The sequence below is a fragment of the Shewanella algidipiscicola genome (assembly GCF_003605125.1).
GTDB classification, from domain to species: domain Bacteria; phylum Pseudomonadota; class Gammaproteobacteria; order Enterobacterales; family Shewanellaceae; genus Shewanella; species Shewanella algidipiscicola.
The window spans coordinates 1-57671 of the sequence record NZ_QPQT01000018.1; the positions used below are offsets into that span (position 1 = coordinate 1).

Consider the following 57671-nt stretch of genomic DNA (forward strand, 5'->3'; position numbering starts at 1 on the left):
GGAATACCGGCCACAGCTACAGGCTTAAATTTAACGTTGGGAATACCAGCTACAGCTACAGGTTTAAACTTAACGTTAGGAATACCAGTTATTTGGCTTGATGTATAAGTATCGTGCTCAATTATGTCAGCAGTTAATGAGCATGAGGTTGCTAAAACGATGGCTGTAACAATTCCGGTGATCATAATGTTATATCTCTCAGTGTTAATTGTTTTGTGATTGCCAACAAATTGTTGACGCCTGAGAGGTTGTTAGCATAAGTTATGCCAGAATTGAATTTGTTGGTTGATTTGCTTTTACTTGTAACTCGTAAGTGTTGTTTCTCTTTAAGTAGAAGCTAAACTACAGATAAGGCTATGCATTTTTAGTATCATAGATTGAATTTTGCTGTAAATTATCTTGCTTTAAAAGCTCACTAAAGTCATGTTCATTAACTGCCTTGCTGAATATAAAACCTTGTATCTCCTCGCATTTAAGGGCTTTTAATATACTAAGTTGTGATGCGTCTTCAACGCCTTCGCCTACGACAGATAATCCCATGTTGTGGGCGATAGTGATAATTGAGTCGACCATTTTTAAGTCCCTATCAGATTTATCGATATCATCTACAAACGCCTTATCTATTTTTAGAGTATTGATTGGAAAGCGTTTAAGGTAGGAGAGTGAGGAATACCCGGTGCCAAAGTCATCTAATGCTAGGCTGACGCCCATTTTTGATAATTGCATCATCACTTTTATGGCTTTTTCCGGCTGTTTTATGACGGTTCCTTCGGTAATTTCAAGTTCGAGATTATTTGCGGGCAGTTGAGTGAGACGTAAAATTGACTCTATACGTTGCTGTAGATCGGGTAGTGCAAATTGTAGCGATGATAAATTGACGGCCACACGGCCATTAAACAATCCTTGATTACGCCAATTTTGTGCCGCGAAGCAGGCTTTACGCATTACCACTTCACCAATTTCTACTATAAGCCCATTTTCTTCAGCTAATGGTATAAATTCGTTAGGCGGAATTAAACCTAGGGTTGGGTGATTTAAGCGAACGAGCGCTTCCATTCCCGCCATTTTACCCGACTTGAGATCGACTTTTGGCTGATAATAAACCACAAATAGATCATCTTTCAGCCCTTGTCTTATCAGATTTTCAACTTCCAGCTGGCGAATAGCATTGCGATTGAGCGATTCTGAATAAAATTGGTAACGATTACCGCCAGCTGATTTAGCATGGTACATAGCGATATCGGCTTTTCGCAGTAATGCTTGTTCATTTTGATCATCTTCAGGATACAGCACAATACCAATACTGACTCCAACGACAACTCTGTCTCTGGTGAGCTCGAAAGGATTAGAAAACGCATCTACCACATTATTTGCAATAATTGCACTTGATCCAATATCAGGATTATTATCGATAAGGATGGCAAATTCATCACCTCCTAACCGATAGATACTAGTATGGCTTGGTACGGTTGCTTCTATTCTATGGGCTACTTTAATCAGTAGTTCATCGCCAACTTGATGTCCTAATGAATCATTAATTTTTTTGAAGTTATCTAGGTCGAGGATCATTAAAGTATGATGGGTATCCTTTTTGACTAGATTTCCTAATGTCACCATTAAACTCGAGCGATTGGGGAGATTGGTTAATAAATCATTGTTGGTGAGCTTCCTCAGCTCTTCTTCTTGTTGTTTACGGCGTGAAATATCAGAAAATACACCAACATAATGAGAGAGCACTCCTTGCTCATCGTAAATGGCATCGACCGTGAGTTCCATCAAAAAGCTGTTATTAATCCCCTTAGGTGATTCGACTTCATTACTCCAACTGCCTTGTTGTTGTAATATTAAACGGATCTGTTGAGAGTAACTTTCTGGATAGAGATCGAACTTAAATAGTGAGCCGATAAAGTCAGTGCGGCTTCTTTCACATAAATCACAACAAGCTTCGTTGACCTCAACAAACTTAAATTCATTGTCTAAAATAAACATGCCTTCAGAGATATTCTCAATTGCACGTTCAAATAACCTTAATTGCTCTTCTGCCTGCTTGAAATTACTGATGTTTTTGATAGTGCCAGTCATGCGCAGTGCTTTATCATTTTCATCGCGCTCGACGATTTTTGCTCTATCTAAAATCCATACCCATTGTTCATCTTTGCCTTTCACGCGATAGGCTGCTTCGAAATGATCGGTTTCACCATAGAAGTGTTTGTTCAGTGCGGTATTGACACGCTCTTGATCCATTGGGTGAATATTGCTTTCTTGTCCATGCTCTCCAGAGCGCTGGCCGTCGCGGGGAAACTCTAATGATCCCCAGATATTTGAGCGATAAATTTGCCCCGTTTCTATATCCCAGTCCCACATCTCATCGCCACTTCCCCAGAGTGATAATTTTAAGCGCTCTTCGGATTTAGCTATTTGGCGTTGTATTTCTCGTTTTTTGAGTACTGCTTTGGCAATAAGACCACTAATGATTAAAAAGGTGGAGAAATAAACGAACTTAGCTTGAAATGATAGCCACCAAGGTGGCGTTATTTCAACATCTATTGATTTAATTGGTCCTAATTGATTCGTGAGCGAATCAATGGCCCTTACATTAAAAGTGTATTCACCTGGTGATAGATTCGTATATGTTGCTGAGTTTATGCCTTTCGATGTTAGCCAATTATCTGATAACCCTACCATTTGATAGGTATACTGCAAGTTTTTGTCAAGGTTACCTGGAGAATTAAATCGAAATGAGAACGGGTAGTCTGAATATTTTATTTTTATTTTTTTTGAAAACTGTAAGCTTTTGTTTAGTATGCCGTTATTTATTCTTTCAGGTATGTTGAATATTAATAGTTCATCTAACATTACATTTGGTGGAGTGGCTAACTTTATCGCTTGTTTTACTTCAGAAATTGATGCTTTCGTTATTCCTGATATTCCGCCTATATATATATTATCTCCAACAATTGAAATGGCTTGTACGTTATATTCATCTTGACTTCCATAATTTGAATTAAGGATTGTAGTTTTGTCTGTTATTTTGTTCGTGAATGCAATTTCTGAGTTTGATGATGAAATAATTAAATCTTCTTTGGCTTCAATCGCATAGATTGGTTTGTTGCTGTCTATTATTTTTGTTAATGTATTGTTTTTTATTTTGTATAACGATGTTCTTGTCCCAAAGTAAATTGCATTATCATCTCGGTAAATACTTATGGTAAGGTCTTCTTTAAATATTTTCTCTAACTTTCCATTTTTTAGTTTAAATAAACCTCCTTGAGTTGCGATTAAATATTCATCGTCCATTATGTTTATATCAAATATTGGGTTGCCTATATCAATATCGAACTTTTCAACTTCATTGTTCTCAGTGTTTATTTTAACTATTTTACCGTCTGTTGTACCAGCCACAACATTATTAGTTCCAAAGATATTTTTGACTACAAAGAACTCATTATTGTTTATAGTAGTTTTTTTGTTGTTTTTTATATTTATAGAAATTAGGCCGGATTGAGTTGCAACATAAAGTAAGTCTTTTTTTAATATTGCTGATTTCGGCCCAGAGACACCAGAATCATATGAAATTATTTCATTTAACGAAGTGTCATATATTTTTATTAAATTAGAATCAGAGGTAATTAGAAGCTTGTTGTCTGTCAAGCTGTTTATTGACCATACATTATTTGATGAGTTAAATGTTTTTAATGTGTTCTTCTTACTGCTTATAAATGAAAGCCCATTGTTTTGTGTGGCTATATATATACCACTATTACCTAGGAAAAGTCTAACGTCGTTATTTTTTTGTATATCACCCTCTGTTTTGCCTAATTTATAGATCGCACCTTCGATTATTGAATATAGTACTCCATCCTTAAATGCTATGATATCATTGCCGTACTCGAGTATAGACTTAGTGTTTTTTAATATCTCAATATCTTCTTTTGATTCTAAATTTTCAAGAGTGTTACCAATCCATCCATATACTGAATTTTCATATTTTATTAAACCTTCATACTTTCCTAGGTTGACCACGGAGTTATCTGTTATTTTGTAAATACTGCCATTGTAAGTTATAGCGAAATAACTTGAGCCTATTGGTATTATTTTTTTTAACCCACTAGCCTCAACTTTTATAGAGTTTAGCTTTGTTCTGAGTTCGTGGTCGATTTCTATTATATCTTGCTCAGTTCCAATTATTATTGTGTTTTTACTTTCATTAATAGACCAAATTGCAGTTTTTTCTATTTTTAATACATTGTTATGATTTATGAATTTTTCTAATTCATAATTATAGCTAACAAGTCCTTTATCGGTGCCTATGAGTAAACGTCCACTTTTATCAATATATAGACTTCTGATAAATGAACTAGGGAGAGAGTAGTCGTTATTTTCAGAATAGAAGTGTTTAAATTTACTACCGTCAAATCGATTTAAACCATTTAGAGTACCTACCCAGACATAGCCATATTTATCTTCTACTACTGATGTCACAGTACTTTGGGATAATCCTTCTGGCACATTGTAATGATCGACATTTAGAAGGGCTTCGCTGGCGAGGGATAAACCAGAAAAAGATAGTGTAAAAAAAAGAATTAGTAATAAATTTTTCAAGGGATTAGGCATAATTATTAGTTTGATTATTAGCCAGTAGTGCTTAGGCAGCATGTAGTTAACCTACTTTTCCAGAAAGTGAATGATTTGTCAAAAGAACACTGAATTTTTTTGTATGTTAATCATTGTTATTTTCATTTGCTTTTAATGCCTTGCGCCATCGAATAAGTACACTATGTGTTAGATGAGCTGTTTCATGGTGTAAAGATAAGACGGTAAATAATGGATGGATTAATCAGTTTTCTTGATGATTTTTACATGCCTTTCATATTAATCCTTTTGTATCAAAGGCTTGCCTTGGGTGTTCGGCATATGGTTTGCTTGCATCATGCTGAACTGATGCCAAGCTCGGTTCAAAATAAGGAGTTGCCCTAGGGCCTGTTGACCTTTCAAGGTTGTTTTTACAGTGAATTGTTGGGTATTTATACAAGGCAGAAGCTTTGTGGTGTAGTTATTCTACATAAAAAGCTGAGAACGCCGTAGAAATACCCAACGAACGCTGCCGAAGGGGTCGGCTAAAAAACGTTTTACTCTTTGTTAAGTGAATTTTGCTTAGATGACCAGGCTGCAATCCAGTCGCCTCGATTAACACGTTTTTGTCTCGAACAACATTCAACCAGCAAAGATCAACAGGCCCTAGTGTATTGTTCAGGTGTTAATAACTAAATTTGGGTGCTTGCTGTTTAAATGAGCGCAGGTCTGTGATCATATTGTCTGAGTTGAGTGGCTCCTGATTTTGATGTTGCTCACCCGTGGTAAATAATACGAGACGATCGCAATGTTTAGTGCGCATTTTTTGCATCATAAATTGGATTAAGTCTGCACGAGTTAATTGTTTTATTTGCTCTACGACGAGCTCTCGTTGGTTAAATTGATAATCTTTATTGCCAATACTGGACCAGTAACGTTGGCCACGGGTTTTTAAGTTGGGATCATGTTCCATGATTTGGCTAATTAAGCCTTGTTTGGTGAGTTCCCACTGGGTATTGGTTATCTGCATCACCGCATAATTAAAGTCAGCGATAAACTCATCAATCGCTTCCAGCAGTTGCAGGGGCCCAGTTGTTGGTGATTGAATATAGAAAATCATGCCAGGGTAGCGATTGAGTGGTAAGTAGCCAGTACCGACCATGTAACCCAATTGACGTTTAGTGCGCAGTTCATGAAAAAAGGTCGACGACATCGTGTGGTTGAGCAAGCTAAATAATGCCATGTTTAACGTCGATGCTTGTGCCGATTGATAGTAAACGATGATGCTACTATCTTGATGTGCGACGCGTACCTCTCTGATGAGGGTGCCGATATTTTCAAGGTTAATCAGTTCGCGCTCAGACTCGCCACTAGGGGATGAGACGAGTGACAAAATATGCTCGAGTCGCTTACCTAAGGCTTTAGCTTCTTTAGTTAACCAATCACCATAGACTAACCCTTCCAAATGCAACTTCTCATAGAAGCGGCTGATATGCTCGTGCAGATCGTCTAAGGTGATTTTTTCTAACTCTTCAGCCATGCGCAGTGGCTCATAGCTGCGTCGTTGCAGTGTAACCGTTAAGCTGGTAAATAATTGCGAGATAGGTTTGGCACGGCTTTGGTTATACCAGCTGCGTAATATCTGCTTCTTAATTTGTTTAAAACGCTCTTGGGTAAAATTACGCTCTCTGGCTTTGTTGATTAATAACGCCAGTAGAGCCTCTTGTTTGCCGGTAAAGCCGGTTAAATGCAGTGTAATACCGCCCTGATGGGGGTAAATATTATAGCTGAGTCCTGCCACTTCGGCGGGGTAAGTGTATTCTGTCAAATAATCTAACAACATCTCGACATATAAGCGTGTCAGCGCAGCATGACGGGGAGTGGCGGTCGCTTGTTGTGAGTCTAGGGATAGGTAGATATGTCCTTTCGGTACATTAAATTCATCGTCTTTTCGATGCCAAATCCGGTAGCCATTTTCTTGACAGACAATCACAGGAACATGGTGCGGGCTTTTGTCATTTCTTGCGACTGAATCGGCAATAATAAAAGGGTTAACTTCTGGAAGACTAAGCTCCTGACGAATAGTGGGGTTGTACCATGGGGTTAAACGATCCTTATCAATGGGGTTGATTTTATAAGGGGAGTGATACCACGCCGCTTGTCTGTTGGTGTCGAGTTCTGGCGAGATCAGCTGAATGCGCAGATTATCTGGTGTCATTAATGCCAATAAGGCTTGGGTTTCTGCGATATCGAGGCCATCCATGCGGTAATCGCCATAAACGATATCTTCGACATCATAATGGTGCATGTTAATACTGAGATGACTCGCTAAGTCGAGTGCTTTTATCTGCTCTTGGTACTTAAACGCTAGGGTTAATAGATTGGCCCGCTCTTGGTAACGCCACGCGGCTAAGCCACTATTTTTGATGAGTGCTAAATATTCAAATGTCGCTTGAATGACATCATCGAGTTGCGCAAGTCCCTTATCGGTTAACTGAATACTGATGTTGTAATCTTTAAAGTTATAGCCACTTACGCCGCCGCCAGCCGAGAGATTTGCAGCCCAATCCTGACTTTTTAAGTAACTGAGTAAACTGCCTTTACCTTCGTAACCCAATAAATGGCTGATAAAAGTGAGGGGCTTGCGTTTATAGAAGCCGTCAATGGCGGGTAGCGGAAAGGTAATTGCGACTCTGCGCTGCTCTTTAAGTGGCACTATGTTTATCTGTTGGCCTAACTGTGCTGCTTGGTAGAGCGGCGTGGCAGGATAGTGTTTATGCAAATCATTATTCACAATGGATGAGAAATAGCACTTGGCTAATTGGGCTAATGTATCAATAGGTAAGGGCGCTACCAAACAAAGTGTCATTAAATTTGCGCTGTAGTGCTGCTGATAAAATGCCACTAACTCGTCGCGTAATGTTTGTTGGCTGCCGGATAAGGTTTGTAAATTACCCACGGAAAATTTACTAAATGGATGAGCTGGATTTACCGTTTCTTTTTGCACTTGATACACACGGCGAATATCGTCTTTCAGTTTTAGGCTAAATTCCGATTCAATGGCGTGTCGCTCACGGTCAACCAAATCGAGATTAAAACAAGGTGCAATAAAAAATTGACTAAAGCGATCGAGTGACTCCTCAAAAACGTCGGCATCGATTGAAAAAAAGAAGTTGGTTTGCTCTGTCCCCGTCCATGCATTGTTACTGCCACCATGTTGATTAATAAATGCATGATACTCGCCCGAATCGGGGTATTTTTCGGTACCCAGAAAGAGCATATGTTCTAAGAAGTGTGCCATACCCGGGCGGGCGCTAGGATCGTCAAAGTGACCCACATTTACCGCCATAGAAGCTGCGGCTTGGTTGGTTTGCCAATCTTCTACTAAAAGTACCCTTAATCGATTGCTAAGTTGCATATAGCGATACTGACGATGATCATTGGGGCTTTGAGTGATACAAGTTGATGTTGGCAATTGAGCGGCTCCAACCGTTATGGCAACCCGCTAATAAAGAAGTTGCTCGCTAAAGGGTAAATAAAACAATTAAGCCTACATAGTGGTCTCGAAAAACGACTTTGGCAAATACCTTATCGCCTATTCGACTAATTATTAACAGACTTTAGGTGTGTTACGGTTGACTTTAGCGCTACAATTGCCAAGGAAGAATAAAAATATATTGTAGCGAGAAGTAGTATGCAGCTTTTTTTGATGCGACATGGGGACGCTGGGTATAATGCACATTCCGATCGGGAACGGGTATTGACTGATACTGGACGTCACCAAACCGAATTAATGAGCAATTGGTTAGCGAGGCGTGTCACTGATATTGATTTAGTTTTGGTTAGCCCCTATTTGCGTGCTCAGCAAACTTGGCAAGAAGTGAGTAAGCACTTTCCTGAGCCTCGACATTGGCAAGTGCTGGACGATTTAACCCCATCAGCCGATCCGCAGCGTGCGGTCGAGACTGTTTTAGCTTACGGTGAATTATATAAGGCAGATAATGTGCTAGTGATTGCTCACATGCCGTTACTTGGCTATATGGTCAGTGAATTAGTGCCAGGTATTGAGCCGCCGTTATTTGCAACTTCAGGGATCACCTTGATAGATAAGCATGGCGAAAGGGCATCACTCTCGTGGCAAAATACACCTCACACTGTGAGTTAGTCGTGGTATGAATGGCTAATGCGGAAAATATGATAAAGTCTCTATGGTGATTTATCAGTATTATCGAATACTAGAAGTTATCTGTACTAAGAGTTACCTGCGTTAAGCGTTATCGGCATTAAACAGATTTCGGCATTTAAAAAGACGCTTAAAGCGTCTTTTTTTGTGGGCTAGTCCCACTCATGAAGTTCGCCTACATCGACTAACACCAGCAGCGCAGCATCGCCGCCCCACTCTTTAGGGGCCTTATGGAATGCCTTTACATGCGGATGCTGGGCAAGCCACATAGGAATATTTTGTTTTAATACGCCTGTGCCATGGCCGTGCATGACACAACAGCATGCGCAATGTTGTTTTATGCAGGCTTGCAGCAGGGCAGCGAGTTCTAATTTGGCCTCAGATTGGCGCATGCCATGGAGGTCTAATAACAGTTCGGGTTGGTAATCACCGCGGCGTAGCCGCTTGATTTCAAAGCTGTCGACATCGTCACGTGCCCAACGCATTGCACCCTCGGTGGGCAAGTATGGTTGGTAAGTATCTGAAAAATAGCTGTCGGCATGCAGTTCTGTGGTTTTGGTTTCCACTTCCCGCTTGGTTTTTTGTGGCGTCGAAAAATGACGCTTATCTTGTTTAAGCGGCTTTATGCCTTGGGTCAGGGCCGAAAAAAGCGCCAGACCTTCATCTTTTTCTTTATTCATGGGGCTATTTTATTGAATCCGATGCCATATGAATAGAGTTCAGTTACAATGATATCGAACTATCTAGCTGGAGTATGTTTTGGATAAGATTTTTGTTGATGAAGCGGTAACCGAATTACGCACCATAGGTGATATGTTACGTTGGGCTGTGAGCCGATTTAATGATGCTAACATCTATTATGGTCACGGGACCGACAACGCATGGGATGAAGCCATTGCATTAGTGTTTCATGCACTACACCTTCCTGAAGAGATAGGCCAACAGGTCATTCACTCTAATTTGACCAGCAGTGAAAAGCATAAAATTGTTGAGCTGATCATACGTCGCGTGCGTGAACGTTTACCTGTTCCTTACCTGACCAATAAAGCCTATTTCGCAGGGCTTGAGTTTTATGTCGATGAGCGGGTATTAGTGCCGCGCTCGCCAATTGCCGAGATGATAGCGAACCGCTTTAGCCCTTGGCTCTATAACAAACCGGTTAACCGTATTCTTGACCTATGTACCGGTAGTGCTTGTATTGCCATCGCTTGTGCTTATGAGTTTGAAGACGCCGAAGTGGATGCACTGGATATCAGCGCCGATGCATTAGAAGTGGCACAGATTAACATTGAAACCTTAGGCGTGATGGATAGAGTCTTTCCTATCGAATCGGATCTCTTTAGTGCTATTCCTAAAGGGCCACAATATGACCTAATCGTCTCTAATCCGCCTTATGTCGACGCTGAAGATATTGGTGATATGCCAGATGAATACCATCATGAGCCAGAGCTAGGGTTAGCGTCGGGGCGAGATGGCCTAGATTTAACCAAGCGTATTCTAGCCAATGCTCTAGACTACCTCACTGAGGATGGCCTGTTAGTGGTTGAAGTCGGTAATTCTATGGTGCACCTTATCGAGCAATTCCCCGAAGTCCCGTTTACCTGGGTGAACTTTGAAAACGGCGGTGATGGGGTATTTGTTTTGACTCATGATCAGCTAGTTGAAAATGAATCACTGTTCGCCATCTACAAAGATAGTGAATAATAACCATTTGTGGGTTTAGGGATAAGTCAACCTAGTGGGTAATTAACCATTAGGCTAGGCTTGAAAACGTCTAACAACATTGAGGTGCATAAAGCAGATGTCGGGAAACAGTATTGGTCAAAATTTTGTAGTGACTACATTTGGTGAAAGCCATGGTAAGGCTTTGGGGTGTATTATTGACGGATGCCCTCCGGGATTGATGCTCAATGAGGCCGATATGCAACAGGATCTTGACCGTCGCCGCCCCGGAACATCTCGCTATACCACTGCACGACGTGAAGCCGACGAAGTGCAAATTCTCTCAGGGGTGTTTGAAGGGAAAACCACAGGCACCTCGATCGGTTTAGTGATTCAAAATACCGACCAACGCAGTCAAGATTACTCCAACATTAAAGATCAGTTTCGTCCAGGACATGCCGATTATACCTATCAGCAAAAATATGGCCTGCGGGATTACCGCGGTGGGGGACGTTCATCGGCACGTGAAACGGCCATGCGTGTTGCTGCTGGCGCCGTTGCTAAAAAGTATTTAAAGCAAGTGCATGGTATCGACATTCACGGTTATCTCAGTGCGTTAGGGCCGATTGAGGCTGACAAAGTCGATTTAGCTCAGGTCGAGCAAAATGCGTTTTTCTTTCCTGATGCCGATAAGTTAGTCGCCCTTGATGATTACATGCGCGACTTGAAAAAGAGTGGTGATTCGATTGGGGCTAAGGTGTCTGTGGTGGCAACTAATGTGCCGGTGGGATTAGGTGAGCCTGTATTTGATAGGCTCGATGCCGATATTGCGCATGCGTTAATGGGGATCAACGCGGTAAAAGGCGTCGAGATTGGCGATGGATTTGAGGTGGTTAACCAAAAAGGCTCCGAGCATCGTGACTTAATGTCACCTCAAGGTTTTGCATCTAATCATGCCGGCGGCATCTTGGGGGGGATCTCCTCAGGTCAGCCGATAGTGGCCCATATTGCCATGAAGCCCACCTCCAGCATCAGTGTGCCGGGCGAGAGCATGACGGTCCAAGGTGAAGAGTCTGAAGTGGTGACCAAAGGACGACACGACCCGTGCGTCGGGATCCGCGCCGTGCCCATTGCCGAAGCGATGTTGGCCATTGTTCTTATGGATCACCTGTTACGTCACCGTGCACAAAATGCCGATGTACACAGCGAAACCCCGGTTATTGGGATGAGATAATCTCAATCAGTGACGTAAAAGAGGGCACATAGTATGTGCCTTCTTTTGTTGTACATCAGATAATTAATGAGTTGATTGAGCCTAACACATGCAACAAGCAGATACTTTTCACTCCTTGCGCTGGATCAGCGCTTGTTATTTTTTCTTCTTCGCAATTCTCGGGGTATTAGTCCCTTATCTTGGCGTATTTTTCGAGCATCGAGGCTTTGAGGCGCAAGAAATTGGCTTCTTATTGGCGATTCTAATGGCCACTCGAATTATTGCCCCCAATGTATGGGCCATGGTCGCCGATAAAACCGGCATGCGCGGTCAACTGGTTAAGCTCGGCGCTGGCTGCTCGGCGGTGGCGTTTTTAAGCTTTTTCTACCACGGTGGTTTTGTCTACCTTGCTATTAGCCTCAGTATTTACACCTTCTTCTGGAATGCTATTTTGGCGCAGTTAGAAGTGATCACGCTAGAAACCTTGGGCGAAAACACCAGTAAATACGGTAAAATCCGCAGTTTTGGCAGTGTTGGTTATCTGGTGTTCGTGGTCAGTGTGGGTTTTGGTATCAGCTATTTTGGCACCGAAATTCTTCCTTTTGTCGGGCTGGGCTTGTTTTTATGTCTGCTGGGTTGTTCATTGTCACTGCCTAACACTCGAGTGATGGTGGACAAACTGACCTCGGTTGAACCCCTTAAAATCGATAAGGGAATTTTTTGGTTTTTGGTGTCGGCACTGTTATTGCAAATGAGCGCCGGGCCTTTTTATGGCTTTTTTGTGCTGTATCTCAAGCAGGTCGGTTATAGCGAATCCACCGCTGGCGTGTATGTTGCGCTGGGAGTGCTGGCTGAAATTGTGATGTTTATGTTTGCGCCGCGACTCATGGGGCGTTACGGGGTGAAGACATTATTGGTGGTCAGTGTTGGCTTTAGTGCTGTGCGTTGGTTATTGATGGCTTTTTGTGTTGGCAATATGTTCTGGCTTGGCGTGAGCCAACTTTTGCATGCCTTTACCTTTGGTTTAGTGCACGCGGCGTCGATTCAGTTTGTGCACCAAAAATTTGATATTCGTCACCGCAGTAAGGGCCAAGCGCTGTATGCCAGCCTTAGCTTTGGAGTGGGCGGCGCATTGGGCACCTGGTTATGTGGCTTTATTTGGGGTGATGGTTCGCAAGCGTGGCTCAGTTGGGCGGTTGCCGCCGCGTGCGCTGGCTTATCTATGTTAGCGGTATTATGTATTCCTAATCTTAATTCGAGTAACCCGAAGACTGCGAACGCCTAAGGCGAAAGCCAATCAAATTAGTGCAAAGTATAAAACAGGGAGAAGTGTTTGATGAGTAGCACATTTCGCTTGGGGGTTATCATTAACCCTCTGGCTGGACTTGGGGGCAGTGTTGCCTTAAAGGGCAGTGATGGCGTGGCGGCTGAGGCGATGGCTCGCGGCGCTGAGCCTAAAGCGCATTTGCGTCTGGCTCAAGCATTAGAGGTGATTTTACCTTATCGAGATAAAGTGGAGCTGATCACCGCCTCTGGTGCTATGGGCGAAGAGGTTGCGCTGCAATTGGGCTTTAACCATCAAGTGGCATATCACAGCGCAGTAGAGACAGAGGCGCGAGATACCCAAGATGCGGTCAGAGCCATACAAGCCTCTGGGGTCGATCTGCTGCTGTTTGCGGGTGGCGATGGTACCGCTCGGGATATCTTTGCCGTGGTTGATGAGACCTTGCCAGTGCTCGGCGTACCTGCAGGGGTCAAAATACACTCGGGCGTTTATGGTATTACTCCCCACGCTTCTGGCATGGTGATCAAGTTGCTATTAGACGGCGAGTTGGTCAGCTTAATGACGGGTGATGTGATGGATATTGACGAAGTGGCTTTTCGGCAGGGGACGGTAAAGGCGCGCCGCTTTGGTGAAATGTTAGTCCCAGCGGAGCCACGCTATATCCAAGCCGTAAAAATGGGCGGTAAAGAGGTCGATGAGCTAGTGCTTAGCGATATTGCTGCACACGTAATAGAGCAGATGGAAGATGAGCTTTTTATCATGGGTTCTGGCAGTACTGTGGCTGCGGTTATGCAAGAGCTGGGCTTAGCGAATACGCTGCTTGGGGTCGATCTGATCGCGCACCGTCAGTTGGTTGGTAGCGATTTAACCGCCAGCGAGCTGCTTGAATTGACCCAAGATAGGCAATGTAAATTGGTGATCACCCTCATCGGCGGACAAGGCCATATTTTAGGCCGCGGTAACCAACAGCTGTCGAGTCGGCTTATCCGCGCCGTTGGTAAAGAGAATATTATTATCTTAGCCACAAAAACTAAACTAAAAGCACTTGAAGGACGCCCCTTAATTGTGGATAGTGGCGACCCAGAACTCGACGCTGAATTGTGCGGCTATTATAAAGTCGTCACGGGATACCGCGATTATGTCATGTATCAGGTGGCTAACCCTGATCTTGTCTCAAGATAAGTTAAGCGGCAATACGCTGTTAATTGATTGGAGAAACCATGTTAGAGCAGTACGAACAAGCATTAGATCAATGGATTGCAACAAAAGTAGCGCAGGGCGATGACGATCAACTGTTTGCCAGTGGTTATTTACAAGGCCATTTTGCCGTGGTGTTGTCGCAGTTAGAAGCTCAAACAGAGCAAGACCATCAAGCACTAGATGCCAAGATGCAGGTTTGTTTGGAAACCGCTAAAACGGAGCTCGCGCCAGCCGACTTTTTATTAGTGCAAGGTGCTTGGAATGAATTAAGCGAAAAAATTGCCACCTTGGAAGCCCAGTAATCATGCCATGCGATTCGTTTGTGACGATAGGGTTAGTTAATCCTAAAAGCCCCACTAATGTGGGTGGCGTTATGCGCGCTGCAGGCTGTTACCGCGCCGATGCCGTCACTTATACGGGTAAACGTTATGCACTCGCAGCCAAGCATCGTGGTGAGCAATACAATACCGATACCAAAGGGGCGGGACTAACGATCCCCTTAACGGGTGTCGAATGTCTGCTTGAGGGGCTTGATGCCGATACACAAGTGATCTGCGTTGATTTAGTCGAAGGGGCTATTCCGCTGCCTGAATTTCAGCACCCTGATAAGGCCATCTATCTGTTTGGCCCCGAAGATGGCACGATTGATCAGTATTTGATTGATCGCGCAGATGCGGTAGTTTATATGCCCACTGTGGGGTGTATGAACTTAGCATCGTCAGTCAATGTGCTGTTATATGACAGGTTAGCTAAAGGTGAGCCCACTGGCAGCGATGAGTTGATCCGTCAAAGTCGCGATACCAATAATCGCGTCAAAGTGAAAACCAGCGCCACGTTATAAGCTAAGCTCATTCTCAACCTTCGCCCTATGACCAACGCTAGTCGGCATAGGGCAAGAGGTTGCTGCGTTAGAAGTTGATAGGCAAAGGGTGACATAGCGTTTGGGTGATTTAACTTTTTGCACACGCTTAATCGTTCACCTTAATTGTTAACTTAGGCCCTATCTGTTTTATGTTAGCCATGTTGCATAGCAAGCTTATTTAGCCTTACGTAATCCATTGCTGTTACTATTCACCAAAAATATATCCAATAATATCAGCTGTTTACCCCGTCACCACCATTCTTACTTTATTTACTTACATTAAGTAACCTGATTTCACATCAGAGCTTTGCCCTTGATTAATTTTCTCATCCACATACGGTTAGGGTTCAACAAGCCTAAAATGGGTGTCGTGGTCGGGATCAATTCGCCGCACATTTGCGCCGCTAGCAGCTCTGCCGCTAATGGGCCCGAGGTCAGACCGCGCGAACCCAACCCTCCTAATATAAAGAGTCCATCGTGGATCGGTGCCTGGGTATGTTGCCAATACTGCGCACTCGATTTGGTGTGCTGCTGGGTTTGGTAGGTGTCGATGATGGCATCATAATCTGGCGCGCAGCCCATCATAGGGGCGTGATCTCGGGTCACCATGCGCACGCCCACGCGGGCGCTATGGCCGCTAATATCGACATCTTGAGTCCAGTCAGCTTGGTAACTGGTGCGTATTTTATCTAAGTTATCAAACTGTTCGGTCGCACTGTAATCTAGGTTGTCGGGATCTTTAATATAGCTAGCCCCAGTGCAATGCAGTTCGTCATGGGCAGGCGTTAAGTAGCCGTGAGAGCACAATACCGTAGTGAGCTTTTTAAGCGCAAAGCGTGATGGAATATGGCTGACTTGCCCCCTAAAGCCGCTGATCGGCAGTTGTGCGGTTTGTGAGAAATCGGTTAAGTGGCGACCATTGGCCAGAACCAGGTTGGCAAATGGCCCAAACGCTTGTTGCTTATTACCCACTTGTGCGTTGATGTACCACTGTTCATTACGCCGCTCAATGGCGGTCACTTGGGTATTAAAGTGGCACGTCACATCACTGAGTGTTGTGGCTTGTTCTATGGCGGCGGTGGTCAGCTGCTGCGGATTAACCCAGCCCCCCAAGGGGTAATAGATAGCGTCTATGCCTATCTCTATCCCTGCGATAGCACTGGCTTGGGCGCCAGTCAGAGGCTTGGCGATGGCGTCGGCCCAGGCTCTGGCGGTGATGATTTTATGCAAGCGCTTGGCACTGCGAGCATCATGGCCTGTTTGTAAGACACCACAAAAATCATGATTAATGTTATACCCTTGCTTAACCAGAGTATTAATCCGCTGCCGACTAAACAGATATCCTTGCAGAAAAAACTGGCTCAAGGGGCCATCTTCAGGCGTCAGTAGCGGATAGATAGCCCCCTGTTTATTACCAGAGGCCTGTTGGCCTGGGGCGTTATCCATGCAAAACAGCGTCAGTGCCTGACCACGCTCGGCAAGTGATAAGGCCAAGCAGCCACTGGCCACCCCACCGCCGATAATGGCGGTATTACCCTCTGTGGCACTTTTGAGTGGATTATAGGCAAAGGTTTGTTGCTGCTGGTAACGTAATGCGGCGCGCTCTTTTTTAGCAATATCGAGACTGACTGGATCGGGATGGCTAAGGAGCGTCATTTCACTGAGCGGTTCTAGCGGCCACTGTAATAAACGAAAGCCACAAAGCTGGGTGACGTTACTCAGCTGTTGCTGCATCGAGGCACTGAGTGATCCATTAGGCGAGGCCGCCAATATCACGCTTGCGTCATCATCGGATAATCTTGCGAGTTGCCATGCTAACGGGTGATCTAATTTAGGGGCTTGGGTGTTACTGAACATCCAAGCGCCAAAGGTTTGCTCAGCATTGGTGAGTTGTTTTAATGCTTGAATGGTTTGGCCAATATGCACATCTATCGATAAGGCACCATCGAAGCCAATAACCCGATGACAGCCAGCCACTGCCGATATGCCGATGTCATCAAGCTGCTGTACAATGACATCAAATGGTTGGCATAGCTGCGCCAGCGAGTTTAAATCACTCGCCTGTGCAATAAAGTAGTGCAACCTCAATGGGCTTTGTAGAGGTGTATGGGCGATATAGCTAAATAACTGTTTGATGACACACTCAAGCCCTGGCCCTATGATACCTAGCATCATAGGCAGGCGTGTTGTACGGTAAAGACGTGCCACAATTGATTCAATGACACTTTTATTTACACAAATTGGGGTTTTATTTTCAGGTTCGTTAGCCAATGATTTTACTCTGACGATGATATTAGGCATTATTTTACCTGCCTTTATGGAAAGCTGACCACTTAATTGCGTTAAAAGCGCTACTATTGGCCCAGCAAAATTGGTACTAAACGTACGGAATGGACAGTAAATAATGAAAAGAGTCGTGATCACCGGACTTGGCATAGTTTCAAGTATTGGTAATAACAAGCAAGAAGTCACCGAGTCACTCAAAGCAGGTCGTAGTGGAATCACCCATTCAGATCAGTTTGAAGAAATGAAGCTTCGTAGCCATGTTTGGGGCGACATTAAGTTAGACCCGAAAGAACATATTGATCGTAAAGCACTGCGTTTCATGGGAGATGCCGCAGCTTATGCGTACATTGCCATGGAGCAAGCGATTAATGATGCAGGGCTAACAGAAGAGCAATACTCACATCATCGCGTTGGTATTATCGCAGGTACGGGCGGCGCATCATCGGCCAACCAGGTACAAGCTGCTGATACCCTGCGTGAAAAAGGCGTTAAGCGCGTTGGCCCTTACATTGTGCCACGTATTATGTCGAGCACGGCTAGCGCTTGCCTTGCAACTCCATTCAAAATTAAAGGCATGAACTATTCAATTAGCTCGGCTTGCGCTACCAGTGCGCACTGTATTGGACATGCGGTTGAGCTTATTCAGATGGGCAAACAAGATATGGTGTTTGCTGGTGGTGCTGAAGAGGTTGATTGGACTTTGACTATGGGCTTTGACGCCATGGGCGCACTATCGACTAAGTATAACGACTGCCCAGAAAAAGCCTCTCGCACTTATGATGCTGACCGTGATGGTTTTGTTATCTCTGGTGGCGGTGGAATCGTGGTCGTTGAAGAGCTTGAGCATGCGCTGGCGCGCGGTGCAAAAATTTATGCCGAAGTGGTGGGTTATGGCGCATCATCAGATGGTTATGACATGGTTGCGCCATCAGGCGAAGGCGCAGTGCGTTGTATGCAAATGGCACTTGCTGATGTCGATACTCCTATCGATTACATCAATACCCATGGTACATCGACGCCAGTAGGAGATATGCGTGAGCTAGAAGCATTAGCCGAAACCTTTGGTGATAAGCTTCCACCGATAGCTTCTACTAAGTCACTGACGGGCCATGCTCTCGGAGCCGCTGGTGTACATGAAGCGATCTACAGCCTTATTATGATGGAAAGCGGCTTTATCGCGCCGAGCATCAATATCGACAACGTCGATGAAAAAGCGAAAGATATGCCGATAGTGACTGAATATCGTGAAGCAGAGCTAAATACCATTATGAGTAATAGCTTTGGGTTTGGTGGTACCAATGCCACTTTAGTGATGCGTAAATATAAATAGAGCATTTTTTTATAGTTTATGCACAGAAAAGGGAAGCGCAAGCTTCCCTTTTTTATACTTCAATCAGGCTACTGAGCGTTAAATTGTTGGCCTGTGATGTCACTAGAGTCATCACCCATTAAGTATAAGTAGGTTGGCATGATCTCTTCTGGGGTTTTCAATGTTTGTGGGTTTTCTGCTGGGTAAGCGTTAGCGCGCATACCTGTGCGAGTCGCCCCAGGGTTGATGCTATTGGCGCGCAGTGAAGTGCCGTGGTATTCATGGGCAATGGATTGCATCATGCCTTCGGTGGCGAATTTTGAGATAGCATATTCGCCCCAAAATGCACGTCCCTGACGGCCAACACTACTTGAAGTAAAGATGAGAGATGCCGATGGCGCTTTTTTCATCACGGGTAATAACGCCTTGGTCATCATGATCTCGGCGACCACATTGACTTGTAGTACATCTCTTACCGAATCGAGTGAGATATGCTCAAACGGGCCTAACACCCCTAATAAGCTGGCGTTGTGTAGTAAACCATCTAGGTGACCGAATTGCTGTTCGATGGTTTCGGCCATATCGATATAGTTCTGTTCGGTGGCGCCTTTCAAATCTAATGGCACAATTGCAGGTTTTGGGTAACCAGCTTGTTCAATTTGATCATACACGGCTTCAAGTTTTTTGACCGTTTTGCCTAATAAGATCACCGTGGCACCATGCTCAGCGTATGCCAGTGCAGCTGCGCGTCCAATGCCATCACCTGCACCAGTAACCAAAATGGTTTTATCTTTAAGTAAATCTTTTGCTGCCTGATATTCCAACATGAGTTAATTTTTCCTATTAGCGGAATTACCCGCCATTTCTATGATTTATTACAGTCAAAAACGCTTGTTTAAAACAAACGATTAAGTTGTGACCTTTTATCCCGGCTTTAAATGTGACAAAGATGTAGCTAACTCAATAATTTTACGTTAACTTGAGCTGAGATAGGGACTTAAAAAGTCCTAGGGGTCACGCAAGGAAGACTATTGTGACCAATTTTTGGGGAAAACAAAATTATTACAACAAGATTTGGGGAAAAAAGATGAAAAGACTCTTTTTGGGTGTCGCAATAGCATCCGCGTTAGGAATGACAGGTTGTAGCGAAGATAGTGTTGATCAACTGGCTGATAAGACCGAACCGTTGACACCTCAATCCACGATAGTATTTGATCCGGCTAATGGTGCTGTGCCGTTACCTAACGATTTGCTTTTTAGCGGCACACTTGATGGTACTATCACTATTCCTAAAAGTTCAGATCCCGATGCTCCAAGTGAGGCTAATGGTGATTATACCGATGCCACCATCGCCATTGGCGCATTAGATGGGTGGTCTACCACATCGCCAATTTCGATTAATGTTGCTCTGGCAACTAATAATGATGGCGCGGCACTGACTTTAGATGCCGCCTCTGTTGCTCAGCCAGGCGCGGTGCGATTGTTTGAAGCGACGGTCGGAGGACCACTCTCAAACGATCCAGAGTGCCAAGCTGCGGCATCAGCATCTGCCTGTAAAGTGGGTGATGAGCTGCAATTTGGTGTTGATTTTGTGACGACCACATCGGGTAGCACCATTGCGGTTATTCCGCTTAAACCACTTAAAGCAAACCAATCTTATATTTATGCTACTACTAATCTTATTCAAGATTCAGAGGGTCGTGCGCTTGCGCCGTCTTCGACTTATGGCTTATTAAAGCTCGATATTGAAACTAAGCCCTTAGAGACGCCTGAGCAGTTAATGTTGCAAGGTTTAGTCAATAGTTACGAAAAAGGCATTGCAGCGGCCCATGGTGTTGACTCTTCGAGTATCAGTTACTCAGCTTTGTTTACCACTCAAGCGATCAGTGATGTTTATGAGACGACCAAGTTATTGATGCTACAAGAAGGCTCGCCTTATGCGCCCTCCATTACTGTCCCCAAGCCACACCCGCTAGGGTTAACAGTTGCCCAAGCGGCAGGCTTAACGCCTGCTGACGGTCTGGCTTATGTGGTGTCGAGTCTGGCGGATGTGTATGTTGCCGAGTTGTCATTACCGACTTACGGTAGTTGTAATTCGGCGTTCTGTAATGGGATTGATGGTTATTGGAAAGCCGTTGGTGACAGCCCTGTCTCTGTGCTGTTAGCGCTTCAATCTGGCACCATGAGCCAACAAAACTTTGGCGCGCAAGCGGTAGCACAGGGTATCGATCCGAGCCAAGCGTTAGGTAATCCAGCGTTGCTTGCAGGCAAAACGTGGCTGCTCGATGATGGTACGGCTGCCGATAAAGCCAAGCATTTGACTAAGTTTAACCCCATTCCAGTGCCGACAGGCCGTGAAACGGTCCCCGTGTTGATCTCTATGCCAAATGCACAACGATTGGCTGCGTTTTATGCCGATCAAGGGCAGACTTTTACTGCGCCGACTGCTGGTTGGCCGACAACGATCGCTATGCATGGTTTAGGTGGTGGTAAAGAGATGTCACTTGCCTATGCCGGGAGTTATGCTGCCATGGGAGTTGCGACTATAGCCATCGATATGCCGCTACATGGTGCACGGTCATTTGATGCCAATGGTGATGGTACCTATGAGGTGTCAGCCACTGATCCCTCTTTTGGCGCCGTCGTTGGTACACCTGATGCTTTTGCCAAAGGTGATCCACTGGTCTTTATCAATATCAACAGTACCTTATCGGTACGTGATAATTTCAGACAAGCAACTGTTGACCATTTAGGATTGCGCGCCGCGCTTACTGGTTTAGCGGGTGGGCTTGCCGCTGCTCAGGCACCACAGATGTTTGATATTACCCAAATTAGTGCCCAAGGCCTGAGTTTAGGTGCAATAGTGGGAACTGACTTTGCCACTTATGCCAGTTCGGGCTTGACTCATCCTAATGGCATGGATTTAAGCTATGTACATAAACTCAATGCCGTTTCGCTAGTTGCGCCTTCGGGGGGATTTGCCGGAACTTTCATTGGTTCAGCGACTTTTGGTCCTGTGCTGTTTGCGAACATTACTGCCAATGAGACATTCCAAGCGTTAGTCGATGCGGCTAATACCGCTGGTTATGAGCCAGGTAGCGATGAATATCTGGCTTTGGTCAAAACCGTATATGGCCAATTTATACCGACATTTGCCTTTGCAGTGCAAACCGTAGTTGATGGTGCCGATCCTATTAACCATGCCGCTGCGCTAAAGGCGAGTGGTTTACCTGTCCATTTGATTGAAGTGACGGGGGATGAGAGCAATTTACCGGATCAGGTGTTGCCTAACGCAGTTGAGAACTTCCCTGTATCAGGTACAGAGCCGTTGATTGCCAACCTAGGTCTTGAATGCGTCGATAGCACGATTCAAGGCTCAGGCGCGGTGCGCTTTAGTAAAGGTCATCATAGCTCTATCGTCAGCCCAAGTGAGATCCCAGGTGTCACAGATGGTAAAGCGGCTGCTGCGACGGCCGAAATGCAGCAACAAGTGGCCACCTTTGCATTAACTGCGGGTAAACAGCAGGCTACTGTCTCGATCAGAGATTCGTCTGTAGTCCAGCCTTGTGTGGGCATCGCCCAATAGCAGTTTAAATAATTGAAGAAAAACCCAGCAAATGCTGGGTTTTTTTATTACTGCATTTGTTATTCAAAGTAGTACTGATAGAATAACCGCCACATTTTTAGTGTAGCGACAGAGCCTTAAACGGAGTTGATTTTGGAATTTTTGTACGAGTATGGATTATTCCTTGCCAAGGCAGTAACCATTGTTATCGCCATTATTGCGGTAGTGGTAGTGATATTGGCGTCTGCGATTAAACAGAAAGCGGATAAAGGAGAGTTAAACCTCACTAATTTGTCTGAAGAGTTACAGTCGTTAAAACACGATTTAAAAGAAGAGTTGTTGTCAAAGAAGCAGTTTAAGGCTTACGAGAAGCAATGTAAGGCGCAAGAGAAAGCAAAAGAGAAGGCGGAGAAAAGCCACCAGGATACCCCTGTAGAACCTAAAGTCTTTGTTATCGACTTTAAAGGCAGCCTTGATGCCAGTGAAGTTGCATCACTACGTGAGGAGATCAGTGCTATTTTAACCATCGCCGAAGCGGGCGATGAGGTGGTGGTGAACGTTGAAAGTGGTGGCGGTATGGTCCACGGTTACGGTTTGGCATCGAGTCAGCTTGATCGATTGCGCAGTGCAAATATCCCTCTTACTATCTGTGTGGATAAAGTGGCCGCGAGTGGTGGATACATGATGGCATGCGTTGCCGATAAGATTTACGCGGCTCCGTTTGCGATTGTGGGCTCCATTGGTGTGGTGGCTCAGATCCCTAATTTTAATCGATTACTGAAAAAGCACGATATCGATTATGAGCAACACACTGCGGGCGACTTTAAACGAACTTTGACCCTTTTTGGTGAAAACACTGACGAAGGCCGTGAAAAGTTTCAACAAGAGTTAGAAGAAACTCATGTATTATTTAAAGATTTTATCGCCAAATATCGACCCCAGTTAGATCTTGATAAGGTGGCAACGGGTGAGCATTGGTATGGCCAGCAAGCCATTGCATTAGGACTTATCGATGCGTTATCCACTAGCGATGATGTGATTATGGATCTGGCTAAAGATAAAACCGTGATTAAAGTGCGTTATCGATTGAAGAAAAAGCTGGCAGATAAAATTGCTCATGCAGCATCGCTTTGTGTGAATGCTGTTTTTAATCGTATGGCTGAAAAAAACCAACCTATGAGTTAATCGCTAGTGTATAGGTCAATGTTTAAACCCGCTTTTTAGCGGGTTTTTTATTGTCTTAATGTCCTGTTTGACCTAAAACGCGTTATAGCCTTTGGCTTATACCGAGCTTAATCATCATTGCCTTGTGCTAAAGCATTTAACGTTAAAATAGGCAGTAGAGAGAGTTTGTTGTTTGGGAGGATATCCATGCGACAAATAAGTTGCTGTATTTTAATGAATTATAGCTATACACTCACACATAGTGTTCAGTGAACTTTAATTACAAAAGTACATTTTATTGACTGCAAAGCTGTGGCTTGGTTCTTTAAGGCGTTGTCTTTAATGCCAATGCAAGCCACAGTGAAATGATTGATCCTAAAGTGGCGTAGGCTGCGTATCTAAGAGCCAAGGCTGAACAAAATCGGCTATCTGCGCTTGAGCAGCTTGGTTAGGATGGATACCATCGGCCTGCATGAGGTCGGGGTGTATGGCAATATCTGTCATAAAAAAGGGCATTAAAGTCACTTGATGCTCTTTAGCTAAGTCTTGATAAACTTGAGTAAATATTTGGGCATAACGTGGCCCATAGTTAGGTGGTACCATGACTTCACTTAACAGGACTTTAGCGCCTGCTTGTTTACTCAGGCGGATCATTTCGGCAAGATTGGTTTTTAGCTGCTTGGGTGAAAAACCGCGCAGACCGTCGTTACCACCAAGTTCGATAAGCACCAGTTTGGGTTGAACCGACTTAAGCAGTCCCGGTAGTCGACGAAGGCCACCTGCGGAGGTTTCTCCGCTGACAGAGCCATTGACTATGGTTGTATCTGGCATTTTTTGTTGTAACAGATGAACCCAGCCCTGGTCTCGTTCCATGCCATAACTTGCGCTTAGGCTATCACCTAGTATCAAGATTGGGTTAGCATGGACTGGAAGCATATTGAGCATCAGACCGAGACCAAGCAGTCGCAACACAACATTTAAGCGAAGGATGAATAAGGATTTTATGTCAGATAATAGCGCTATCACGGTAAATAATCTCATTAAGTCAGTGGCTACCCAAGAGGGAGAGCTTACTATCCTCAACGGCATCAACATGGATGTCAAGTTAGGCGAAAGTGTGGCGATCCTTGGCCCCTCAGGATCGGGTAAATCGACCTTGCTTGGGTTACTGGCGGCATTGGATTCACCAACGTCTGGAGAGATATTCCTCGATGGTGAGGCACTGCATGGCCTTGATGAAGAAGGTAAGGCGAGACTGAGGAAGGAAAAGGTTAGCTTTATCTTTCAATCATTTATGCTAGTGGATACTCTTAACGCATTAGAAAATGTGATGTTGCCTGCCGAGTTATCGGGAGTTGAGTGTGCCCGTGAAAAAGCCGAAGCTATGCTCGATCGCGTTGGTTTAAGTCATCGTTTAACCCATTTTCCTAACCAATTATCGGGGGGAGAGCAGCAACGTGTCGCGATTGCGCGGGCATTTATCTGCGAGCCTAAGGTGCTGTTTGCCGATGAGCCTACGGGGAATCTTGATGGGGCTAACAGCGACAAGGTCGCGGATATGTTATTCGAACTCAACCGTGATAGTGATACGACCTTGATATTGGTTACCCATGATCTGCAGTTGGCTAATCGCTGTGAGCGTCAATTTATTATGCAAGCAGGGCTGTTAACTGAGCCAGATGACACGCTGCAATCCGATCCCCATGAGTCAGGTAAATTGGCATCGATGGAGGCAAGTTAATGGAGATGCGCATTGCATGGAAGTTATTTAAGCGCGAGCTGTTTCAGGGCCAACTCCTGCTGATCATCTTAGCCATTACTCTGGCCGTATTATCGGTGACAGGGCTTGCAAGGGTAAGCGAGCGATTACAAATTGCCATCAATGGGCAGGCGTCTAAATTTATTGCCGCCGACCGTATTATCAATTCGCCAACGCCCATCGACAGTGAGATTTTAACCATAGCGAGCAGCTTAGGGCTCGCGCATGCTCAGAGCATGCAGTTCAATTCTATGGTGTATGCTAACGACAATTTTCAGCTGGTAACCGTCCGTGCGGTAGACTCTAAATACCCATTAAAAGGCCAAATTGAGTTAGTCGATGGCGTGACCCATACCTTACCGCCAGCCGACACCTTATGGTATGAGACGCGTCTGGGTGGCATATTAAATTCCCCCAGCTCACTTGAGATTGGTAATGCGGAATTTCGCCTTGGCGCCGAGATTGCGCGTTTACCTGATGCTGGTTTCAACCCTTTTGCTTCGTCACCTGTGGTATTGATGCGTCTTGACGACGTGGTGAAAACCGGGGTGATTCAACCGGGCAGTCGAGTCAGTTATATTCATCAGTTTGCGGGCGATGCCGATAAGCTTGCCGTGCTCGAAGAGGCCGTTAAACCACTGCTTAATAACAGCCAGCGTTGGGTCGATGTGCAATCGGGCGACTCTCCCATTGCCAGTGCGGTGAAGCGGGCCGAGCGATTTTTGCTTTTGGCCAGTTTACTGGGTATCGCACTGGCCTGCGCCGCTATTGGTATCGCTGCTCAGCGCTATTGTCAGCGCCATTTTGACGTCGTCGCCATGCTGAAAACCTTCGGCGCATCGAGTCAGCAAATTCGAGTGCTATTTGGTGTTCATCTCTTACTTGTCACCAGTCTTGGCATTATTTTAGGGCTACTCGGTGGACTCGCACTTGATGCGATGTTAACCGCTTATTTACCCCAAGCTATTGCCGAATATGATGCGCCATTGGCTCGGCCACTGTTATTGGGTGTGGCGACTGGACTCATTTCGGCGTTTATGTTTTCGGCTTATCCGTTGATGCGTTTGTTATCCATACCACCATTGAGGGTGTTACAGCGACAACTTGAAGGCGTGCAGTTTGGTATGTGGCTACACCTGCTTTTGAGTGTCGGTGCCATGGCTTTGTTAGGTTATCTGTATTCGCAAAGTCTCGCCCTGACCATGACGGTTGTTGCCGGTGTATTGTTGTTAGGAATACTGTTGAGCCTATTTGGTTTTGTGCTTATCAGTGCAGGTCATAGCGTCGGCATGAAAACCACTAATCCGATGCAATTGGCACTAGCAGGTCTGCGCCGTCGAGCGAAGCAAAATGCGGTACAATTGGTGGGATTTAGTAGTGCATTAGTACTCTTGTTAACGATAATTGCGTTGCGCCAAGACCTGCTCGATGAGTGGCAAAAGCAACTGCCGGAGGGGTCACCTAATTACTTTTTAGTCAATATCGCTCCCGATGAACAGCAACCCCTTAATGACTACTTTAGCCTAAATGCGATTAAGGCCACCGATATTTATCCTGTGATCCGTGGACGTTTGGTGCAGATCAATGGCGAAGACTTGATTTCATCGGATCAAGCCGATGCGGGTAATGAGGGTAGAGTGGGGATATCTCGAGAGCTCAATCTGACCTGGCGTGACAATTTACCCCCAAATAACGATCTATTATCGGGCACATTTAATCAAGCCAGTGATGAGGTATCAATTGAATCAGGCGTCGCAGAACGTTTGGGCGTTGATTTAGGCGATGCATTAACTTTTGAAATAGACAATCAAAGGCTCACGGTGAACATTGCCAGTATACGTGCGGTGCACTGGGAAACCCTACAACCCAACTTTTTTATGATTTTTACCCAAGAGGCGTTAGCGCCCTTTGCATATACCTCCATGGCTAGCTTTTATCTTGAAGACAACCAAAAACATCTGGTGCTTGAGTTGATTAAACGCTTTCCAACCGTGTCGATTATTGATGTGGGCGCCATGGTTAAGCAGTTGCGTGAGATCATCGACCAAGTGTCGTTATCGCTCACCTTAGTGCTGGTACTGGTGTTACTTGCGAGCAGTTTAGTGATGGTGGCACAAACGGAAGCGGGCATGGCAACGCGCCAACGCGAACTTGCCGTATTAAGGACGTTTGGCGCATCGGGCTGGTTATTGCGCATGGCGACCGCACTTGAATTTGCCTTATTAGGGCTAATAGCTGGGGTGATGGCTGTGGTTGTGGCCGAATTCACCTTGTATCTGTTAAAGACCCAAGTGTTTGAGCTCGTTGTGTATATGCATTGGGATTGGTGGGTATTAGCGCCACTGTCTGGCGCCGTTATTGTGGCTCTGCTCGGCACATGGCGTTGCCGGCAGTTACTGCAAAAGTCGTGTGGTGAGTTACTTAAAGCTTAATAAACAACAGAGGCCAGTGACCCATAAAGGGGCCGGCCTCTTGTTTAATCGCGATGGCTTGCACTATGTCATTTTGCGCGATGAAAAGACGAGTTTAGCAACAAATAGTATTTACACATCTATGTTGACTGGCTTTACCCAATCCTTATTGATTTTGCATTAATGCCGCTAATGCCTCTGACAGTTGTGGGTATGTAAACTGATAACCTGCTTCTAATGCACGGTTAGGGTAAACATATTGCCCCTCAAGTAACAGCTGTGATAACTCACCTAAGGCGATATTCAGCGCCATCGCTGGCATAGGTAAAAAGGTCGGTCTATGCAGTGCTTTGCCAAGCGCTTTGGTAAAGTCTTTATTACTGACCGGGTTGGGTGCGGTGCCGTTAAAAATGCCACTGCACTTATCATTATGAAGTAAGAAAAGGATGAGTCCCACTAAATCGGCTTGATGTATCCAGCTCATGCCTTGCTTGCCTGAGCCGATAATGCCTCCCCCGCCCATTTTAAAAGGCAGTAACATCTTTTTCAGTGCGCCGCCGTTAAGGCCAAGCACTAAACCAATACGAACAATACACACGCGCGTGCTGTTGGCCGCCTCAAGTGCCAGTGCTTCCCAGCGAGTGCAGACCCGATGAGCAAAATCCGTATGGCTGGCATCATTATGCTGAGTTAAATCAAAACTTTCATCAATTAAGGTGTGGTCATCGTGATTGCCATAGATACCAATAGCCGAGCCACTAATAAAAACTGACGGTGGATGTTGGCTGGCGTTAAACAGTTGGCTCAGCCTTGTGGTGATATCCCAGCGGCTGTGACAAATTTTTTGTTTTTGCTCTAAGGTCCAACGCTTGTCGGCAATAGGCTCTCCTGCAAGGTTAATCACAGCATCGAATCCATCTAGCGAAGATAATGCACTGAGATTACCTAATAGCCGGTGCTGACGCCCCAGTTCGAGATGGGCCTTCCCCGCGGAGCGAGTCAATATGGTGATGTCATTATCGGCACTTAATGCGTTAACCAGCTGCCGCCCGATAAAGCCTGTGCCTCCAGTGATGAGTATTTTCATAGTCGCTCCACTTTTTTCTACGTTATCAAAAATATACACTAACTATCCTAGTTAGGATCATTATATTGTTAATATTTAATCGACTCTCATCTTGGCGGATAACAAATAGATGGTAGAGCTTGGCACTTGATTAGAAAAACCTGCTGTTTATTCGTACGCTTGGGTTAATCAGAAGAGGACCTGGTCTGTGAGTCTGATTGAGCTCTGTATTCGGATGGTTATATGTTAAGGCTGGTTCAGCCTGTATCCTTGTCTTATTAAGCGATACAAGGCTGTTTCTGCTATGGTGATAGTGGCAACCAAAGCGATGATTTTTTTGATAATCATGCGATAATTTACTCCATCAAGGTAAAATCAAGGTTTGAACATGTGGTTTAAGATGAGTGGAGTCAGTGGATGAGTGACGATAGCGTTAGGTAACCCATTACCATGTAGTGGTATCCCACACGGATCACACGATTATTTTATAGTTTATTCATAAGGATATTATGTAGATGGCTCGATTTGAAAACCAAGGTGTTGCATTTAAGGGCTTTGCCATTATGGCTTTTATTGTGGTGATATTAGCTGGCATGAAGGCGGCAAGTCCGATTGTCGTGCCCTTTGTATTATCGGCTTTTATTGCGGCTATCTGTAATCCTGCCATTAATGGTATGACTCGATTTAAGATCCCGAGGCCGATTGCGGTTTTCTTTATGATGATTTTTATCGTGCTGATGGGGCTTTGGATGGCCTCATTAGTGGGGAGTTCTATTAACGAATTTTCACGTCAATTACCCCAATATCGCGATCAGTTAGTTGAACAATTCGCTTGGATATTGACTAAATTACACACCTTTAATATCGACTTGTCACGTGAACAAATTTTGGCTTACTTTGATCCGGGTGTGGCGCTGTCGATGACCACCAATATGTTGTCTAGCGTCGGTGGGGTGATGGCTAACCTGTTTTTAATCATCCTAACCGTCGTCTTTATGTTGTCCGAAGCGGAAAACTTACCTAAAAAGTTACACCTTGCTTTAGATGATCCTGACATGCGCTTAAAGCAGATCGATAAATTTCTGCACTCTGTTAATCAATATATGGTGATTAAAACTTTGGTTAGCCTCGGCACTGGTGCCATAGTCGGAATAGGCTTGGCTGTGATGGGCGTTGATTATGCGCTGCTGTGGGCCGTTGTCGCATTTTTGTTTAACTATATTCCAAATATTGGCTCGATCATCGCGGCGATCCCTGCAGTATTACTGGCATTTATTCAAATAGGCCCCGCCGCGGCTGGTGGAACCGCACTGCTCTATTTGGGGACCAATATGGTGATGGGCAATGTGGTGGAGCCAAAATATATGGGGCGTGGACTCGGATTGTCGACCTTGGTGGTATTTCTATCATTAATTTTTTGGGGATGGTTATTAGGCTCGGTTGGCATGTTGTTATCTGTGCCCCTGACTATGATTGTTAAGATTGCACTCGAGTCGAGTAAGAGTGGTGGCTGGTTAGCCATATTGTTGGCCGATAAGGTTGATGAAGTGGCTGGCGTCGCCACAGATGAAACAGTGACTGACAGCGAAAGTCAGGCTTAATTATAGGGTTATAAATTTTAATGCAATTATTTGTACAAGCATTGCAACACGTTACTTTAGGTGATGATGCTGAGCGCCTTTTTCATGGTCGTGGTGGTATGTTCGCAGGGTGTGAGCACCTGTGTTTAGATTGGTTTCCTCCGGTATTACTTTTGACCAGTTTTAAGGCCATTGATGAGGATGAAATTAATGTATTAACAACGGCAATCACTCAGCGTTGGCTGCAACTTAAAGGGCAAGAACCCCTTAACTTGGTCTTTCAACATCGCTGTGGTGGCCAGACAGAAACCCAACTGCTTCAAGGTGCAGTACCCGAACCCCATTATGTCACGGAAAACGGTGCGCAATTTCAGGTGCATCTGTTAAGAGGGCAAAATCACGGCTTATTTCTCGATATGCGAGCGGGTAGGGCATGGGTTAAACAACATGCTAAGCAGTGCAAGGTATTGAACTTATTCGCTTATACTTGTGGCTTTTCTGTTATGGCACTGCAAGGTGGTGCCGATGAAGTCGTTAATATTGACATGAGTAAGGGGGCGCTGAGTATTGGTAAGCAAAACCATTTGCACAATGGCTTGGCTCATGGCGCTCGATTTTTAGGCCATGATATTTTTAAGTCATGGGGTAAGCTAACCAAATTTGGGCCTTATGATCTTATTATTGCCGATCCGCCGAGTAATCAGCGTGGTAGTTTCGTAGCAACAAAAGATTACGCCAGATTATTACGGCGCCTTCCAAGTCTCTTGGCCGAACAGGGGGACATTTTACTGTGTCTCAATGCTCCTGAACTGGATATCGACTTTTTGATGCAGCAGGTGGCAGAGCATAGTCCTGATTTAATCTTTATTGAACAGTTGGCTAACCCTGAAGTGTATTGCGATAAAGATCCCAATAAAGCCCTTAAGGTACTGCGCTATCAGCATAAAAGAGATATGGATTCTACCGTAACGGTATAATTTATATCATCTTCATTGAAGGCTGCGGCATTACGCCGCAGCCTTGCTTCGCTTACTGCTCTGTTGTTTAACAGATTAAATACTCCAGCAGCACCGATGAGCTATATGACACATGGGGCTGCACGTTAGCATCATAAGCAGTGCGTTTTTAATGCTGATATTTCATTAAATAGTCGGTCCTGTACATCGAACGAAATGGACACTGGAGCCATAAACACACGGATTGACAATGTGTCACCTTGAACAAACAGGTCGACTAATTTTTTCACATCAAACTCCACCAGTGCATCCATATCCGCTTCGCAGCAGTATTGATTGACCAACAACTGTGTTTATGACGTCTCGGCACTGAGATCAGAGCGATAGGCTGTTTAATTGTAAGCGCCATCTTCATAAGCCTTGAGTCGTAAAAGTGTGCCTAACCTTGAAAGTCTTTCATTCTTGCATGGTGGTTTTTGTGTTAATTAAGGTTTCAGGCCTGTTTTTGGCGACAATTATGAAAGTTTTCTGTAAGTCGGTATTGTTTGGTGTTAGTATGCCGCCCATAGTTTGCTGAAAGGCAGATTAAGACCCAAGGCAAAATGCATTCATAAAGGCATGCCTGTACCCTACAATACTATCTGGAGTCGTTATGGAAGCACGTGATTACGAAAGCGCATATTACCAAGTTCAAGATGATGTGATTGAGTCACTTCCTGTTGAAATGGATGACGAAACGTTTTTGGATAAGGGATTGTGTTAATGGGTAACCCCATTACAGGATCTGCATTACCGTATCCTCGATGCGCATAAGGCCGATTTTAGATAAAGATAGCAACCATTAGGTTGCTATTTTTTTGTTTATTACTATTGATATTCACCGTATTGCCTGACCAAACCTTGTTAGACTGGGGGAGCCCGCGAAAAATACCCTGCTAAGATGAGCTTATTTATATGATAAATATCATTTCTATTGCCGATAAAGAGTGCAGAAACTAAGTTGATTAGTCTTAATTTAAATTCCCTTTTTCGGGTAATATTTCAACAATCACCCAGCGGTTATCCACCTTATGCAACCTGATCGTACGGTCGTCTATCCATTTTTGACCATCTTTAAGACCAAATAACTTTACTATCACTGTAATATCTTTGGTGAATTTACGAAAAAAATCGATATCAATCTCTTCTATCTCTAATGTGACATCTGTCATTGATAAGTTGAGTACATGGCGTTGTACTGCTGAGGCGATATAATAGTGCTGCAGCACTTGCTGCATTGGCTCATCAACATATTGCAACGCTTTGTCGATACTTCTATCGACATAGATAGCGTTGAAAAAGCCTAATGAAACCTGCTCAGGGGTCTGTATCCCCTTCATAGGGTCGCTACCCTGGCCACAACCAGCGAGTAAGACCATCACCAAAAAAAGTAAGTTTCTCATGTAATTTATATCAATGAAATTTGCTTAACAGTATCGCGGCTCTGTATTTACTTGGCAAGGGCTAGAGGGGATTTGTCATCATTAGCGTTTATGTTGTGCTGTTAGCTTGCCTAGATTGGGATACATCGACAAGCGTTGTCTACATAAGTTGGTGAGGCAATTAACAATAAGCGAAGTCGTCATTTGAAGCTTCATGCCTATGGCGGTGGACGTTAGCGACGATGTTAATATTAAGTTTGTTGTCATAAATGGCTTGACTATGATGCAGCAATGAGGCATATCTGAATAGATAACTTACTGCGGTTATCCACAGATTCTGTGGACAACTATGTTGAAGACTCGATGCATAACTTTTAAGTTGTTGAACTTAATTGATAATAACTACTGGTTAAATTTTGATGCATTGTGATTTTACTGGGCTTATCTGCCTTTATCTCGACTCCATTGCCATTGCCGCAATAATAAAAAAGCCTGTCGATTGACAGGCTTTTTTGTTGGTAACGACTTATTTTGGATTATCGCTTAGCTTTGTGAAGCTTGAATCGCAGTCAGTGCGATGGTGTAGACGATATCATCGACGAGTGCACCACGTGAAAGGTCATTAACTGGCTTGCGCATGCCTTGCAGCATTGGACCAATACTAATTAAATCAGCACTTCGCTGTACGGCTTTGTAAGTTGTATTACCTGTATTTAGGTCTGGGAATACAAATACCGTCGCTTGACCGGCTACAGGACTATCGGGAGCTTTAGAGCGAGCCACATTAGGCATAACCGCTGCGTCATACTGCAGTGGGCCGTCGATGATCAGATCAGGGCGCTTCTCCTTGGCGATACGGGTCGCTTCACGCACTTTATCTACATCAGAGCCCGTGCCTGAGCTGCCCGTTGAGTAACTGATCATTGCCACGCGGGGCTCAATACCGAAGGCTGCTGCGCTTTCTGCCGATTGAATGGCGATATCGGCCAGTTGTTCTGCATTTGGATCTGGGTTAATTGCACAGTCACCGTACACCAACACTTGATCTGGCATCAACATAAAGAAGATAGAGGAGACTAAGCTTGAACCCGGCGCAGTTTTAATTAACTGTAGCGGTGGGCGAATGGTGTTCGCAGTGGTGTTGACTGCCCCAGAAACGATACCGTCAACTTCACCTTGGGCTAACATCATAGTCCCTAGTACCATGTTGTCTTCGAGCTGTTCACGCGCAACGACTTCGGTCAGTCCCTTATGACGGCGAAGATCGAGCATAGGCTCAACATAACGTTCGCGTACGGATTCTGGCTCAACAATGTCAACGCCTTCGCCAAGTGTAACCCCTTGTTGGTTGGCGATACGCAAGATCTCTTCGCGATTACCAAGTAGCACACAACGAGCGATACCACGCTGTGCACAGATGGCTGCCGCTTCGATGGTTCTGGGTTCGTCGCCCTCAGGTAGTACTACAGTTTTAGCGGCAGCACGCGCCATTTCAGTGAGTTTGTAACGGAAAGCTGGTGGCGAGAGTCTGTGTTCGCGAGGTGAGTTTTCGGTCACGCTCTCTACCCAATTTTGATCGATATGGCTAGCCACATACTCTTGTACTTGTTCGATACGCACGGCGTCATCGACAGGCACTTCATGATCAAAACGTTGAATATTAAGTGATGTTTGCCATGTATTTGTGTCGATTAGGAACACAGGTAAACCGGTTTCAAAGGCTTGCTCGCACAATGCCATAATCTCAGGCTCTGGCTCATAGCTACCTGTGAGCAGCAGCGCGCCAACCTTAACCCCGTTCATTGCCGCTAGGCAGGCCGATACAATCACATCTGAGCGATCGCCCGAGGTGACTAACAATGAGTCGGTTTTAATGTGGGTGACCATGTTAGGAATACTGCGTGCGCAGAAGGTGACTTTACGTAAGCGGCGCGTATGCATTTCGCCAGCGTTAATGATGCGCGCGCGTAAGTGCTTAGCCAGATCCGATGCCCGTGGTGCGACCAAATCTAAGTTGTAAGGTACGCTACCTAGAATACGCAGTTTACTCTTACCTGGCAGTTGGAACATACTTGCTGGATCGGGGCGCTGCACATCTTGATGGTCAAATACTTCAGACAGATCGGGGCGAGCACGACCTTCATCATCAACTGGTGCGCCGATCTTGTTGATAATCGCGCCGATAATGCGTTTGTTTTTAATGCCGCCCCAAGCGTTGAATGCAATTTCAAGGCGGTTCATCAGTGCCGTTGGGGTTTCATTACCCGGCGCTGCGACGAAAATAATATCCGCATCGAGCGCCTTTGCAATTTGATAGTTGATGTCGTCAGAGAACGGATGGTTTCGGGTTTGCACTAAACCTTCGACAATCAATGTTTCACTGGCATCGGCACATTCAGTGGCGCGCGCGATGATCTGCTCCATTAACACATCGGTTTGATCGTTGCGGATCAGGTTTTCAGCGTGAGCCATATCGAACGGCTCAAGCGGGTTTACTGTAGGCGACTTACTTAAAATAGTGGTCGAACGTTCAGGGCCTGTATCGGTTGGACGCTGCTGGGCGATAGGCTTAAAAAAACGCACCTTAACGCCGTGGCGTTCTAACGCGCGAACCATACCGAGACTGATAGACGTTAAGCCTACACCAGTGCCGTTGGGTATGAGCATGATATTGCGAGACATAAATACCTCTTGTTACCCTGCAAGCCGTAACTTGCAGGTCAATTTACGCTTAGGCGAGACGGGTTAATCCCGTCTCACTATTATTTATTGAGCAGTGCTACCGCGTCTTCGGCGATAACCCACTCTTCATTAGTTGGAATAACCATGGCGATAGGGCCATTGTCAGTGGTGATCTGACCTTGTTTGCCAAAACGCGCAGCCGTATTGCGTTCTGTATCGACTTCGAAATTGAAGATTGAAAGCAAGTTAAGCACTTTTTCACGGATAAGATCGGAGTTTTCACCGATACCGCCAGTAAAGACCAGTGCGTCGAGGCGACCCAGTGGCACAGTATAAGAGGCGATATATTTAGCTAAACGATAGCAGAATATTTCTAATGCCAATGTCGCGCCTTTATGGCCATTTTGGTAACCTTCTTCGATGCCGCGGCAATCATTGGTTAGCTCTGAAATGCCTAATAGACCACTTTGCTTGTTCATCAAGTTGTTGACTTCATCAGCCGTGTAGCCAAGTTTATTGATAAGGTGATACACGATTGAAGGGTCCATATCGCCACAACGTGTGCCCATCACCAAGCCTTCTAGAGGGGTTAAGCCCATTGAGGTATCAACACTCTTACCGCCTTTAATCGCCGTAACCGATGCACCGTTGCCTAAGTGAGCGCAGATAACATTGGTGTCGCTCGGTTCTGTACCTAAGGCTTTAGCCGCTTCACGGCTAACGAATAGGTGGCTGGTACCATGTGCGCCATAACGACGGATACCGTGTTCACGATATAGCTTATAAGGTAGTGCATAAATATAAGCATGTTCAGGCATGGTTTGATGGAACGCAGTATCAAACACGGCAACCTGTGGTAGCTCAGGGAAAGAGGCTTGCGCCGCACGAATACCGATCAGGTGAGCAGGGTTGTGCAGTGGTGCAAATACGGCACTGTCTTCGATACCCTTAAGTACGGTGTCATCAATAATGACAGACTGGGTGTATTTCTCGCCGCCATGAACGATACGGTGACCAATGGCTTGGATCTTCTCGGCAATTTGTGGGTGTTCACCCAAAATTTTGGTCACAATGAACTCAACCGCTTCACGGTGAGCGGTAAAGGCGCCTAGTTTTGACTCTGATTTATTGCCGTTAACTTTCCACTTAATGCGTGAGTCTTCAAGACCAAAACACTCAGCTAAGCCAGAGATCTGGTCATCACCTGTGAGGGCATCAATAATAGCAAACTTCAATGAAGAGCTGCCGCAGTTAAGTACCAATACCAGTTTATTTGACATGTTTAAAACCTTTTGCAAAGTAGATGAATCGGGTGCGTTCACCAAAATGTAATGGCTGCAATAATATGTAGTGCAAACCACGTGTTTTGCCCAATATTGGGGCGAATAAACTGCCTTAAGCGGGTTTGGAGTACTTGGGACTCTTAAACCGATTGTGCTATGGTAAGGACAGTGTCTCAAAGTTTAGGTGTCATCATTGACAGTAAAAGTGTTTAAAACCTTAGGGGACGGTCGTCGTTATATGAAGACGTGGCCCATGGTTAAACAACTTAGTTTCTATTTCCCAGAGTATCGCGTTGTCAGGGCGACTCAGCTGGGATTACGCTTTATGCCGTTGTTAGCCATTATTGCTGCTGGCAGTCAACTGTATCTTTATGGATGGGCTTTTTTACCACAAGCCATTACCATCGCGTTGTTTTTTATCAGTTTACCTATCCAAGGTTTATTTTGGCTCGGCTGGCGAGCTACGCATCCGTTACCGTTAAGCTTGCTCGATTGGTGTAATAATTTGTCAATCAAACTGCAAAGCATAGGGGTTGCTTGTGCCCCTTTAGGGGCAAAAGCGTGTTATCTCGATATGGCGGTGATTTTAAAAATAGCCTTTGAACGTCTCGATAACAGTTACTGGGAAAATCTGTAGTGGTTAATAAACCGCATTGATCCCTGCATCTAAAAAAATCTGTTTTATCTGTTCCATCGTGTCGCGACTCGGGGGCGAAATATGGCTCAGTTGATACTCTTCACCTAGGGCTTCCCACTTGTGTTTGCCGAGTTCGTGATAGGGCAATAACTCTACCTTTTCAACGTTATTCATGGGTTTAATAAACTCAGCGAGGCTTTTCGCTGAGTCAATATCATCAGTAAATCCACCTACAACCACATAGCGAATCCATGTTTTTTGTTGGCGTTGTTGAAGGTACTGCGCAAATTGCAGGGTGCGATGATTACTGACTTGGGTTAATTCGATGTGCTTGGCATCATCAATATGTTTGATATCCAGTAGCACTAAATCTGTGTTATCGAGCAGTTCGTCGATAACCGGGGTGTATTTACGGACAAAACCGTTAGTGTCCAAACAGGTGTGGATACCTTGGGTTTTACAAGCATGGAAGAGGGCAGCAACAAACTCGGCTTGCAGTATGGCTTCACCACCGCTGGCAGTTACTCCTCCACCGCTCGATTCGAGAAACGGGCGATAGCTAATGATCTGCTCCATTAGCTCATCAACCTCGACTTCACGGCCACCATGTAGATCCCACGTATCACGGTTATGGCAGTATTGGCAGCGCATTAAACAGCCCTGCATAAAGGCGATAAACCTGATGCCTGGACCATCGACTGTGCCAAAGGATTCGAGTGAATGAATCCGGCCTTTTACTGTCATTGCGACTCCTATAAAGTAGGCTGTGCTAAATTAGCCGCACAGCCTATCTTAAATTCACCAAAAATCCACAGTTAATACTGGGGAACGCTTAAATTTACATCCCTTTGGTGAAAGTACGTGTAATAACGTCCTGTTGCTGCTCTGGTGTTAGGGCGTTAAAGCGCACTGCGTAACCAGAAACACGGATTGTCAGCTGTGGGTACTTATCAGGATTAACGATTGCATCTTCAAGCATCTCGCGGTTCATCACGTTCACGTTAAGATGTTGACCACCCTCACGAGACTCGTTATGGGCAAAATAGCCATCCATCAACGCAGCCAGGTTAGTGCGGCGACCATCATCGTCTTTACCTAGTGCATTTGGCACGATAGAGAAGGTATAAGAGATACCGTCTTGAGCGTGAGCAAAGGGCAGTTTAGCCACCGAGGTTAAAGAGGCGACAGCGCCTTTCTCATCACGGCCATGCATTGGATTGGCACCTGGCGCAAATGGCGCTCCTGCTTGGCGGCCATCTGGAGTCGTGCCTGTTTTCTTACCATAAACCACGTTTGAGGTGATGGTGAGAATTGACTGAGTCGGAATGGCATCGCGGTACATTTTCATGTCACGGATTTTCGCCATAAAGCGCTCAACCAGTTCAGTAGCTAAATCATCGACGCGTGCATCGTTGTTACCAAATTTAGGATAATCGCCTTCGATGTCGAAATCGATAGCAATGCCGTGCTCGTCACGAATAGGCTTCACTTTGGCAAATTTGATAGCTGACAATGAATCGGCTGCGATAGAAAGCCCCGCGATACCACACGCCATGGTGCGACGAACGTCTCTGTCATGTAGCGCCATTAGGGCCGCTTCATAAGAGTACTTATCGTGCATGAAGTGAATGGCATTAAGCGCTGATACATATTGCTTAGCCAACCAATCCATCATGACATCTAAGCGCCCCATTACGTCATCAAAATCGAGCACTTCGTCAGTAATAGGCTCAAACTTAGGACCGATTTGGGTCTTGAGTTTTTCATCCATACCGCCGTTGATAGCGTAAAGCATGGTTTTAGCAAGGTTGGCACGTGCGCCGAAGAACTGCATGTGTTTACCCACAACCATAGGGCTGACACAACAAGCAATTGCATAGTCATCGGACTGGAAGTCCGGACGCATTAGATCATCGTTTTCATACTGAATAGAGCTAGTGTCGATTGACACCTTAGCACAGTACTTTTTAAAGGTTAGAGGCAGTTTTTCTGACCAAAGTACGGTGATATTTGGCTCTGGGCTTGGGCCCATGTTGTATAGCGTATGTAAGAAGCGGAAGCTTGACTTGGTCACCAAAGTGCGGCCGTCCAGTCCCATACCAGCGATAGATTCGGTCGCCCAGATTGGGTCGCCAGAGAATAGCTCATCGTATTCTGGAGTGCGTAAGAAGCGAACCATACGCAGTTTCATCACGAAATGGTCAACCATTTCTTGCGCTTGTTCTTCGGTGATCAGACCATTTTTCAGGTCACGCTCGATATATACATCAAGGAAGGTCGACGTACGGCCCAGTGACATAGCCGCACCATTTTGGCTTTTCACTGCCGCAAGGTAACCAAAGTATGTCCATTGAATCGCTTCTTTGGCGTTGGTTGCTGGGCGTGAAATATCAAAGCCATAGCTCGCCGCCATCTGTTTCATTTGGCCAAGAGCTTTATGCTGCTCTGCAATTTCTTCACGAAGTTGCATTGTGGCAGTTAAGTCTTCACCGGCTTCAAACTTTTCTTGTAGCGAACTAAATTGGGCAAATTTATCTTGCATCAGATAGTCGATACCATAGAGCGCGATACGACGGTAGTCACCGATAATACGGCCACGGCCATAGGCATCGGGTAAACCAGTTAGGATACCTGATTTACGACAACGCATGATCTCTGGGGTGTAGATATCAAATACACCTTGGTTATGAGTTTTACGTAGCTCAGAATAGATATATTTGATGTTTGGATCTAATTCACGACCGTAGGCAGCACAAGAGCTTTCTACCATACGGATACCACCGTTTGGCAACATAGCGCGCTTAAGAGGCGCTTCAGTCTGTAGGCCAACGATGGTTTCTAATTCTTTAGCGATATAACCGGCTTCGTGAGAGGTGATAGTCGATACCTTATCGGTATCAAAATCGACAGGCGCATGGGTGCGGTTTTCCAGCTTGATGCCTTCCATGACCTTGTCCCATAATGTTAGGGTCGCCTCGGTTGGGCCAGCTAAGAATGACTCATCGCCTTCATAAGGGGTGTAATTTGCTTGAATAAAGTCTCGTACATTTACTGCAGACTTCCAATCACCAGGAGTAAAACCTTCCCACGCTTTGGTGAACAGCTCAGTTTTTTCGGTCATCGTACTAATACCTTCTGTATTGAGATAAAGGTTATTGGGTATCGATTTGGCTCTGATAACAAAGAGTGCGATACACCAATAGCTAAGTCTTAACAGCTCCCCTCAATATGTTGCCCTGATGATGGGAACCGATTATCGAATCGATTAAATTCTATACTTTAGATGGCCGATAAGATGACACGTTACAGTTTTACCGGCGACCACTTAATTGGTAAGACCAATTTACCTGATGGATGTTAGCATATCCACTTGCTAGCTGCATCAGATTCGCTAGAGATAAAGGCAAAACTGTAACCGACCTATCATTTTCACCCGCATTCTCTAATTGCATCTCATCTTAAAGTCGGTTATTTAGACCTAAATTATCGCCACTGTGCACGAATAACAATCCCGATTGAGTATGAGATTGTTAGGGCCTGTTGATCTTTGCTGGTTGAATGTTGTTCGAGACAAAAACGTGTTAATCGAGGCGAGTGGATTGCAGCCTAGTCATCTAAGCAAAATTCACTTAACAAAGAGTAAAACGTTTTTAGCCGACCCCTTCGAGCAGCGTTTGTTGGTCATTTCTACTGCGTGCTCAGCTTTTTATGTAGAATCACTACACCACAAAGCTTCTGCTTTGTATGAATATCCAACAATTCCCTGCAAAAACAACCTTGGAAAATCAACAGGCCCTATGTTTAGCAACGATAATCTTGACTATAAATCAGAGGGCACTTAATCATCACAAGTATAGAAGAATAGCCACACAGCAGGGGGATCCACCACTTTGTGGCACAGTGTTTACAATAGAGCTGGGATCCCTTGGATCATGCCTACTGCTAGCATTGCTGCAAGGCAGATAACGAAGGCCAAACCTGGGATAATTAATCGGTCAGCGACGCTTAATGTTTTAGCTCGCTCTTTGTCACCAATGAGGCCATTGTTGTCTAAGAACATGGTGAGTGCCCATGCCAGCACAGGATTGGCCACAAACGAGGCGAAAATACAGATCCCCGCCGCTTGGCTACTTTGGGTGTCTTTGACCATCTGCATACCCGCTTCGAGTAGCGGTAAGAATACCCCCACAAGTAAAGCAATTGACATTACAGGGCGCCACACCGTCACATCCATTGGATAGCCAAGTACAGCAACTATGATACACAGTGTACCGAGTAAAATAGCACCAGCAGGAATAGGGCGTTTTGCAATGGCAGCAGGGATCATATAAGTGCCCCATGATGAGGTGATGTTACCACCACCCACAGCGGTGCCGACCATTTGGCGTAAAGAACAGGTGGTCATGGTGTCATCAACATCCATGAGTACTTTTTCAGTGCCTTTAGGGTAATTCAGTTCTTGGAAAATACGGTGACCTAAGAAGTCTGGTGACCACATGGCAACCGCTAAAATCGCAAAGGGAAGTGAAGCGATAAAATGCGCCGCATTAGGCAGGCCTAGTTGCCAACCGTATTCGGTTGAACCCCACCAATAAGCTGGATTCAAATTAGGGATACCAGGCTCCGTCACAAATTGCAGATCTAGCCCCGCTCCTAGGCCAAATGCTAAAGCAATCGCGGCAATTGAGCACAATGGGATAGCTAGCCAACGTTTACCCACCTTAGCAAGATAGGCATATAAGATCACATTCACCAACAAAATAAAGAAGGCTACATAGCCTAAGCTGTAATCCAGAGCATGCTTGGATTGTAAACTCCCAGCCCAATCGAACAATGAGCTAATTTGACTCTTGGCCCCCATAAAACCGAGGAACACCAATAAACCACCGGCCACGCCACTAGAGGTGAGGTTAACCAGTCGCGATCCGCCTTTAAAATAACTGAGAATAAGGCCAAAGACACCGAGTAAAATGGCCAGTGCGAGAGGGTGTGCGCCAGCTAAGGCGATTGCCCCTATCAGTGGGATCATGGGGCCATGATTACCGCCAAGGTTGGCGCGAGGGTTGATAAAACCGGAACTGATAATACAAAAGAGTAACGCAGGGATGAGCATTTCTACTCGAACAACTTGAATGGCAAACTCGGCACCTAAATTAACGTGCTCCCATTTCTCGGTCAGTCCAGCAGCCCAAGCTGCCATTACCGCAGAATACATAACGGTAATGCCGATAGTGCCAGCGATGGCGGGAACAAGGTCTTCCCATTCAAAGCGAAAATCTCGACCCGGTAAGTTAAGACCCCAACGCCTAGGCTTCATGATTTGTAATTCATGATCTAAGTATTCTTCACGAGTATTAAACTCAGACGCGGGACGATGAAGCGCTTTATAAGACTGCTCTGAGGTTTCCATTTCTGCGTGTTTGACGGTTTCTGACATAATTTCTCATTCTCCGAAAAGAACATAGTGATTCATCTAAATTGATGATGGCTGCAACAGAATCCCTAATAAGTTAGTCAAGCGGCGCTGGCTTGTATGCCGTCTGTGATACTCGATTAACTTGGCCGCCACTGTAAATGAAATGAAAACGCTCCATTATAAAGTGAGCAGATACGTCCTTTTCTTGTTTAAAATTGGTCAGACCAATTTACCTCAAAAATATTAACACAGCCAAATAAGGCTGACATTAAGTATCAATAAAGTTGAAACTAAAGATTAGATGAATTGGGAGCCACTTAACAACTTACGCCACCAATTAGCCGATTTTTACCAATTAGGCATGCATATTGCGCCGCTGCAGGGCTCTCACTATCTCACTATTTTGTGAATCGTCCCGCTGGTCTTGGCTTTAGTTTGAGTTACCTCTCTTTGTTGTGCTTGCGGGGTGGCGGTATGACGCAAAGGTGTGCTGGAGTGTGGGGCGGGTCACGTTTCTTGGCTGGCGTTGGGATATGCCGAGTCATTAATGGTCAGCATTAAGTGTTAGGGGGGCAACCTTGAGCATCTGTTGCTCACTGTTAAAATCCACCGCCATGCTTATTGAATCACACCTAGTATAAAGCTTTTAATACAGTGAGTTAGGAGGTTTCCTCGCCGCTTTTACGTTATCTCAATATTCGCTGAGGGCGCACTAGTTAGTGTTATCATTTATATTGATACTACTAATCATTATTATCAGATTTTCTTCTGTTTCATTTAACGTTAACTTATCGATATCGAGTAACTATTTTCGGTAATTTATCATGGAGAACAGAATGTTATTGAGTAAATGCCACAGATACCATCCCCCTTGTGACGGTGCGAAAGAGAGGCAGTCATGTCAACCTCTTCGTTAAACTCGCCAGCGGATCATCATCGCCAGTGTTATGTGCAACATCCTAATGCCGCTGCGGTCAATGGAGCGATGAGCATGTATTTACATGCCGAGCATTACGGACTGTCAAAAGTCAGTAAGTCCCACGGCCAGTCCATCGGTTTAGCTGTTTTTGCCGGTGCTTTTATTGCATTAGCCTTTGTGTTTTACATCACAGTGACAACAGGGGTGACTGGTTCGTGGGGCTTAGTTAGGCTAGCGGGTGGGTTGGCCTTCAGCTTGGGCTTAATGTTGGTGGTGATCTGTGGCGGTGAGCTGTTCACCAGTACGGTACTTAGCACAGTGGCCTGGGCACAAAAGCAGGTGAATACTAATGCTCTGCTTATCTGTTGGCTGCGTGTTTATATTGGCAACCTATTCGGCGCCCTCATGATGCTGGGACTGGTTTTTGCTGGTGGTATGCATCAACTCGATGGCGGCTTATGGGGCGTGAATGCACTGAATATCGCGCAGCACAAACTGCATTATGGTTGGGGACAAGCTTTTGTACTAGGTGTGTTATGTAACATGCTGGTTTGCCTTGGGGTATGGATGACCTTTGCTAGCAAAGATGCACTGACTAAAGCTATTTTGTTAATGCTGCCGGTGGCCATGTTTGTCAGCAGTGGCTTTGAACACAGCATTGCCAACCTGTTTATGGTGCCGCTTGGGATCACTATTGTCCATTTTGCCGATGCGAGTTTTTTTGTTAGCGCAGGGGTCGATGCTACGCAGTATAGCGATTTAACCATCAGTAATTTTATCTTACATAACCTGATCCCCGTGACACTGGGCAACATAGTCGGCGGGGGATTATTAGTCGGCCTAGGCTACTGGCTGATAGAAAAACAGCCTAAGCCTGCCACTGTGCTACAGGTTGCTCCGCCACCTTTGGCCGAGTGCATTACCCCTTTAGCCGTTAAAAAATCAGTCACGCAATTGCCATCTTCCTTGGCTGAGTCAGTTAATCAAGCGGTGACACAAAACGCTTATGTGCAAGCGCATCCTTTATCAGTAGAGCCTTCTGGAGACCTATCAATGCCTAAATCAATTCAAAAACTAAATGTTAGCGACATCATGAACACCACGCCTTTCACTTTAACGCCTGAGTTATCTGTCTATGAAGGCCTTAAGCGCCTATCTAATGCCAATGAACGGGGGGCGCCAGTGATCGATGAACAGCAAAGGTTATTAGGGTTTATTTCACAGCAAGATTTATTGCGTAGCCTTTGGTCAGAAGAATATGTGCGTGGCATTGCCTATAAAGTGGCTGACTTAATGCAAACCCAAGTGCTAACGGTAGCTCCTAATGATGCCGTGGCTGACTTGATTGAACTTATGGTGGTCGACAGAAATAAATTATTCCCTGTTAGCCAAATGGGTGTACTCACCGGCAGTACGTTTGCTAGTTATGAGGAGCGTTTAAGGCATGCTTACGCTAATAAACCCAGCAGTTTTCCTGTGGTGGAAGCGGGTAAATTACTTGGGATAATTAGTCGCGAGGCGATAGCGGCAAGAGTCAGCCGAGTATATGGATAATCCTCACTGATCATTAACGACCGCTAAGAATGGGGCTTAAGGCTCCATTCTTATTATATATCATCGAGTTATCTTGTTCTCTGACGGTATTTAGTCAGTCTGCGTGCTTCCGTTATTAAACAGTCCCTTAGCGGGTTTTCTCCAGAATCACAACGCCAAACAAAGGAGAGATGGCGCTGCATATTAAGCTGCGGCGTCGCGAGGATCACCAACTCACCTGCGGCGACCTCTTTCTCTACATCTAAAAAGGGCAGGCTACTCAAGTAAGGTCCATTTTTAACTAGCGCTTTGAGCAAAGAGACATGTTCATACTCTTTCCATACATTTAATTTCTCTATTACGCCATGTATTGCCCCTTCAAAAATACGCCGTGTGCCAGCACCCTGTTCACGCAATACCCACTTTGCCTGCTCTAATTGCGATAAGCTGGTGGTGTTATAGCTGGCATATGGGTGATGTGGCGCGGCAACAACCACTAAATGGTCGTCGAGCCATTGTTCTTGGTACAGGCGAGTGTCGTCGTTACGCCCCTCAATAATGCCAAAGTCATATTCGTAATTGAGCAGGCCCTCGATAACATTTTCGGTATTTTCAACGGTCAGTTCTATCCTCAGTTCGGGGAAATCAGTATCGATTTTACTGATAAGTTCAGGTAAGAGATGCTCTGCAGCCGTCTGACTGGAGCATAATCGGAAGCGCCCGCTGATAAGATGTTGTTCATGAAGGCCTAATTCAATTTGCTGTGCGTCTTGTAGCAAGCGTCTCGCACGGGGGCGTAGCCAGTTGCCCCAGTGGCTAAGCGTGAGTCGGTTACCCTGTCGAATAAACAGCGGTCGCCCCAAGAGATTTTCTAATTGCCCCAGTGACATACTGACGGCTGACTGAGTCATCGACAGTTTTCTAGCGGCGGCGCTGACACTTTCTAAGCTGGCAACGGCATCGAAAACCATGATTTGCTTGAGTGAATACTTCATCACAGCGAACGTTTCCCCTAACGGAAAAAAGAATGAATTTAAAGTATCAATATAATTGATGGTTATTTACCAATGATTGTAGGGGCGTCAATCAGGGGATACAAGTAAGTTGTTGATCTATTAGATGAGATAGAGATATGGTTCACTTTTTTGTGGTGACTGTGCGATGACGCACTCTTGTCGGTTCCGTTATCTACTGGTGGGCTGACCTTGGCTACTCAATGTCAATCACCTCTCTGTTACGGCGCATCTTGGTCGCAGCTCATTGACATGGCGTGGCTATGATCTTAGGCCTATGATCTTAGCGCTATGATATTAGAGTATAGAGTATGGTACGGCGTTATTTTGCTACTCCACCCTCAGTGTGATGGATTAGGGCTAGCTCATACCTATGGTTTTGTCTAGAATCGAGCCCCTGGTTTATTTCTCGTGTGTTCCTTATGGTTTCATTGTCGAAAACGGCACTGGTATTAACCCTTGGTTACTTACTGCTGTGGTGCGCTGGCCCCTTATTATTGCAAGAGGCTGGTACATGGGCTGGGTTACCCTTGTGGTTTTGGTTTTCCTGCATTGCCGCACCATTGCTGCTTATTTTGGTATTGGTGTTAACAATGAGCGTGGTTGATGATGATTAATCTGCTGCCAGTATTAGGCTATTTATTGTTGAGCTTAGTGATCACTCGCTGGTGGAGCAATAGGCAAAATCAAAGCAGTGGCGAGCTTTATTCAGATAAAGCGAAACGGTTCTTTATTGGTGGCGCTTTTTTGAACGGTCCCTTGCTGGCGCTCACACTCGTGGCAACCTACACCAGTGCCAGTTCATTTATTGGCGGCCCTGGGGCGGCTTACAAAATGGGCTTAGGCTGGGTATGGCTGGCATTAATTCAAGTGCCTGTCGCCATTTTAACCTTAGGAGTGTTGGGCCCTAAGTTTATGCGCCAGCGCGCCGCGCAGCATGCTACCTTAATCGAATGGCTCGACAGCCGTTATCACAGCCCTTGGCTTAGCCGAATAGCGGTACTCAGTCTCGTGACGGGCTTTATTGCAATGATCGCGGTGCAATTTATTGGCGGCGCCCGCCTATTTGCTGGGGTCAGCGGCATCAGTTATGAGTTGGGCTTAGGGTTATTTGTGGCTACAGTGCTAGCTTACACCTTAACGGGAGGCTTTCGCGCAGTCGTCATGACCGATGCCCTGCAGGGCATGGTCATGTTAGCTGGGTTGTTACTGCTGTTGGTGGTGATCTTATTACAGGCGCCATTACCTGAGCTGATGCAGCGGGTTAGCGAACATTCACCGGCCATGTTAAGTCCCCACGGGTTAAATGATGCGCTTGGCTGGCCAATGATGTTGTCATTTTGGGTGTTGATCTGTTTTGGCACCATGGGGTTACCTCATACCCTAGTCAGATTATTGGCCGTTAAAGATCGCCCGTCATTGCGGCGAGGTATGGTCTGGGGCACAGTGATCTGTTTCTTGATGACCCTATTGCCCCATTTGTGCGGCGTCCTCGGCCGAGCCTTGTATCCTGAGCTGTCAGTGCCTGATGACATTATGCCGACCTTGATTGCTGGCTTATTTCATCCGTTTTGGGCTGGGGTATTGCTGGCGGCTCCCATCGCGGCGGTGATGTCGTCGGTGGACTCTATGCTACTGCAATCGGCGGTGAGCCTTATTCGTGATGGTGCGCTGAAACGCTATCCCAGTTTGAGTTCGACGGTGCAGGTGCGTTTGACGCGCATCGCCATCGCCCTGATCACCTTGGTGGCCACCTACTGGGCGCTGTCGCCGCCCAAGATGATAGTGTGGATCAATTTGGCCGCCTTCGGTGCCCTGCAGGCGGTGTTTTTATGGCCGATTATCGCAGGTGTTTTTTGGCCAAGTATTAATGGCACCAGTGCGCTGTTGGCAATGATCTCGGGCTTAGGCTGTTATTTATTGCTGCAATGGAGCGCGCCATTTATGTGGCATATCCACCCGATTGTACCGGCTTTGGCGGTCTCTTTGGTGGCGATGCTATTGACCCATATGATCCAGCGGCGCCCCTCGCAGCAGGCCGATGTACCTTTGTAACGATTAACATCATCAGCCGTTGATTTTAAGCCGATTAGCCGCTTAATACTGCCCGATTAAGCGGCTTTTTGTTGTTTGTCGAACGTTTAATTGAGCAAGTGATGAGCAGACGAGGTGAGGCTTGAATCTAACTTGGCCGCAATTTGCTGTGCCAGTGTAAATAGTGGGTGAATTAGTTTATATTTGCGTGCAGATTGTCTCATCATAATAAGAATCATGGTCGTAACATGCACTCACAAACTAATCAAGAATCCTCTGTTGTCGCAACGTCGTTCACCCGCTGGCAGATGCCAGATACCTTAGTCATTATTTTCTTTGTCGCTCTGGCTGCAATGGCATTAACCTATTTAGTGCCGGTGGGCTCATTTGACACCCAAGAGATTGTTTATCTTAATGATGGTGTTGAGAAAACCCGCAATGTGGTTGATCCACATTCATTTCAATATCAAGTAGATGTTAGTGGTAATGCTGTGATGCAACCCGTGGCGTTGTTTGAGGGCGGCGGTGGCGTGGGCTTTTTTAACTTTGCGTTTGAGGGGTTAGCCTCGGGGTCTAAGTGGGGCACGGCCATCGGGGTCATCATGTTTATGCTGGTGATTGGTGGTGCCTTTGGGATCGTGATGGAAACGGGCACCATAGACAATGGTATTTTGCGCTTAATCGATAAAACTCAAGGTAATGAAAACCTATTTATTCCTGCACTATTTACCCTCTTTTCGCTAGGGGGCGCCGTCTTTGGTATGGGGGAGGAGGCCATCGCCTTTGCGATTATTATCTGCCCGTTAATGATCCGCTTAGGCTTTGATGGCATCACCACGGTTATGGTGACTTATGTGGCGACACAAATCGGTTTTGCCAGCTCGTGGATGAACCCGTTTAGTGTGGCAATTGCTCAAGGTATCGCTGGCGTGCCTGTGTTGTCGGGTGCTGGCGTTCGCGGGTTGATGTGGGCTGGTTTTACGCTGATGGGGATCATATTTACCATGCGTTATGGCGCTAAAATTCGTGCCACGCCTAGCTTGTCATACAGTTATCATAGCGATAAGTATTTCCGTGATCATCAGTCTCATGCCAGCCTAGACTCGCGTTTTAACTGGGGCGATATCCTAGTACTTAGCAGCATCTTAGTGACTGTGGTGTGGGTGATATGGGGCGTGGTGGCTAATGGGTGGTTTATTCCTGAAATTGCCAGTCAGTTTTTTACTATGGGGATCGCCGTGGGGGCGATTGCCGTGATGTTTGGGCTCAATGACATGACCGTTAACCGAGTGGCCAGCAGTTTTAAGCAGGGCGCGGCGACCATGTTAGAGCCGGCCATTTTGGTGGGCTGTGCCTCGGGGATCTTAATTTTATTGGGCGGCGGCGATCCGACTTCGCCTAGTGTGCTTAATACTTTGCTCAGTGGGGCGGGCAGTATTATTGGCCAGCTGCCTGCGGCGTTATCGGCGTGGTTTATGTTGTTATTTCAATCTGTATTTAATTTCTTTGTCACCTCGGGTTCGGGTCAAGCGGCCTTGACTATGCCCTTGATGGCGCCATTAGCCGATATCGTGGGGGTGAGCCGGCAAGTTGCGGTGTTGGCCTTTCAATTGGGCGATGGTTTTACCAATGTGTTGGTGCCCACATCGGCATCATTAATGGCGACATTAGGCGTGTGCCGAGTCGATTGGGCCATATGGCTTAAGTTTATTTGGCGTTTTATGCTGGGTTTGTTTGTCGTATCGAGCCTATTGGTTATCGCGGCGCATTATTTAGGTTTTGTTTAGCTTATGGTGTACAGATGAGCCAGGGGCTGGTGCATTAAACTTATTTGGCGCGATAAAAAAAACGGCATCCAAGGATGCCGTTTTTAGTGGGTGATGCTTATGTTAGAACTTCACTTCACCTTCAACAAACCATTCGCGTCCACGTGCATTGTAAACCGAGCGGTCATAATGTGGCCAAGAGGTGGCCGTTGGATCGAAGTTAGGACCGGCATCAAATAGGTTAACAACCCCAGCTTTAACCTTAATCGCATCGTTAATGTTGTAACCAGCAGTCAGGTTCCACTTCGTTTGTGACGCCACTTCATATGCGCTTTCGTCAAACGCTTCACCGTTATCAATGGCTGATTGCTTAAACGATTTGTAGTACATACCGTGCATACGCGCCGTGTGATAAGCACCCAGTGTCGCTTCGAAATCTTCAACAAACCAACCTAAAACAAGGTTAGCGCGGTACTGAGGTAAGCCACCATTTTCGATATCGTCTTCGACTGGATCGGTCGGCGAGATCTGACCTTCAGACAGTAAGATATAGCTACCGTTAAAGTTAAGCTTTAACTCACCAAATTGCTCAAGATCCCAACCGTAGCCAGCAGTGATGTCAATACCACGTACTTTTTGGAAGGCGAGGTTTTGAGCTACTGCGTTGATGTGGGTGATTTTGCCACTCTCATCGCGGGTGATCATATCCTCATACTGCTCATATTCACGCGCCGCTTTGCTTGGGCTGACATCACTGACCATGTCATCGAGCTTCCACTCCCACAGGTCGAAAGAAGCATTAAGCGTATCGCCGCCCCATACTGCGCCAATGTTTGCGGTATAACCGGTTTCAGCTTCGAGATCTTTGTTAGAGCCTGTGGTCTTATCTATGTGCAGTTCTTTACACACTTCATGCAGTGCTGCGTCATTGTCATAAGCTTGGCCCGGGATACCGCCCATCGCTTGACACTGCTTGAAGTCGATAACCGTTGAGAAAGCTTCGGTAGGATCGCCATATACGCGGTGCATATCGGGGGCGCGGAACACACTCGAGACCGAACCACGCACTAAGAGTTCGCGCAGTGGACGATATTCAACGGCAATCTGTGGTGACAAGTTACTACCAAAATCATCGTAATCATCGTAACGCAGTGCCGCGTTAATGGTGATGAGATCGGTTACAGGTAAGCTTAGTTCGGCATAGGTTGCCCAGTATGAGCGCTCCCCCGACCCTGATGAGCCACCTTTGTTTAAGATATTGCCTTTTTTCGACTCAGAATCGGCATCGCTCTGGTAATCTTGCTCTGTGTACTCAGCACCAAAGGCAAACATCGCATCACCAGCTGGCATCTCGAACGCCATACCAGAGATATTGGCTTGAATGTTTTTCTGAGTCGACTGGGCTGTTTCAAATGGCGTATAAGCAGCGTTAGCCACATCGGTATCGCTCATTTTTTCCAATAATGAGTTACCGTTATCTCCAGCAGTCAGGTAGTTATACATGCCAAGCTCTGTTGCCAAGCCTTGGCTAAACACATCGACATTGGTACGGCCGTAGTTTACCGATGCATCCCAGTTATACTCGTCGGCTAGCATGCCTTCAAGGCCCGTAGTAAAGAAGTAGTTACGCGTCTTGGTTTCACCACCGCGGCTACCAAATTCACTCAGACGGCGGGCGTAAAAGTACTCGCCGTTTTCAGCATTGGCAAAGTCACCACCAAGGGCTAACGTTTTGTCTGCAAACGTTTTGCTTTGGCCCGCGCCAGTCACAGTTAGGCTATTACCATCGACTGTGATGCCATATTCATCACCAATGGCCATAGGCTCGATATTGGTTACCGATTTGGCTTCAGCAAAATCGAGACGCCCCACAAATGTGATTTCATCAGCTAACTCATAGTTAAAGTTTGTCGAGCTGATAAAGCGCGTGCTTTCAGGTTGTAGATCGCGCCATTGTGAGCGGTCAAAGCCACATACGCTTCCAGCCATAGTATAACCAGCATCAGTGCACTCTTGTGCCGTCAGAACCCGTTGTCCTGTTGGAACCGTTTTATCGTCACGGGTGACAGCGGCAATGCGTGCACCGTATGAGCTGTATGCAGAATGTGGACTGTAAGGGACCTTGTCAGTATGTAGGCCAAAATTATCACGGTCGGTTGCTTTAAGTTGCTGGTTATCAGTAAATTCAATAAAACTTGATACGTTTCCGCGATCAGAAGAGGCACCTAACGACAAGGCGATGCGGTCACTGCCACCACCACCGTTGCTGGTATCGCCATGACGATATTTAATGGCAACGCCTTCGAAGTCTTTCTTTAAGATGATATTAATGACGCCACCGACGGCATCGGCACCGTAAATAGCCGAACCACCCGATTGCAAAATTTCGATACGTTGTACCGCTTCCATCGGCAGGTTAGCCGTATCAACGAAGTTATCGGTACCGCCAGCAGGTTTCGGGTACTGGTTTAGACGCTTACCATTGATAAGCGTTAAGGTACGGTTTGCGCCAGCGCCACGTAAACTGATTGATGACGCTGCCGGGGTAAAACCGTGCACAGACTGTGTGGTCATCGCGCCAGTTGTTGATGTTAGGCTTTCTAATGCATCTTGAATATTAGTAAAACCCTGTTTGGCCATCTCGTCGGCACTCATTACAGTAACCGGTGTGGCGGTTTCCATATCGGTACGCTTAATGCGTGAACCCGTCACTTCAATACGTTCAACACCACTATCTTCATTGGCAGCATAGGCTACAGATGTTCCAAGTGCGGCGGCAGTGGCACCACTTATTAATGCAAAACGCACAGCTTTAGCCAATATAGAATTAGGCTGCATTTTGATTCTCCCTGAGAATATTGTTATTGGTTTGGTTTTTATTAAGTAAAAGGTTTTTAAAGGTTTTCTTATATAAATCACTTCTACTTAACTTGAATATAATCATAGCCAAATAACAACTGCAACATATAGGTTACAGCTTAAGTTGAGAACCCTATTAACGCAGTGAGCTCAATAAATTAACATTCTGGTTGCTTTATATATTCATTTACACTTTTTAATCAGATTGATGCCTTAGTTTTATCTATTGTGTGAACTAAATAGCTATTAATAATTTGAATTATGTCGGTTTACGTGTCTTTAAAATGCTATTCCACAACAATCAATGTTTTATTATTGTTGCAATTGTTGCTTTTAAAAAGTTTTTTAAATATGTGTTTTTTTTAAGTCGAGTATTTTTAGAGCTAATTTCAGTGTATCAATGGGGTGCTTGGCACCAATTGTTACGTACATACTCGCTACATAATCGAGAGGGGAAAAGTAACCTATGGCTATATCTTGTGCTATTTAGTTCAGATCTCTCGCTAAAATGTGAACATTTAACAAGCAAATACGGGTTGGTTTTGTTGTGCCTTAACATTGTTGTCATTTAAGTAACGAATTGTATGTGGCCATGCTGGCCGTTACTCATTATTTAGTTGTGCGCATACTATAGAAACGTACATAGCGATAAATAACATAACTAACCACTATGCTGGCAATAATTAACTCAACGATGGCGGTTGTTTTTATCCCCATGGCTAAGTCAGTTGGACCAAATTCGTGATTAATCCAGTCATACACTTTAAATAAAGCGGTGGCCCCAATCACGAGTGGGAAGGTAAATGCCGCATAGCCTGGTGAAAAAGGCAGGGTGAATAATTTCACCAACGCCATATACACTAAGATGGTCATTAATAATGCGATACCTAATAATAATGCCACTAACATGATTGACGGATGCTCAGTGATGTTAAGGTAGCCCGCCAAAGACAAGCTTGCAGGGGCTGCCATGATAGCAATCGTTGGCTTAGCGGCATCGTCAATTTCACCACAGAAAATTAACCGATATAACATTACAGGTAGTAAGACTAAGTAGCAGCCTATCCCAAATCGAAGCAGTGCTTGGGCAAGCCATTGGTAGTCGGTGCCGCTGTAGCTCACTGCCGCCACTATGATGCCGATAGGGGGAACAAACCAGCTCGGCACCATGTGATTGAGCTGAAACTCACGTGCGCGATGATAGAGAAACACTGATAAAAATACTAAATGCAATACGATACCTGTTAGCCAGAGTCCTTGACTAAGTTGAAGGTGAAATTGGCTAACGCTGTTAGAAATCACCATCAAGGCCATGGCGAAAGTAGGTAACACACTGCCGATAACTGGGTGTGCTAACTCCTCTTTTAATATTTGAGGGTGAAGCAAAAATTTAGCCACAAGGGCAAGTAAAAGCACGCTCGCTATCGCCGCGCCCAGTGTTTGTCCTGTGCCATTAAGCTGAGGTAACAAGGTGTCCCAAGCCCAACCTAAGCTGGCGATAGCCAATGCTAAGCCACCCAATGGGCTGGGTAAGCGTGATGCACCGTGATACACAGAGTGAATTTTTTGTCTCATGATTTCCCCCTTTGACCTTTAATTTGTTGAATTATTGCCTCGAACACAGCGTAAAAATCACTTAAAAATGAGTGATAAACGCTTAACTCTTCTCTTTAAATGGCATTTTAAGTGGGAAATTTGGATAAGAATATTTGATTTATTTTATTTAAATAATAAATTATATTTATTCATTGCTGTTCACTCTTCACCTCTGAGTGGTGTAGCGTCGTGCAGATGTCAAAGGTGAATAGCATGGCTTTTATCAGGATGCTTGTCGTTAGCCGATGACTTATGATGGGGTAGTCGCAACGGAGTTAGACTTCGCTGCTCAGTGAGGCTTAGTATTAAGATGGATGCAGGTTTTGCATGATGGAAAGTAAAGTGTGAAGCTGACTCATAAAAAAACCAGCCACTAAGGGCCGGTTTTAATCATTAAAGCGTTATGAATTAATCTGATTATTAGTCCATCGCTATTTTAAGTGTTACTGCACGTTTTCAGCATCACCAAATTGGCCTTGGAACAACACTGAAGATAAGTAGCGCTCGGCTGCAGAAGGCAAGATCACTACGATGTTTTTGCCTTCAAACTCTGGCAGGACAGCAATACGATTAGCGGCAACCACAGCGGCACCCGATGAAATACCTACCAAGATACCTTCCTCTTTCATGAGTCGCTGGGCCATCTCAATCGCATCTTCATTACTGACCGCTTCTACGCGATCAACCACTTCTAAATCTAGGTTACCCGGAATGAAACCCGCGCCAATCCCCTGAATTTTGTGTGGGCCAGGTTGTATAGTTTGCCCTGCTAACGTTTGAGCTATAACGGGTGAGTCGACTGGCTCAACCGCCACTGACGTGATCGCCTTACCTTGTACATTTTTGATGTAACGGCTAATACCTGTGATAGTACCGCCAGTACCAACACCGGCCACGATAACATCGACTTCACCATCGGTGTCGTTCCAGATCTCAGGCCCGGTGGTTTTTTCATGGATCTCTGGGTTAGCTGGGTTATCGAACTGGCCTAAAATAAGGTACTTTTCTGGCGCCGATTGACGAATTTCTTCAGCTTTGTCGATAGCGCCTTTCATTCCTTTAGCGCCTTCGGTTAATACTAGGTTAGCCCCTAAGGCTTTTAATAACTTACGACGCTCAAGACTCATGGTATTGGGCATGGTGAGTGTTAATTTGTATCCGCGAGCAGCAGCAACATAGGCTAATGCAATCCCTGTGTTACCTGATGTCGGTTCTACCAGCTCGATATCCGAAGTCAGTAAGCCTTTTTTTTCTGCATCCCAAATCATGTTTGCACCGATGCGGCATTTAACACTGAAACTTGGATTACGTGCTTCTATTTTTGCGAGGACATTACCCTTGCTGACACGATTGAGACGAACAAGAGGGGTATGGCCAATGGTATGTGAATTGTCTTCGAAAATGTGACTCATGGGTTGCTTGCTCCTTTATTTATATTGTTAAATCATAGTGTTCTTTTGCCAGTTTAGAAATGATAGTTTCATCTTCGTTATTCTTTTTAGTTATTAATATGTAGATATTTATCATAAATACCCCGCTGCAACTCAACCCGCTGGCCGCTAGCAAATGTCTGTGGTGTGAGAGGGGCGTCTTGTTAGTTTATAGTGGTGTAAGCCATTAACTATTGATATTAATTGTTTTTTGTTCAATATAGATAATTTAATTATGCCATGGAGCGGACGTGTGAACCTTGATAGTGCCTTTAAAAATCGAGACAAAGATCCAAAAACCATAGTCACGCCGCTGGCGTTTAATATCGCTCCTAGCGTGTTGTATACGCCGTTAGCATCTCCATTAAAACGGGGATTGGCAATGATTATTGATGGGCTATTGATTAGCGTGTTGGCCGAGCAGGCTGGCGCTGTGTTTATCTTGCTGGTGGGATTAACCTTATTGATTGAGCGTAAAAGCCATCAATTGGGCCGCGCTTTAAAATGGCTGCTATATGCCGCAATGCTGCTGATGACCATCTGGGTGACCAGTGATAACTTGATTGAATTTAAACAAGGCTCGAACAGCGATACGCAACAGTCAGACAGTAAAGACCTCAACACTGATAAACTTGCACTGGCGTCACTGAAATTATTGCCCGACACCTTAAGCTTAACCCTATGCGAAAGCCGACTTTGTGCCGATAAGCAGTTGACCTTATTGGCCAGTAAGCTCGCTAATGTAAGCTTGAGCGAGGCTGACAAGCAGCAGATGTTATTGGACATTGTCTCTGAGCTGGAGCTACCGCCTGCGGATAAGGCAGACTTATCTCATACGGTGTCTGAGATGTTTGCCTCTAATATTGAAATTACCAGCGATAGCGCCGAAGCACGCGTGGCAACAGCTGCTGGCGATGAGATCACTGCGAAAGCACCACTTTCAATATCAGAAGCATCAATAATATCAGAGTCTAGCTTAACCCAAACAGATGGCACTACAAACGAGGCTATTATCGAGGAGACGCGCAGTATACCGCTCCCTAATAGCGACTCTACTGACACAAACCGCCGCCAGTCGGATAACAGTGATCACGCGCCTTACAGTCTGTTGGCGTGGGCCAAGGGGCTACTTAACGATTTAGGCTTAGGGTTTGGATGGGCAGCGTTTTATTTTACTGTATTCACCGCCTGGTTCGATGGTCAAACTTTGGGTAAAAAACTACTCAACATTCGGGTGATCCAGCTCGATGGGACGGCCATTTCACTCTGGGATGCCTTTGGGCGGTATGGCGGTTATGGCGCGGGATTCGCCACCGGGTTGCTAGGGTTTTTGCAAATTTTTTGGGATGCTAATCGCCAAGCTATCCAAGATAAAATATCGGCAACTGTGGTGATCGATTTATCTAAAAAAAGGCTAAATCCGACCGAGCCCACCAGAGGCACTGCAGCGGTTACTTCCACCTAATCGACATTTTAAGCCCTTAATCAATGGCGCAGGGCGAGATAGCAAAGGGCACTGCGTTGTAGCAGCGCCCTTTACGTGTCGGGTAAAAGGTGGGCGATTACTCGGGGGCAATAAGGTTATTTTTATAGGCTGCCCGATATTTGTCGACCCACATTGAGGTCGCGCCGCAGATGGCCACAGGCATCACGATAAAGTTAACAATGGGGATCATTGAAAACAGTGTGACCGATGCCCCAAAGCTGAAACTGCTGCCCTTGGTTTGGTTGAGGGCAAACTTCATATCCTCAAACGGCACCTTGTGATTATCGAACGGATAATCACAATATTGAATAGCCATCATCCACGCACTAAACATAAACCACAGAATGGGCGCGGCGGTTTGGCCAATAAATGGCACCCAGAACAAAATTAAAAACACCAATGCCCGCGGTAAATAGTATTTTAGCTTGATCCATTCTCGGCCCATGATGCGGGGCAAGTCTTTGATGAGATCAATCGTGGTGCCGGTATTAAGGTCTTTACCCGTTAAGTATTGCTCGACTTT

The 57671-nt window shown here is 45.4% G+C and carries 38 protein-coding genes and 1 pseudogene (1 of these 39 running past the window's edge); 20 read left to right on the plus strand and 19 right to left on the minus strand.

What is annotated here, in order from left to right:
* The 3 genes and pseudogenes from DVO77_RS19145 to DVO77_RS16820 all read right to left on the minus strand — a co-directional run.
* A pseudogene (locus DVO77_RS19145) lies at positions 1-185 on the minus strand (hypothetical protein); the annotation flags it as partial.
* A 169-nt stretch (positions 186-354) separates the two neighbouring features.
* The gene (locus DVO77_RS16815; protein ID WP_249038199.1) at positions 355-4656 is read right to left on the minus strand and encodes an EAL domain-containing protein; all 4302 of its coding nucleotides are present in this window, start codon (positions 4654-4656) and stop codon (positions 355-357) included.
* 601 nt (positions 4657-5257) lie between these two features.
* A complete protein-coding gene (locus DVO77_RS16820) occupies positions 5258-7990 on the minus strand; it encodes an insulinase family protein (protein ID WP_119979152.1) in 2733 nt (910 codons plus the stop codon).
* A gap of 276 nt (positions 7991-8266) precedes the next feature.
* Here DVO77_RS16820 and sixA point away from each other — a divergent pair, with 276 nt between their 5' ends.
* Complete coding sequence (gene sixA / locus DVO77_RS16825) at positions 8267-8737, plus strand: phosphohistidine phosphatase SixA (protein ID WP_110456109.1); 471 nt, start codon at positions 8267-8269, stop codon at positions 8735-8737.
* Between the two features lie 170 nt (positions 8738-8907).
* Here sixA and smrB read toward each other — a convergent pair whose 3' ends face one another.
* Positions 8908-9435: an endonuclease SmrB gene (gene smrB, locus DVO77_RS16830; protein WP_119979105.1), complete on the minus strand. Its 528-nt coding sequence runs from the start codon at positions 9433-9435 to the stop codon at positions 8908-8910.
* Between the two features lie 79 nt (positions 9436-9514).
* On the opposite strand from smrB, the gene prmB reads away from it, so the two are divergent.
* From prmB to DVO77_RS16860, 6 genes are all read left to right on the plus strand, one after another.
* The gene (gene prmB, locus DVO77_RS16835) at positions 9515-10459 is read left to right on the plus strand and encodes a 50S ribosomal protein L3 N(5)-glutamine methyltransferase (protein WP_110456107.1); all 945 of its coding nucleotides are present in this window, start codon (positions 9515-9517) and stop codon (positions 10457-10459) included.
* A 97-nt stretch (positions 10460-10556) separates the two neighbouring features.
* A complete protein-coding gene (gene aroC / locus DVO77_RS16840) occupies positions 10557-11651 on the plus strand; it encodes a chorismate synthase (RefSeq protein WP_110456106.1) in 1095 nt (364 codons plus the stop codon).
* An 88-nt stretch (positions 11652-11739) separates the two neighbouring features.
* Complete coding sequence (locus DVO77_RS16845; RefSeq protein ID WP_119979106.1) at positions 11740-12915, plus strand: MFS transporter; 1176 nt, start codon at positions 11740-11742, stop codon at positions 12913-12915.
* Positions 12916-12966: 51 nt separating this feature from the next.
* Positions 12967-14097: an ATP-NAD kinase family protein gene (locus DVO77_RS16850; protein ID WP_119979107.1), complete on the plus strand. Its 1131-nt coding sequence runs from the start codon at positions 12967-12969 to the stop codon at positions 14095-14097.
* Between the two features lie 38 nt (positions 14098-14135).
* Positions 14136-14417 carry a YfcL family protein gene (locus DVO77_RS16855; protein WP_119979108.1) on the plus strand — a complete coding sequence of 94 codons (282 nt, stop codon included), beginning with the start codon at positions 14136-14138 and terminating at the stop codon, positions 14415-14417.
* A 2-nt stretch (positions 14418-14419) separates the two neighbouring features.
* Positions 14420-14956, plus strand: a complete 537-nt coding sequence (locus DVO77_RS16860) for an RNA methyltransferase (RefSeq protein ID WP_119979109.1) — start codon at positions 14420-14422, stop codon at positions 14954-14956.
* A 315-nt stretch (positions 14957-15271) separates the two neighbouring features.
* On the opposite strand, the gene mnmC1 is transcribed toward DVO77_RS16860, so the two are convergent.
* A complete protein-coding gene (mnmC1, locus tag DVO77_RS16865; protein ID WP_119979110.1) occupies positions 15272-17278 on the minus strand; it encodes an FAD-dependent 5-carboxymethylaminomethyl-2-thiouridine(34) oxidoreductase MnmC1 in 2007 nt (668 codons plus the stop codon).
* A gap of 103 nt (positions 17279-17381) precedes the next feature.
* Here mnmC1 and fabB point away from each other — a divergent pair, with 103 nt between their 5' ends.
* Positions 17382-18593 carry a beta-ketoacyl-ACP synthase I gene (gene fabB / locus DVO77_RS16870; RefSeq protein WP_119979111.1) on the plus strand — a complete coding sequence of 404 codons (1212 nt, stop codon included), beginning with the start codon at positions 17382-17384 and terminating at the stop codon, positions 18591-18593.
* Between the two features lie 68 nt (positions 18594-18661).
* Here the strand turns inward: fabB and DVO77_RS16875 are convergent, their stop codons facing one another.
* Positions 18662-19399, minus strand: coding sequence for a YciK family oxidoreductase (locus DVO77_RS16875; protein ID WP_119979112.1), 738 nt, complete (start codon positions 19397-19399; stop codon positions 18662-18664).
* Between the two features lie 260 nt (positions 19400-19659).
* Here DVO77_RS16875 and DVO77_RS16880 point away from each other — a divergent pair, with 260 nt between their 5' ends.
* Both DVO77_RS16880 and sohB read left to right on the plus strand, forming a co-directional pair.
* Positions 19660-22158, plus strand: a complete 2499-nt coding sequence (locus DVO77_RS16880) for a VolA/Pla-1 family phospholipase (RefSeq protein WP_119979153.1) — start codon at positions 19660-19662, stop codon at positions 22156-22158.
* A gap of 132 nt (positions 22159-22290) precedes the next feature.
* Positions 22291-23322 carry a protease SohB gene (sohB, locus tag DVO77_RS16885; RefSeq protein ID WP_110456097.1) on the plus strand — a complete coding sequence of 344 codons (1032 nt, stop codon included), beginning with the start codon at positions 22291-22293 and terminating at the stop codon, positions 23320-23322.
* Between the two features lie 354 nt (positions 23323-23676).
* Here the strand turns inward: sohB and DVO77_RS16890 are convergent, their stop codons facing one another.
* Positions 23677-24246 (minus strand): arylesterase, encoded by a 570-nt coding sequence (locus DVO77_RS16890; RefSeq protein WP_119979154.1) that lies wholly within the window; start codon positions 24244-24246, stop codon positions 23677-23679.
* 58 nt (positions 24247-24304) lie between these two features.
* Here DVO77_RS16890 and DVO77_RS16895 point away from each other — a divergent pair, with 58 nt between their 5' ends.
* Positions 24305-25042, plus strand: a complete 738-nt coding sequence (locus DVO77_RS16895; protein ID WP_110456096.1) for an ABC transporter ATP-binding protein — start codon at positions 24305-24307, stop codon at positions 25040-25042.
* A complete protein-coding gene (locus DVO77_RS16900; protein ID WP_119979113.1) occupies positions 25042-27492 on the plus strand; it encodes an ABC transporter permease in 2451 nt (816 codons plus the stop codon). Before DVO77_RS16895 ends, DVO77_RS16900 begins: the two co-directional genes overlap by 1 nt.
* Positions 27493-27637: 145 nt before the next feature.
* Here DVO77_RS16900 and DVO77_RS16910 read toward each other — a convergent pair whose 3' ends face one another.
* Entirely contained in the window at positions 27638-28558 is a 921-nt protein-coding gene (locus tag DVO77_RS16910; protein ID WP_119979115.1) for a TIGR01777 family oxidoreductase, read from the minus strand.
* A gap of 494 nt (positions 28559-29052) precedes the next feature.
* On the opposite strand from DVO77_RS16910, the gene DVO77_RS16915 reads away from it, so the two are divergent.
* Complete coding sequence (locus tag DVO77_RS16915) at positions 29053-30138, plus strand: AI-2E family transporter (protein ID WP_119979116.1); 1086 nt, start codon at positions 29053-29055, stop codon at positions 30136-30138.
* Between the two features lie 20 nt (positions 30139-30158).
* The gene (locus DVO77_RS16920) at positions 30159-31094 is read left to right on the plus strand and encodes a class I SAM-dependent methyltransferase (RefSeq protein ID WP_119979117.1); all 936 of its coding nucleotides are present in this window, start codon (positions 30159-30161) and stop codon (positions 31092-31094) included.
* A gap of 989 nt (positions 31095-32083) precedes the next feature.
* On the opposite strand, the gene DVO77_RS16925 is transcribed toward DVO77_RS16920, so the two are convergent.
* The 3 genes from DVO77_RS16925 to ackA form a co-directional block, all read right to left on the minus strand.
* Complete coding sequence (locus tag DVO77_RS16925; RefSeq protein ID WP_119979118.1) at positions 32084-32515, minus strand: nuclear transport factor 2 family protein; 432 nt, start codon at positions 32513-32515, stop codon at positions 32084-32086.
* Positions 32516-33037: 522 nt separating this feature from the next.
* Complete coding sequence (gene pta, locus DVO77_RS16930; RefSeq protein WP_110456906.1) at positions 33038-35176, minus strand: phosphate acetyltransferase; 2139 nt, start codon at positions 35174-35176, stop codon at positions 33038-33040.
* An 80-nt stretch (positions 35177-35256) separates the two neighbouring features.
* Positions 35257-36456 (minus strand): acetate kinase, encoded by a 1200-nt coding sequence (ackA, locus tag DVO77_RS16935; RefSeq protein ID WP_119979119.1) that lies wholly within the window; start codon positions 36454-36456, stop codon positions 35257-35259.
* 196 nt (positions 36457-36652) lie between these two features.
* Between ackA and yfbV the strand changes: the two genes are divergently transcribed.
* Complete coding sequence (gene yfbV, locus DVO77_RS16940) at positions 36653-37096, plus strand: terminus macrodomain insulation protein YfbV (protein ID WP_110456908.1); 444 nt, start codon at positions 36653-36655, stop codon at positions 37094-37096.
* Between the two features lie 3 nt (positions 37097-37099).
* Here the strand turns inward: yfbV and pflA are convergent, their stop codons facing one another.
* The 3 genes from pflA to DVO77_RS16960 all read right to left on the minus strand — a co-directional run bounded on the left by pflA (position 37100) and on the right by DVO77_RS16960 (position 42533).
* On the minus strand, positions 37100-37840 hold the full coding sequence (gene pflA / locus DVO77_RS16945) for a pyruvate formate lyase 1-activating protein (RefSeq protein WP_110456909.1): 741 nt from the start codon (positions 37838-37840) through the stop codon (positions 37100-37102).
* A gap of 94 nt (positions 37841-37934) precedes the next feature.
* Positions 37935-40217 carry a formate C-acetyltransferase gene (pflB, locus tag DVO77_RS16950; RefSeq protein ID WP_119979120.1) on the minus strand — a complete coding sequence of 761 codons (2283 nt, stop codon included), beginning with the start codon at positions 40215-40217 and terminating at the stop codon, positions 37935-37937.
* A gap of 783 nt (positions 40218-41000) precedes the next feature.
* Positions 41001-42533 carry a DUF3360 family protein gene (locus DVO77_RS16960; protein WP_110456911.1) on the minus strand — a complete coding sequence of 511 codons (1533 nt, stop codon included), beginning with the start codon at positions 42531-42533 and terminating at the stop codon, positions 41001-41003.
* Between the two features lie 964 nt (positions 42534-43497).
* Between DVO77_RS16960 and focA the strand changes: the two genes are divergently transcribed.
* Positions 43498-44985: a formate transporter FocA gene (focA, locus tag DVO77_RS16965; protein WP_249038204.1), complete on the plus strand. Its 1488-nt coding sequence runs from the start codon at positions 43498-43500 to the stop codon at positions 44983-44985.
* A gap of 68 nt (positions 44986-45053) precedes the next feature.
* Here the strand turns inward: focA and DVO77_RS16970 are convergent, their stop codons facing one another.
* Positions 45054-45959 carry a LysR substrate-binding domain-containing protein gene (locus DVO77_RS16970; RefSeq protein WP_110456913.1) on the minus strand — a complete coding sequence of 302 codons (906 nt, stop codon included), beginning with the start codon at positions 45957-45959 and terminating at the stop codon, positions 45054-45056.
* Between the two features lie 440 nt (positions 45960-46399).
* On the opposite strand from DVO77_RS16970, the gene DVO77_RS16975 reads away from it, so the two are divergent.
* The 3 genes from DVO77_RS16975 to yfcC all read left to right on the plus strand — a co-directional run bounded on the left by DVO77_RS16975 (position 46400) and on the right by yfcC (position 49798).
* Positions 46400-46594 carry a DUF997 family protein gene (locus DVO77_RS16975; protein ID WP_110456914.1) on the plus strand — a complete coding sequence of 65 codons (195 nt, stop codon included), beginning with the start codon at positions 46400-46402 and terminating at the stop codon, positions 46592-46594.
* Complete coding sequence (panF, locus tag DVO77_RS16980; RefSeq protein WP_119979156.1) at positions 46587-48032, plus strand: sodium/pantothenate symporter; 1446 nt, start codon at positions 46587-46589, stop codon at positions 48030-48032. The genes DVO77_RS16975 and panF overlap by 8 nt, the downstream gene beginning before the upstream one ends.
* A gap of 227 nt (positions 48033-48259) precedes the next feature.
* Positions 48260-49798 (plus strand): putative basic amino acid antiporter YfcC, encoded by a 1539-nt coding sequence (yfcC, locus tag DVO77_RS16985; RefSeq protein ID WP_119979122.1) that lies wholly within the window; start codon positions 48260-48262, stop codon positions 49796-49798.
* Positions 49799-49900: 102 nt separating this feature from the next.
* Here yfcC and DVO77_RS16990 read toward each other — a convergent pair whose 3' ends face one another.
* The 3 genes from DVO77_RS16990 to cysK all read right to left on the minus strand — a co-directional run bounded on the left by DVO77_RS16990 (position 49901) and on the right by cysK (position 55644).
* Positions 49901-52615: a TonB-dependent receptor plug domain-containing protein gene (locus DVO77_RS16990; RefSeq protein WP_119979123.1), complete on the minus strand. Its 2715-nt coding sequence runs from the start codon at positions 52613-52615 to the stop codon at positions 49901-49903.
* A 630-nt stretch (positions 52616-53245) separates the two neighbouring features.
* Positions 53246-54211: a TDT family transporter gene (locus DVO77_RS16995; protein ID WP_119979124.1), complete on the minus strand. Its 966-nt coding sequence runs from the start codon at positions 54209-54211 to the stop codon at positions 53246-53248.
* A gap of 464 nt (positions 54212-54675) precedes the next feature.
* Complete coding sequence (gene cysK / locus DVO77_RS17000) at positions 54676-55644, minus strand: cysteine synthase A (protein ID WP_119979125.1); 969 nt, start codon at positions 55642-55644, stop codon at positions 54676-54678.
* A 271-nt stretch (positions 55645-55915) separates the two neighbouring features.
* On the opposite strand from cysK, the gene DVO77_RS17005 reads away from it, so the two are divergent.
* Positions 55916-57127 (plus strand): RDD family protein, encoded by a 1212-nt coding sequence (locus tag DVO77_RS17005; RefSeq protein WP_249038200.1) that lies wholly within the window; start codon positions 55916-55918, stop codon positions 57125-57127.
* A gap of 97 nt (positions 57128-57224) precedes the next feature.
* On the opposite strand, the gene cysZ is transcribed toward DVO77_RS17005, so the two are convergent.
* On the minus strand, positions 57225-57671 hold the 3' portion of the coding sequence (cysZ, locus tag DVO77_RS17010) for a sulfate transporter CysZ (protein ID WP_110456921.1). 327 nt of this gene lie beyond the right edge of the window; only the last 447 of its 774 coding nucleotides appear in the window; the start codon falls outside the window, past its right edge; its stop codon occupies positions 57225-57227.

What these genes read in the sequence shown, in the direction of transcription:
- DVO77_RS16875 (WP_119979112.1), bottom strand. Translation starts at nt 19,399, where the DNA reads ATGTTGGAATATCAGGCAGCAAAAGATTTACTTAAAGATAAAACCATT.
- DVO77_RS16990 (WP_119979123.1), bottom strand. Translation starts at nt 52,615, where the DNA reads ATGCAGCCTAATTCTATATTGGCTAAAGCTGTGCGTTTTGCATTAATA.
- DVO77_RS16900 (WP_119979113.1), top strand. Translation starts at nt 25,042, where the DNA reads ATGGAGATGCGCATTGCATGGAAGTTATTTAAGCGCGAGCTGTTTCAG.
- aroC (WP_110456106.1), top strand. Translation starts at nt 10,557, where the DNA reads ATGTCGGGAAACAGTATTGGTCAAAATTTTGTAGTGACTACATTTGGT.
- DVO77_RS16845 (WP_119979106.1), top strand. Translation starts at nt 11,740, where the DNA reads ATGCAACAAGCAGATACTTTTCACTCCTTGCGCTGGATCAGCGCTTGT.
- panF (WP_119979156.1), top strand. Translation starts at nt 46,587, where the DNA reads ATGATTAATCTGCTGCCAGTATTAGGCTATTTATTGTTGAGCTTAGTG.
- DVO77_RS16970 (WP_110456913.1), bottom strand. Translation starts at nt 45,959, where the DNA reads ATGAAGTATTCACTCAAGCAAATCATGGTTTTCGATGCCGTTGCCAGC.
- sixA (WP_110456109.1), top strand. Translation starts at nt 8,267, where the DNA reads ATGCAGCTTTTTTTGATGCGACATGGGGACGCTGGGTATAATGCACAT.
- DVO77_RS16915 (WP_119979116.1), top strand. Translation starts at nt 29,053, where the DNA reads ATGGCTCGATTTGAAAACCAAGGTGTTGCATTTAAGGGCTTTGCCATT.
- DVO77_RS16910 (WP_119979115.1), bottom strand. Translation starts at nt 28,558, where the DNA reads ATGAAAATACTCATCACTGGAGGCACAGGCTTTATCGGGCGGCAGCTG.
- fabB (WP_119979111.1), top strand. Translation starts at nt 17,382, where the DNA reads ATGAAAAGAGTCGTGATCACCGGACTTGGCATAGTTTCAAGTATTGGT.
- DVO77_RS16975 (WP_110456914.1), top strand. Translation starts at nt 46,400, where the DNA reads ATGGTTTCATTGTCGAAAACGGCACTGGTATTAACCCTTGGTTACTTA.
- smrB (WP_119979105.1), bottom strand. Translation starts at nt 9,435, where the DNA reads ATGAATAAAGAAAAAGATGAAGGTCTGGCGCTTTTTTCGGCCCTGACC.
- DVO77_RS16855 (WP_119979108.1), top strand. Translation starts at nt 14,136, where the DNA reads ATGTTAGAGCAGTACGAACAAGCATTAGATCAATGGATTGCAACAAAA.
- pflA (WP_110456909.1), bottom strand. Translation starts at nt 37,840, where the DNA reads ATGACAGTAAAAGGCCGGATTCATTCACTCGAATCCTTTGGCACAGTC.
- pta (WP_110456906.1), bottom strand. Translation starts at nt 35,176, where the DNA reads ATGTCTCGCAATATCATGCTCATACCCAACGGCACTGGTGTAGGCTTA.
- DVO77_RS16995 (WP_119979124.1), bottom strand. Translation starts at nt 54,211, where the DNA reads ATGAGACAAAAAATTCACTCTGTGTATCACGGTGCATCACGCTTACCC.
- DVO77_RS16960 (WP_110456911.1), bottom strand. Translation starts at nt 42,533, where the DNA reads ATGTCAGAAACCGTCAAACACGCAGAAATGGAAACCTCAGAGCAGTCT.
- DVO77_RS16820 (WP_119979152.1), bottom strand. Translation starts at nt 7,990, where the DNA reads ATGCAACTTAGCAATCGATTAAGGGTACTTTTAGTAGAAGATTGGCAA.
- DVO77_RS16920 (WP_119979117.1), top strand. Translation starts at nt 30,159, where the DNA reads ATGCAATTATTTGTACAAGCATTGCAACACGTTACTTTAGGTGATGAT.
- DVO77_RS16895 (WP_110456096.1), top strand. Translation starts at nt 24,305, where the DNA reads ATGTCAGATAATAGCGCTATCACGGTAAATAATCTCATTAAGTCAGTG.
- DVO77_RS16925 (WP_119979118.1), bottom strand. Translation starts at nt 32,515, where the DNA reads ATGAGAAACTTACTTTTTTTGGTGATGGTCTTACTCGCTGGTTGTGGC.
- DVO77_RS16860 (WP_119979109.1), top strand. Translation starts at nt 14,420, where the DNA reads ATGCCATGCGATTCGTTTGTGACGATAGGGTTAGTTAATCCTAAAAGC.
- focA (WP_249038204.1), top strand. Translation starts at nt 43,498, where the DNA reads ATGAGCATGTATTTACATGCCGAGCATTACGGACTGTCAAAAGTCAGT.
- yfcC (WP_119979122.1), top strand. Translation starts at nt 48,260, where the DNA reads ATGCACTCACAAACTAATCAAGAATCCTCTGTTGTCGCAACGTCGTTC.
- DVO77_RS16890 (WP_119979154.1), bottom strand. Translation starts at nt 24,246, where the DNA reads ATGCTCAATATGCTTCCAGTCCATGCTAACCCAATCTTGATACTAGGT.
- DVO77_RS16850 (WP_119979107.1), top strand. Translation starts at nt 12,967, where the DNA reads ATGAGTAGCACATTTCGCTTGGGGGTTATCATTAACCCTCTGGCTGGA.
- cysK (WP_119979125.1), bottom strand. Translation starts at nt 55,644, where the DNA reads ATGAGTCACATTTTCGAAGACAATTCACATACCATTGGCCATACCCCT.
- DVO77_RS16880 (WP_119979153.1), top strand. Translation starts at nt 19,660, where the DNA reads ATGAAAAGACTCTTTTTGGGTGTCGCAATAGCATCCGCGTTAGGAATG.
- mnmC1 (WP_119979110.1), bottom strand. Translation starts at nt 17,278, where the DNA reads ATGCCTAATATCATCGTCAGAGTAAAATCATTGGCTAACGAACCTGAA.
- pflB (WP_119979120.1), bottom strand. Translation starts at nt 40,217, where the DNA reads ATGACCGAAAAAACTGAGCTGTTCACCAAAGCGTGGGAAGGTTTTACT.
- DVO77_RS16815 (WP_249038199.1), bottom strand. Translation starts at nt 4,656, where the DNA reads ATGCTGCCTAAGCACTACTGGCTAATAATCAAACTAATAATTATGCCT.
- ackA (WP_119979119.1), bottom strand. Translation starts at nt 36,456, where the DNA reads ATGTCAAATAAACTGGTATTGGTACTTAACTGCGGCAGCTCTTCATTG.